We start from the raw sequence: 56,998 nt of genomic DNA on the forward strand, positions 1-56,998 counted from the left end.
CGAGTTCCGCGCCCTGGACCGGATCGACCATCAACCACCAGAGTCGACCGAGCACACAGCCCAACAGCGGCAGCCAATAGCTCCAGGCAATGACGTTGGGCAGCCGGGCAACCTGCAACAGCACCCGCATGTAGGCGAGGAACAGGACGAACGAGATTGCGCTGACGCCGGTGAGCAGCTCCCGTGTCCAGCCGAGCGCCGCCGGCCAGTAGATCAGGTAGCCATTGAGGATGCAGGTGAGCAGGATGTAGCTCAGGACCGCCCCTGCGTTCACGGTGAGCAGTCGCGAGCGCAGGATCCAACCGACGATGAAACCGAACGGGACGACCAGCAGGACAATGCCGAGGGTGAGTCCGTCACTGAGGTACGTCTGTTGCTGACTGCGCAACAACGCCGGTTCGGACCACAGCTCCGGCTCCAGCAACATCTGGAAGTGACTGGTCACGCGGACGAACACCGTGACGCTCTGCCCTGCCGCCAGCGACACCGCAAACGCCGGTTGGCGCGCCGCTGGCTGAGGCCATTCGGCCAAGGGATAAGCGCTGCCACCGTGGGCATCACGCCCCGGCAGGTAGACGCGAATGTCCTCCAGGCGCGGCGCCCCGATCACCAGCAGGCGCGAACACGCCACAGCGCTTGAGTTGGTGAACTGCCATTTCAGCCAGTAGGCAGAGCGGCTGTAGCCTTGGGTTGGCCAGCGCGGAGTGACGGGGCTGAAACGGGCGTCGGGCAGTTGGGCGACGTCGTCCAAGCTTAACTGTGCCGGGGCGTCTTCGAACAGTTGCACGGTGGGCATCAGGTCCAGGTGGTCAGCCTGGCAGATATCCACAGGCGCCGCGTAGAGCAAGCCTGTGGATAACAACCCGATCGCCAGCCATAGGCACTGTAGCAGCCGCATCAGGCGCGCCCGGCCGACTCGGCATCGGCACGGCCCTGGGTTTGCTCGCGAAACTGGCTGGGGGTCATGCCGATTCGCTGGCGAAAGGCCGTGGTGAAGTTGCAGGCATTGCGAAAGCCCACCAACTCGGCAACGTCCTGCACGCTCATGGCGCTTTCAGCGAGCAGGTCTTGGCCACGCCGCAATCGCGCGTCGCGAATGTAGGCGAATACGGTCAGCCCCAGGTGCTCGCGAAAAATCCGCGAGAGGCGTTTCTCGTGGGTGCCCACCTTGTGGGCCAACTGGACCAGGGAAGGCATGTCATCGAGGTGCTCTTCAATCCAGCGCATCGCGGCACGCAGGACGATTTCATCGCCTTCCGGCTCCGGGTCGGCCGGGTTGGCTTCGCGGGGCGGTGGCACGCGCCAGGTCAGTTGCAGGTGGATCCTGATGCGCGCGAGCACTTCCTCGGGGGCGCAGGATTTGGGGATGTAATCGACCCCGCCCACGGTCAGTCCTTCCAGCCGCTCGAACGAGCTGTTGGCCGACGACAGGAACAGAATGGGCGTCTGCCGGGTCGCCGGGGCCTCGCGCAAAAGCCGGCACAGGCTGAACCCGTCCATCTGCGGCATGTGCACATCCAGGACAATCAGATCGGGACGCAGCGCCAGCGCCCGTTGATAGCCCTGGTGCGCATCGCTGGCCAGGGAAATGCGCCAGGGCTGCGCCTTGAGCAGGACGAGCGTTGCGCGGATGTCTTCCGGAACATCGTCGATCAGCAGGATATGCGGCTGCGGCTCGGATGACGCCGTCGCGTCGCCCGCCACGGCCACTCGCCTTTCGTATCGTCCGTCGTCCATTCGCTACGTTCTCTTTATCGTGCCTTTGCCAGCATCATTGCCGAAATTGCACAGCCAATCGATGGCTCGGTTAAAACTCGTCATAGATAGCGGCCGCGCCAGCGAAGACTTGAAGGCGGCAGGTTCCACCCGCTCGTGCGGCTCAGGGCCTATGCTGAAGGGACCTACTCTGACTGGCAGGCTGTAGATGATCCAGTGCAAACGCGCCTATGAAGCCGCAAGCGCCACGGATGGCGTGCGCATCCTGGTTGATCGGCTGTGGCCGCGCAATTGTCCCAAGCAGGCGTTGGTGATCGATGAATGGCGCCCGGAGGTGGCGCCTTCCCATGGGCTGCGCAAGGCATTCAAGGCCGGGACGGCTTCGTTCGAGGCATTCAAGGTGGCTTATCGCAAGGAGTTGGCCGCCCAGCCGCAAGGTTGGTGGCGGTTGGTGGATGTGGCGCGGGACGGACTCCTGACGCTGGTTTACGCGGCCAGGTCCGTCACCGAGAACAATGCCGTGGTGCTGGCCGAGTGGTTGGAGGATGAGGTGGAGAAGCGTGCGCAGGGGAGTTCGCCAGTGTGTTACCTCGCGGAGTTTCCCGAGATGTGAGGGAGTTGCTGCGTCACCCGGCGAGAGCAAGCGCCCTCGCCGCGGCATCGTGGGGAGTCAGGGTCGATAGCCCGGTGGCAGCTCGTGCTGGGTCGGGGCCTTTTCTTCGTGGTAGTGGGGTTTGCCGGTTGTGGAGTTCATGAGCGTCGAGTTCGCCAGAATGGTTTCCGTCAGCAGGCTGTCTTCGCCGTCCTTGAACCAGCAGGCCAGCGCCGAATTGCGGTTGCCGTGCATGTCGACCACCACCGGCCAGTTCTCCAGGCCGCGAGCGTCGCTGGGGGGAATGTCGCCATAGTGCTTGGGCGGCAGGACCAGGGCGTCGCCAGGGCGGACCCAGAGGTCGGCCAGGTAGATTTCCCGCGCGGCGGGCCGCCAGCGGGCGACACTGATGACCAACGGCAACCGACCGTAGCGCGAGAAAAACGCGTGGGGGAAGTTGTGGTATTCGAGATCCGTGGGGTTGTGGGTCAGCAACTCACGCATGCGCGCCGGCCCGAGGTAAGGCGATTGATGGCCGGCCCATTTGCCGTAGGTGTATTGGCCAAGAATCAACTGGTCATAGTCAAACCGCAGGCATTCGCCGTTTCCGAGCAAAGTCATGCCGAACGCCTGTGCCGTTTCCTTCGTGGCCCAGAGCGGCTCATAGCGCACTTGCTTGACGTGAAAGTCGAACGCTTTGATGACGTAGGACCCGGTGCTCGTCGGCACCTCGCGGTCCTTCCAACTGATGCCGGAATAGCGGGCACCCAGCAGCAGGTCGGGGTTTTCGGGGCTGAGGGTGATCAACGCTCCGCGCACCTGGTCGCTCGGCTGCGCCAGGCCGTGGTCGTTGAACAGGTAGGGGAATGTCCGGGCGTCGAGGGGCGTTTCCACACCGTCGCCGAGAAAGGGCACGCAGTTAAAGAGTTGAATTGTCATGGACCACTCATACAAGAAGACAACAGAAAACGCCCAGCCGCCCCGTCAGCGACGGACCGGCTGAACCTGCACGCTATCAACGATACGGACGATGCTGCTCGCGCAGCCAGTCCATGCCGTGGGGTTCGCGCCAAGGGCGCACGGCGGCACGTTTTTCCACCTGGGTGAGGCACAAGGCGTCCATCCAGTAGTAGACCATCAACAGGTGGAACACTTCATCGCCGCGCCGATCCCAGATCACGTCATCCTGCTGGCGACCCGGTTCAATGGCCTTGAGCCGACAGTCGCCCTGGTCGTGCCGACCTTGCAGGCAAGCGCCCGTCTCGTAGTTGATCAGCAGCACGGGATGGTTGATTTCCGGGTAGGGTTTTTCCAGCTCGGGCATGTACCAGAACTGCCCGGGGTTGCGCCTGTCCGGCGTTTGCATGGCGATGCGGGTCTTGTCCTGCGGGTCGGTCGCCAGCGCCGGTTTGTCGCCGGTGTTGTTGCGCAGGATGTACAAGACCGTGCACGGGTCTTCCTCGGTCTTTTCCGTTTGTACCAGCTTAGCCTTGCCGAACGAGTCGTAAGACAGGCGCGCCATGACCTTCACGGTCGGGTTGAGGTCCTTGCCCGGCTGGCCAAAACCGGCAATCAGGCCATCGACCCCCGGCACTTCCAGCTCATTGCCCGCCAGCACATAGGTCAGGCCGGCCATCGGGTTGGGCTGCATGTGGCGGGTCAGGGCGTCCCAGCGCTGGAGTGTCGCCCTGCTGGCGCCGTTGAGCAGCAGCGCCTCACGCATGGCGCTGCTGGGGTAGTAGCGCGCATCGCGGGGCCAGCGTTCGGTGACCATCAGCAATCGCTGCCCCTTTTTCTCTTTGAGCAGCAGGGCCAGGGCATCCCAGAACTGTTCGAACTCGGCCTGGGTAGCCGTCGCGGCCGGCGGGAAGTGCAGGTTTTCCTGGGCCTGCTTGCTGTAGTTATCGATGAACACCACACGCAAGGCCGGGCCTGTCGCCGTGCCGCGCGGTGCGGTTTGACCACCGGAATGGCCAAGCGTGATCACCGATTCCTGCCAGGAGCCTTCGATTTCCGCCTTGTAGCTGGTGTACCACAGGTAAGCCTGTTCCAGGGCGTAGCGCACTTCGCCTTTCTTGACGAAGAGGTACACCGGCGAAAGCTTCAACTCCACGATCTGGGGATCATCGGGCAACGACTCACGCCATTTGCCGAAGTCCGCGTTGCAGTTGCTCGGCTTTTCCGGGGTGAAATCGATCGCGTGCGTGCCGCCCTGGGTGGTCAGGTTGGCCACGCGATGGGCGATGTTTTTCTTCACCGACTCGGAGATCTCGGTGGAAGCGCTGCCTTTGACAAAGGTGCCGTACTCCGCCTCGACCATGGCGCTGAGGGTGTTGTCTTTGCTGAGGAAGGACTTGAGAGACGTCATCGCATAGTTCAGCGCGCCGCCGACGGTGACCTCGCTGACGATGTCGGCGCCGAAATCGACGAAGAAATCGAAAAACGGCTTTGCATCGCGCGGATCGAAGACCTTGGGCAGCTCACCGACGCGCGTCTTGAAGCTCGCGGTCGCGCTGTCGGGGTTGAGCTCCAGGTTCAGTTTCCACAGGCGCACCGTGTGGCTGTAGAGCACGGCGTCACGCTCTTCGAGCTGTTTGATATTGCTGCCGAAGGTGACTTGGAAGCCGGCGGAAAACGCGCCGTATTTACCGGAGCCCTGGACCTTGGACTGGGTATGGCTTTCGTATTCGTCGCGGGAAGTGAAGGTTTCGACGAAGTGATCATCCTTGGCGACTGCCGTGCTCATGGCGACATTCTGGCCAACGTTGTAAGTGGTTTGCCGGTACGGCACGGCGCGTTTGCCCGACTCGGTATCGCCCACTTTCTGGCATTCCTTGCTTTCGCCGGCCCAGTCGAGCCGGTTCAGGCCGCGCCCCAGTAATTGCGAACCGCCGATGTCCCGTGGTTCGTTGCTTGAGCCGCCTATCAATCCATCGTTCATTGCCGTTCTCCCATCACTCAGGTTGTATCAATTGGTGCCAATTGATGGGGCTCAGTATCGGAACGGGCGGGATCGGCGGACAGTCCAGAACGGTGTCAGTCCGGTATCAGTTCGGTATCAGGCCAATTGCCATCTTTCCGTTAACGCGGGCGATGCAGTGGAGTAGACTCGAACGGTTTTCCAGGCTCGACCTCGCAAGTGCCGGTGATCGACATCGGATTGTGCATTCATTGGCGCGCCGCCCGAAGCGAAGGGGCCGGCCAGGGCTATCGACATGGACTCCAGACAAAGCTCGTTTCCAGCCCTGCCCAAGCCCGACGCCTCCGTATCGGACGGCCGCGTAATGCTGGACGCCGCCTCGTTGAAAGGCCTGCGCAAACAGCACGGCCTGAGCCAGGAAACCCTGGCCGAAGCCTGTCTGAACCGACACCTGTGCGTGTCCATTGCCTCGATCAAGCGCGCCGAAACCGGTAAGCCGGTGCTCTACCGCACGGCCCGTCACCTGGCCACGGCGTTCGATGTCGATGTCAGCGCGCTGCTCGGGCCATCCGCCTCGGCGGCGCTGGTCGATATCGAACAGGCCGTGCTCGCACTGCACGACCAGGCCTTTGCGCAACACGCATTGAACCAGGCCGACGAGACCGTCATCCGATATGTGCTGGAGCTGTCCTTCGGTCTCGATACCCAGGGGCTGAGCGACGAGGTCGAGCGGTTGGTGCGCCAGTTCGGCGGTGTCCCGCTCGGGATGACCCAAGGCGTGGTGATCGCCCAGTTCGGTTCCCCCCAGGCGTACCGCAGTGACAGCGAGCGCGGCTTGCTCTGCGCGCTGGCGCTGAGCCGGGAGGCGTTCGTCAAGCCGGGGCACGCCTTGTTGCTGCGGCTGGTGCGCTTGAGTGCCGAAAGCCCGGAGCTGCACACCGAGGCGCTTTCGCTGGCCCACCAGCCGCTGCAGGATCGCTACGGGCATGCGCCGGTGTACGTCGCCCAGAACCTGCTCGAACAGCTGGCCTCACGGTTTGAGTTCTACGCCGCCGACGAGGTGTTTCCCGCCTATCGAAAATGCCGGCGCCCGCGCAGCCTCGACGAAAACGCGCCCCGCCCGCTGGTGGGCCGGGCGATTGAAGTGTTGCAGTTCAAGGGTGTGGTCGAGGCCACCCAGGAATGCCAGGACGGCCATGTGGTGTACGTGCGTGGAATGGCCGGCATCGGCAAGACCCGCCTGGTCAGTGAGTTTGTCGACATCGCCCGACAGAGCGGCTTCGCCTGCCACCGCGGCGATGTGCTGGATTTCGGCATGAACAACAGCCTCTGGCCGCTGGGACAGTTGCTCCACAGCCTGCTCGGCCTCGGGCCGGTTGGCGCGGGTCAGTTGGAGGAGGCATTGTCGCGCCTGAAAGTCGCGGCCGAGCATCGGATGTTTCTTCACGTGTTGACGGGCATTGGCGCGGCCGAACCGCCCGCTCTCTACGCGGCGATGAGCAACCAGGCCCGCACCCAGGGGTTGTTCCAGGCCATGTGTGAGGTGGTGCTGCGCCTTGCGGTGCACCAGCCCCTGCTGATCTGCCTTGAAGACCTGCACTGGGGCGACAGCGCGCTGTTTGCCATGCTGGCCAAGCTGCTCAACGCCACGGACGAGGCGCCGATCGTCTGGCTGCTGACGTCACGCCCCGAAGGCGACCCGCTGGAAAACCAGATCCGCGCCGGCGCCAGCCACCCCATGAGCCTACTGGACATCGCGCCGATCCGCGCCCGCGAAGCCACCGCCCTGGCGGATCAGTTCACCGACGTCGACCCGCGCTATCGGGCCGACTGTGTCACCCGCGCCCAGGGCAACCCGCTGTACCTGACACAACTGTTGTCGAGTGAGGGAGGCGTGTTCCCCGACAGCCTGCGGCACCTGGTCCAGACCCGCTTCGACAAACTCGCCCCCGACCAGCGCCGCGCCTTGCACTACGCCGCCGTCCTGGGCAACCGTTTCGAACTGACGCTCTGGCGCGAAGCCCTGGGCCAGCCCACTTACCTGCCGACGGCGGACATGCGCCAGGGACTGTTGCGCGAGGTCGAGCCGGGAAGCTTCGTGTTCGTCCATGACCTGGTCATGCATTGCCTCTACGACGCCATGCCCACCGCCCTGCGCGAACAACTGCACCGCGACGTGGCACGGCTCTACCGCGAGCGCGACCGGACACTCCACGCCCAGCACCTGCTACGAGGCAACGACCCGGCGGCGTTCGACGCATTGCTGGCGGCCATGGACGAAAAGCGCCTCGCCTGCCAGTACGACAGCGTCCTGGCGCTGGCCCGCCAATGCGCGGCCTTCGACGCGCGCACGCGCCACCACTTCCCGTTCGCCCTGTTGTGCGGCCAGGCTTGTGCCGGCCTCGGCCAGACCGCCGAGGCGCGGGAGCATTTCCAGCAGGCGCTGGCCTTGGCGGTACAGCCCCAAGACCGAATCGACGCCGCCCTCGGCCTCGCGGCCGCCCTCAACACCCTGGATTGCCTGGACGAAGAAGAACGCCTGATCGAAGCCACCCTGCCGATCGCCCGCACGCTGCACGCCCACATCGCCCTCGCACAGTTGCATCAATTGCGCGGCAACATCTACTTCCCCCGTGGCGACTACGCCGAATGCCGCCGGCTGCACGAAGAAGCCTTGTCCTATGCGCGCATCGGTCGCCACCTGGAAAGCGAAGCCAAGGCCCTGAGTGGCATCGGCGATTCCTACTACGCACAAGGCCGGATGCAAACCGCCTACGAAGTCTTCGACCAATGCGTACGCCTGTGCGAACGTCATGGGCTGGTCCACGTGGAAGCGAGCAACCGCAGCGCCCGGGGCTCGGCGCAGCTTTACCTGGGCCAACCCGAACCCGCCTTGCGCGACGCCGCCGACGCCATCGAATGCAGCCGCAAGATCGGCAACCACCGCGCCGAAGTGTTCTCCCGCCTGACCGCCTCCTGGGGCCTGGTCGCAAGCGGCCAGGCCCATGCTGCCGAGCAACAACTGAACGGCGCACTGGAACTGGCCCGCAACCTCGGCGCCAGCCGTTTCGAAGCGATATTGCTCGAAGGCCTGGCGCGCGTGGCGCTGCACCACGGCGATCGCGAGCGGGCACAGGCCCTGATCATCGACGCGGCCAGCCTGGTCGAACGTTTCGAGCTGCAACGCTACATCGGCCCGTGGGTCTACGGCAGCCTGGCGATGATCGTCGACGACTCGCCCCTGAGCGAGCAGGCACTGCTCAAGGGCGAAGCCCAGCTCACCCAGGCCTGCCTGGCCCACAACGCCCTGCGCTTTCGCGTGGCGGCGGCGGAAACCTGCCTGCTGGCCGGCGATGTTGAACGGGCGACCTGGCAGGCAGAACAGATGGCCGCGCTGCCGCAGGCCTCGTCGTGTGCCTGGGTCAGTCACCATGTGCAGGTGATTGACGGCGCGGGGCGAGCGTTACGCGGCGAGACCATGCCCAAGGGCCTGTGGGAGGACGGGCAGCGGCTGGGGTTTGGCAACACGATGCCTCGCTTGAGGGCGTTGCTGGGCTGATGGCCGGGCGGTTTCATCCCCAGCAAACGCGCCCTGGACGCCCTGCCATGGCGAGCGCTTTTTGCTTCGCTGTCCGGCTAGGCTCTGTTTGAAAAGTCTTGAGACGAAGGTCAGGCAAGGCGAAAACCGGCGAGGAACGGCCGGGGTCGCGCTCGACTTTACTGGAGTAAATGAGCATTCCGATCGGACTCGCGCACGAGCCGGTTTTCAACGCAGCATGAACGAGTATCAAGGCTTTTCAGACAGAGCCTAAGATAGGGCTGCTGAAAACCATAGGGACGGCAGGCACGATGCAACTCGGTTTCGATCCGCTGATTCATCTCGACTGGAAAACGCCGGGCGCTGAATGCCTGGGGTTGTTCCAGCATTACTATCCCGACATCGCGGTGTTTACCGGAGCGCCATTCGAAGCGTTGCTGGACGAACTGTCCAACGAAATGCCCGAGGTCTGTTTCCAGGCCCTGGCAACGGCGCTGGCGCGCCACGGCTACGACCTGTGGAACCTCGACGCCGGTGCTGATGACTACCGGCCCGTCATCGTCCCGACCGAACAGCGCGAAGCGTTTGCCCGGCATTGGCAGGACCGTGCGCCCTTCACACCGACACGGATCGAGCAGGCTCGCGCCGCCACCCCGCGCAAATCCACGCCAACCAAACGCAAGCCGTTGAACTGGCTGCCTGAAGTCCATGACTATCCCGGGCCCACCTATGTGCACGAATACAACTACCACAATGGCTGGGCCGGCATTACCGAACAAGACGACGAGCAGTGGCTGTGCTTCCTGATCGACTACAACTCATGGCCGCCCACCGAGCAGGACATGCTCGAACACCGGACCGACCCAGTCGACGGCGCTGACCTGCAGTTGATCGATGCCGACACCCAGCACAGCCTGTGGCGCCGTCAGGTCGAACGGGGTGCCTACAGCGCCGACGACCGCTACATCTACGAGCGTCGCGAAGGCGAAGACGTACAGCCCTTCGGCCCTGCGCAGACACAATGGCCCGCGTTCGAAGAACCCTGCGTGGTGGTCGATGGCCAAGTGTTCGAACGCCAGCGGCTGTACGAGCCCGAACACCTGACGCGCATCTGGCGGATCACCGCCGACAGCAGCCAGGTCATCTTCGAGCATTCGGATGAGTTGAGTATCCTGCCCATCGGCCCGCGCCGCTTGCTGTTCATGCAGGACCACGGTACGCAGTGCTGGATCTGGCACCAGGATGCGCCCCACGAGGCCGTCGCCGCCAAACCGATGCCGGCCGACGGCGGCAAACTGCGCGCCGCGACCGCCTACCTCGGGGGCGACGAGATTCTGCTGTTCAGCGAAAGCACGCGGCAGAATGTCGAACACTCGGGTTACCAGGAAACCGTGCTGCTGGCGTGGCGCTTCAACGTCGTGACCGGCGCCAGGACCCACGCGTTGCTCGACGGTTTTGGCAGCGAACTGCGCCAGGACACAAGTCTGCTCGTCACCCAGCCCAAACAGGTCATCACCCTGCGCACCTTCCACGGCACGCTGCACGTTAGCCGCGGACACGGCGACTGGTGGGTGTGGGACTACCAGACCCACACCTTCGGCTCACACACCCTGGCGTGGTTCTGGAACCAGGCCACCCATGAGGTGCTGAAACTATCGACCCGAGACATCCGGCGCATCAAGCCGCACATCCGCTACCTGCCGGCGCAGGATCGGTACCTGGCGTTTGAAACAGCGTTCGTGGCGCGGTTGCCGGTGTTTGCGCAGATGGTCGAGGCCAAGGGCGTTGATGTCCTGGCGTTTGAATGAAAACAAAGGCCCGCGGGGTGAGGGAGCCTGCGCCCTCGCCACCTGTTTTACCCGAATGCGACTACCGCTCAGCCTCCCCCTGTGGATAAACATCGCTGACATTCAATGACAATTGCGCAGCCACCTCATACCCATCGGCCTTGCTGAAATTCAGCTGGAACTCCTGGTAAGCCGGGCCAGCCAGCCAGCGGTCGACCTGCAGGCCTTGGTGCTTGGAGCTTTCACCCGGGGTGAGTTGCCCGAACAGCGGATACCCGGCATCGGCAAAGAGCCGGTCGGCCTCGAACCAGTCCATCTCCTTGTCGAGGCTCACATGGGGGCCGACGGCCGCCCAGGCACCTGGCGTGACCTTCTGGCCGACGTCCAGGAAGATCACCTTGCTCTCTTTCGCGCCGATCAGGAACGGCAGGTTCATCGGCGCCCCTGTGGAATCGAGCAGCTTGGATTTCATGCCGAGGTATTCTCCCCCACCGTTTTCCCTGCGCTCCCAGATCCGCCAATCGATCACGCTTTCGGGGTTGAAGCTGTTGTTGGTGAGGATGATCTTGTAGCGCTGTTTGAAGAGCACGACCGAGGCATCTTTATAGGGTTTGTAGAAGGACACCTTGGTGTGCTCGGCACCGACCCGGATGATGATCGGGGTTTTGCGGCTGGCGACGCTGTCCCGGTATTGCTGGTAGGTGAAGAAGGCTGAAGCGATGGAGACGATCAAGGCCAGTGTTGCAATGGCATCTGTACGGGTGAGGGTTCTGAACCAGTTCATCATGGGGTACGCATCCAGGCGTTCGGGGTGGTTGGGCTGATGGCTTCGCGAGCAGGCTCGCCATCGTCTGCACAATGGCCCATTCCCACAAGTCTTTACGGCTTGGTTTCTGCCTGTTCTCCACTAAGGTGATAGGAGCCCTGCCATTCAACGACCCTGAGGCCGCCATGAGGAACTTCACGATTCAGCACATCGATCACATCGTCCTGCGGGTCAAGGACATGGAGCGTAGCCTGGCGTTCTATACGTCGGTGCTCGGCTGCGAACTCAGGAAGCGTCGAGATGACCTTGGCATGCTCCATCTCGGTACAGGCGTCTCGATGATCGATCTGGTGGATGTCGAAGGGCCGCTGGGGCGCCCGGGCGGTCCGGCCGCCGATAAGCAGCGTCGAAATGTCGACCACTTCTGCCTGCGCATCGAGCCCTTCGATGAAGCCGCGATCCTCGCGCATCTGGCGTCCAACGGCGTCGAGGCCGAGAAAGCGCAGGTGCGATACGGCGCGCAAGGCCAGGGCCCGTCGATCTACTGCCTCGACCCGGATGGCAACCAGATCGAATTGAAAGGCCCTGCTCAAGAGCCGTAAAAGGCGCCACTCAAGGTCCCCCTGCGTCGCCCGGCAGCCGACGGTTTTTCTCCTAGACTTGCAGTGTCTCGTTCTTGAACCACCGCGCCGCCCATCACAACGCAAAGGGAACTTCGCAATGCTCAAACGCCTGTGCAAAACACTCGCCTGCATGCTGGCCATCAGTGCGCTGGGCACGGCCATGGCGGCCGAACCGATTGTCATCAAGTTCTCCCACGTGGTGGGCGAACAAACGCCCAAGGGCCAGGGCGCACTGCTGTTCAAGCAGTTGGTGGAGGAGCGATTGCCAGGCAAGGTCCGGGTCGAGGTGTACCCCAATTCCACGCTGTATGGCGATGACAAGGAGATGGAAGCCTTGCTGTTGGGGGATGTGCAGATCATTGCCCGGTCACTGGCGAAGTTCGAGCAGTACACCCGGACCGTGCAGTTGTTCGACTTGCCGTTCCTGTTTGACGACATTGCCGCCGTGGACCGCTTTCAACTGAGCCCCGAGGGCCAGAAGTTGCTCAAGTCCATGGAAAGCAAGAATGTCACCGGCTTGGCCTATTGGCACAACGGCATGAAGCAGTTGTCGGCCAACAAGCCCTTGCGCAGCCCCGACGATGCCCGTGGCTTGATATTCCGGGTGCAGGTTTCAGCGGTGCTGGAAGAACAGTTCAAGGTATTGGGCGCCAAGGCCCAGAAGATGATTTTCTCGGTGGTTTACCAAGCCTTGCGCACGGGCCTGGTCAACGGCACGGAGAATCCTTATTCGAACTTCTACGACCAGAAACTCCATGAAGTGCAGAAGTACGTCACCGAGACCAACCACGGCGTACTTGACTACATGTTGATCACCACCTCCGACTTCTGGAACAACCTGCCGCCGGACATTCGCAGCGAACTGGACAAGATCGTGGTGGAGGTGACGGCCCATGTGAACCAGGAAGCGGACCGGCTGAATCAGCAGGACAAGCAATATGTGCTCGACGCCAAGACCACCGAGATCATTACCCTCACCCCCGAAGAGCGCAACGCCTGGCGCGAACGGTTGAAGCCGGTGTGGGCGACGTTCGAGAAGGCGATCGGGCCAGACCTGATCAAGGCCGCCGAAGCGTCCAATAAGCCGCAGTAACACCATGGCGAAGGCCCTTCGTCCCCAGCGGCAACGAGCGCCTTCGCCACGGAACAATGCTTGTCCTGTCCAGCCGCAAGGCACAGTGCGCTATGATCCCGGCCTTGCCCTGAACAGAGCCTGCGCCACCCATGTTGCCGTCTTCTGCTGACATTGCCTCTTCCCTGCCCCCTGTGCTGGTCGGTCCGCTGTTGCGGCGCCTGGAACCGACGCGGCTGGTGATGTGGCTGGTGGGCACGCGACCGCTGGCGTTGACGCTGCACATCGACGCAGTGGGCGATCTTGAGCTCGACGGGCCGCGTTGCACCGTGGTGCCGGTGGGGCAGCACGCGTTCGTCCATCTGATTGACGTGCCACTCGACAGCCCCCTGCCCCAGGACGTGCCGATCGATTACGACCTGCGGGTGGATGGCGCCCCGATTGCCGAATGGGCGCCGCACCTGTTGTATGGCGAGGCGCAGTGCCCGAACTTCATGCTGCATTCGCGCATCGAGCAACTGGTCCACGGCTCGTGCCGCAAGCCCCATTACCCGGCCAACGACGGCCTGCTGTGTGTCGACCGGCTGTTGGCACAGGACTCGGCACAACGGCCGGCGTTGCTGATGATGAGCGGCGACCAGGTTTACGCCGATGACGTCGCGGGCCCCATGTTGCGGGCGATCCATGCCTTGATCGAGCGCCTGGGCCTGTTCGAGGAATGCCTGGACGGTGCCGTGGTGCAAGACAGCGCCAGGCTCTACCGGCACCCGGCCAGTTATTACCATCGCGCCGATTTACTGCCGGCCCTGGAGAGCAACGAAACCCTGCGCGAGCGCTTCTTTGGCGGGGCGCGCAAACCGATTTTCACCAGCAGCAGCGCCGACAATCACCTGGTGACGTTCGCCGAGGTCATGGCGATGTACCTGCTGGTGTGGTCGCCGGTGCCCTGGACGCTGATCACCGTGGTGCCGCCCGAGCTGACCCCGGAGCGGCGCCAGCGCTATGACCTGGAACAGCAACGCATCGACGCCTTCAAGGCCGGACTGGGTGGCGTGGCGCGGGTGTTTGCGCAGCTGTCGTGCTTGATGATCTTCGACGATCACGACATCACCGACGACTGGAATCTGTCCGCGCAATGGGAGGAAACGGCCTATGGCCATCCGTTCTCCAAGCGCATCATCGGCAACGCCCTGATCGCCTACATGCTCTGCCAGGGTTGGGGCAATAACCCGGACGCCTTTGCCGACGTGCTCCAGCAAACCCTGGCCGTGACCGCCACCGCTCGCGACCGCTACCTCGACAGCGCGCCGCAGGACAAACTGATCGACACGCTGCTGGGCTTCCAGCAGTGGCACTACGTGATGCCGAGCACGCCGGCCCTGGTGGTGCTCGACACCCGCACCCGCCGCTGGCGCAGCGAGAACAACCTCAAGCAACCGTCCGGCCTGCTGGATTGGGAAGCCCTGAGCGAGTTGCAACAGGAACTGCTGGACCATCCTTCGGCGATCATCGTCTCGCCGGCGCCGATCTTCGGGGTGAAGCTGATCGAAACCGTGCAACGGGTGTTCAGTTGGTGCGGTTATCCGCTGTTGGTGGATGCGGAAAACTGGATGGCCCATCGCGGTGCGGCCCAAGTGATCCTGAACATTTTCCGACACTCGCGCACACCCGGTAATTACGTGGTGCTGTCAGGCGATGTGCATTATTCCTTCGTCTACGAGGTGCTTATCCCACACCGCAAGGGCGGCCCGCGCATCTGGCAGATCACCAGCAGCGGCATCAAGAATGAGTTCCCGCCGGCGCTGCTGGAATGGTTCGACCGCCTGAACCGCTGGCTCTACGCTCCGCGCTCGCCCCTGAACTGGTTCACCAAGCGCCGCAGCATGCGCATCGTTCCCCATACCCCGGAACATGCCGAGGCCGGCGAGCGCCTGTGGAACTCAGCGGGGATTGGCCAGGTGTTCTTCAATGAACAGGGACAACCGGCACAGATCTACCAGCACAACGCCAACGGCAAACCGCCAACCCGCATGCAGGCGCCGAAATCGCCGCCGACTTGAAGCCACTCCCCCTGCGGGAACTTGCCCGCGAAGGGGCCGGTACATCCAACATCGTTGCAAGCTGCCCCTCCGCTTTCGCGGGCAAGCCCGCTCCCACAATGGGTTGTGGCGAACACTAATCCTGCGGCCAACCCGAATAACTGTGGGAGCGGGCTTGCCCGCGAAGGGGCCGGTACATCCAACATCGTTGCAAGCTGACCCTCCGCTTTCGCGGGCAAGCCCGCTCCCACAATGGGTTGGTGGCGAAACGCTGATCCTGCGCCCACCCCGCTCCCGCAGTCTTCAGAATGCCAACTGGAGGGTTTGCTGGCCTTCGAGGCTGAGCAGGAACTGTTTGGCGGCCAGGCCGCCGGCGAAACCGGTCAGGCTGCCGGAGCTGCCGATGACGCGGTGGCAGGGGGCGATGATCGAGATCGGGTTGCGCCCGTTGGCCGCGCCCACCGCCCGCACCGCAGTCGGTTGGCCGATCTGGATGGCGATGTCGCGGTAGCTGCGGGTCTGGCCGAAGGGGATGGTCAGCAATGCCTGCCAGACCCGGATCTGGAAGTCGGTGCCAGCAAAATCCAGTTCCAGCTCGAAACGGCTGCGCTGGCCGGCGAAATACTCCGCCAGTTGGCGCTCGGTTTCCTTGAGGGTCGGGTGCTGGCTGTCCTCTTCCAGCGGCCCCAGGCGTACCCGGTTGAGCCGCTCGCTCTCCCACAGGATGGCCGCCAGCTTGCGCTCACGGGCGACGAGGGTCAGTTGGCCGACGGGGGATGGGATGGTTTTGTAGAGGGGTGGCATTGAACATTCCTTATCATGGACCGAGCGCTGTCGTGGCGAGGGAGCTTGCTCCCGCTGGGCTGCGCAGCAGCCCCGAGCAATAGCCTGGCACATCGCGCCTGCAGGTTTCAGGGTCGCTTCGCAACCCAACGGGAGCAAGCTCCCTCGCCACAGATGTTTGCGCGAGTCCGTACCTCATTCACCCCAACAACCCCAACGCCTTCGCCCGCGCCACCGCCTGGGTGCGGCGTTCGACGCCGAGTTTACTGTTGATGTGGCTGGCGTGGGTCTTCACCGTGTGCAGCGAAATAAACAATTGCTCGCTGATTTCCTGGTTCGAGCAGCCCTGGGCGATCAATTGCAGCACCGCGCGCTCGCGGCTGCTGAGGGTCTCGACCGGTGTCGAAGGCTCGGCCGGCATGGCCACCGCCGACGGCAGGCGTTCGAGCAATTGTTCGCGCACAGGGCCGGGGGCGGCGTGCAGCAGTTGTTCACGCAGCCATTCACGGTGCTCGCCCAGCAGCCATTCGAAGGGCTGCAAGACACCGCCGGCAGCCGCTTCGAACGCCTGGGCCAGGGCGCGCCGCGCTTCGGGTTCGCGGCCAAGCCCAAGCAACAGGGCGACTTTCTGGTTGAGCGCCATCACACTGAGCATTTGCCGGCCGGTCTGCTGACCCTGTTCGAGCAAGGCATTGAGCCGTCCCTCGGCGAGCATCGGCTGGCCACGGATGGATTCGAGCAGCGCCTGTTGCAACTCGACATGCAGCGGCAGTTGCGGATGGAACTCCGGTGGCGCGGCTGCCCGTTCGCCGGTGTAAGTCTGCCCCAGCCGCGACAGCCAGGCCTCGGCCAGGTCGGTGCGGCCCTGGGCGAGCCAGAGTTCGCATTTGACCAGGGTGATCATCGCCAGGTAGTAGATCGGTGGCACGTCCCAGATGTGCATCAGGCGCTCGGCTTCGGCCAGTTCGGCGAAGGCCCGGGCGAACTCGCCGTTGTTGCCTTCGATCCGCGCGATCACGCAATGACCGAGCAGCACGCTGATGTCGCGACAGGCCCGGGCTTCGGTCAGGCCGGCCTGCAACCGCGTCAACCCAGCCTGGGGTTGCATGCGCAAGGTCAGCAGGAAACCTTCGTACAGGGTCAACCGCGCCCGCACCGCGTAAAGCCGCTGCGGCGACAGCGCGTGCAAGCGTTGCAGGCCTTGATGCACTTCTTCCAGCGCCCGCTGGATCTCGCCGCGGGCTTGCAGGACCCTGGCGCGATCGTAATGGGCCAGGGCCTCGAACAGCGGATTGCCGACCCGCTGCGCCAGCTCCAGGGAATCACGATTCAGGCCACGGGCACGCCACAGGTCGCCGTCGGCAATCGCCAGGTTCGACATGGTGGACAGGCACATCAGGCGTTGGCCATAGCGCTTTTGCGGCAGGCTTTCCAGCGCTTCGCTGCAATAGCGCACAGTGGCTTCGCGATCGCCGCGGCCACGGGCAACGATCCCGCTCAGGGCCAACCATTGGGCGAGCATGGATTTTTGCGCGGTGGCCGAAGGCGCCGGCAGGAAGCGGCTCAGGTGCGCCGCCAACTCTTCGGCGGCGTCCAGTTGGCAAGCCAGCCCCAGCGCCCAGCTGTAGAGCACGATCAGTCGCGGGGTGCTGATGAGCAGGCTGTCGGGCAGGTCCATTTTCCAGCGCAGCAACATGCCAACATTCTGCTCGGCCAGCAGTTGCTCCTCCGAGAGGTTCTGCACCAGGTTCGCCGCCACGTCCAGGTGCCCGGCCCGCAGGGCCTGCTCCACCGCTTCGTCGATCAGGCCCTGGGCATTGAACCAGCGACAGGCGCGCAGGTGCAGGGTCGCGGCCGGGACCATGGCCGGCGCACTGGGACGGCTACGCAACAGGTCGGAAAACAGGTGGTGATAGCGGTACCAATGACCATGCTCGTCCAGCGGCACCAGGAACACTTGGTGGGACGCCAGATAGCGCAGGATCTCGGCGCTGTCATGGGCTTCGCGCACCGCGTCGCACAACGCACTGCAAAAGCGCTCCTGGGGGGCGGTGTCGTAGAGAAATGCCTGCACCTCGGCCGGCAGGCAGTCGATGACTTCTTCGAGCAGGTAATCGCGGATCAGCCCTTCCCCGCCGTGCAGGGACTGCGGCAGCAGGCCTTCGGTGCCGGCCTCGGCGGCGGCCTCGGCGGCGGCCAGCAGCCAGAAACGCAACCCGGCCACCCAACCTTCGCTGCGCTGGATGAGATTGTCCAACGCCTCGCCGCGCAACGAACTGCTGTGATGCTGGAGCAGGGTCTGGGCTTCTTCATGGGTCAGGCGCAGGTCCTGTTCGCTCAGTTCGAGCAGTTGCCGCGACAGGCGCAGGCGCGCCAGGTGCCAGTCCGGCCGCTGGCGGCTGGTGACGAGCACCAACAGGCCTTCGGGCAGATGGTTGAGGAAAAATTGCAGGCAACGATCCAGCACCGGCCCTTGGGCCAGGTGATAGTCATCGAGTACCAGCAGCAATGGGTCGCGCGCTGAAAGATGGCTGGACAGCTCGTCCAGCAGGCCATCGAGCCACTCTTCAAAGGCAAAGGGTTGATGCCGCTGGCGCATCTTCAACAGCCCCAGCGCCCGACGGCCCAACTGCGGGAAGAATGCCTGGAGCCCTTCGAGCAGCCGCTCCAGGAAACGCCCCGGGTCGTTATCCCGGGCGCTCAACCCCAGCCAGAGGCTTTGCCAATGGGCCGGCAGGCTCTGGCAGAACTCCACCGCCAGGGAGCTTTTGCCGAACCCCGCCGGGGCGCTCACCAACAACAGCCGGCCGCCAAGCCCCGCACTCAAACGCTCGCACAACCGCGGCCGCACGACGTGGCCATCGGGCAAGGGCGGGCGGTAGAAACGCCCGTCCTGGACCGCGATGGCTGCGCGGGCAGAATCCGGAAGTGAAGACAAATCAGTCATGGCCGACTCTTGTTGAAAGGCGGATGGCGGCGTTGCAGATGTCCGCAGACTAGCGGTAAACGAGGAGGTATTGAAGGGAGTGCTACAAATGGCTACAAAAAGACTACAAGTCGATTCGCCCTGAAAAACGCGCCAGACATCCCTTCCGTGGCGAGGGAGCTTGCTCCCGCTGGACCGCGAAGCAAAGTGCTCAGGTGCCAGCTAAACAAGGCGGGTTGCCTTGGAGTTGCTGCGCAACCCAGCGGGAGCAGCGCCCTCGCCACAGGACTTTGTGTTCGGGAAAAAAACGCCCCGAACCAGGTCGGGGCGTTTCTTCGAGGATGCGGCCTCGGGTAAAGCGGTTTTAGCGAATGCCGTCCTGACGCAGTGCGTTCGGGGTGAAGTCGGCCGTGCTGGCGGTGAAACCAAAGTCGTAGGCCTGTTTCTCTTCGTTCTTCATACCCAGCGCCAGGTAGCGGCCGGACTGCAGGTCGTAGAGGGTTTCCAGGGCATACCACGGCACTTGCTTGTCGTAGTAGTTCTCGGCATGGGCCTCGGCCACGCGCCACAGTTGGCCACGACCGTCGTAATGGTCGATGACCGCGGCTTGCCAGGTGTCTTCGTCGATGAAGAAGTCACGCTTGGCGTAGATGTGGCGCTGGCCTTCCTTCAGGGTCGCGGTCACGTGCCAGACACGGCGCAGCTCGTAGCGGGTCAGGTCCTGGTTGATGTGGCCAGCCTTGAGGATGTCGGCGTACTTGAGTTGCGGCGAATCGATCTTGTAGCTGTTGGCGGCGATATACAGCTCTTTCTTGCCTTCCAGCTTCCAGTCGTAGCGATCCGGCGCGCCGTTGTACATGTCCAGGTTGTCGGAGGTACGCAGGCCGTCGGCGGCGGTACCCGGGCCGTCGTAGGACACTTGCGGGGCACGGCGCACACGGCGCTGACCAGCGTTGTAGACCCACGCCGAACGCGGTTCCTTCACCTGGTCGAGGGTTTCGTGCACCAGCAGCACACCACCGGCCAGGCGCGCCGGCGCGGTCACTTGCTGCTTGAAGTAGAACAGGATGTTGCCAGGGTTGGCCGGATCGAAATCCTTCATCTTGTCGCGGAACACGAACTGGTCGCGGAAGTACACCAGGCTGTACGAACCGTTGGGCTGTGGGGTGGCCTGGGTGACCAGGCGCGTTACGCTGCCGCCACGATAGCGCGTGATGTGGTTCCAGATGACTTCCACGCCGCTCTGGGGAATCGGGAACGGCACCGCCGTCTCGAAGTTTTCCAAGCCGTTACCGCCGGAGACCAGCTTGGTGTTGACCGCGTTTTTCTTGATGGAGGCGAACACCTCGTCCGGCACGGTGGCACCGCGATGGGTCGGATAGACCGGCATCTTGAAGGTTTCCGGGTAACGCTTGAACATCGCGTACTGACCCGGCGCGAGCTTGTCCTTGTACTGGTCGACGTTCTGCGCGGTGATGGTGAACAGCGGTTTTTCACTGGCATATGGGTCGGCGAGGAAGCCCTTGCTGTCCACGGAACCGGCATTCTTGGCCATGGGTTTCCAGGCCGAGATCGAGCCGTCGGCATTGCCGGCCATCTCGGCGCCCATCGGCGTCAGGCTCTTGCCAAGTTTATCGGCCTCGGCCGCGGGTACTGCCGCCATGACGCTGGCGGCCAGCAGGGATAACCCCAGAACACCGGCCTGCATCAGATTCTTTGTTATTTTCATAGTGTGTCGTCCTGAAATACGGTGCTTAGAAGGTCACGCCGACGCTGAGCGCCAGGAAGTCACGATCGTCCACGGTGCTGAAGTCGCCACCAAAGAAGTTGGTGTAGGCCAGGCTGGCGTTGTAGGTGTTCTGGTACTCGGCATCGAGCCCGAGGCTGACGGCTTTGCGGCCTTCCTCGAAGTTGCCGCCAGGGCCTGGCGAGTAGCCTTTGACGTCATGGGACCAGGCCACGTTGGGCTTGAGGTTCACGCCAGCGAACACGTCCGGGTATTCCCAGATGGCGCGAGCGCGGTAGCCCCAGGAGGTGGAGGTGGTGAAGCCGTCGTTGTCGCAGTTGCTGTTGACGTTGCCGACGGTTTGGCCGCCACCTGCGGCGGTAGCGCCGTTGAGCCTGTTACAGGCTCCGTCGGGCAGTTGACCCGGACCAAAGACAGGGTCCCGCCCATAGCGAACGTCCGACTTGCTTTCCAAGCCTCCAACATGAGTAACGCCGACTTCACCTACCAGCGTGAGACGACTGGCGCCCATGACCTGATCCAAGAAGTGGGTAAAGGTGGTCTGGAACTGAGTGATTTCCTTGCGGCGATAACCATGCAGATCCTGGCCTGGCACACCCGTGAGCAGCGACGCATTGCCCAACGTAGGACCACCGAGCGGGCGAACGCCGGCGAACAGGATATCGGTGGTGCTCAATTGCACCGGTGCATTTGGGCGATAGCTCAATTCACCGCTCCACGCCGTACCGGTAGGCAGCGTCGTGGAGAAGCTCAGGCCGTAAAGGCGAATGTCTTCCGGATATTCGACGAAATATTGCGAGTTGCCTGCAACCAGCAGAGGCGCCAGTCCGGCAAACGGAGGGGGCAATCCTGCAGCGATGTTGTAGACCGACTGCGAGGCACCCGTGGCACTGAAAATCGGCGCACGACTGTGGTAGTTCATGAAGTAGGCACCGAACTCGGTGTCCAGCGGCTCGAACATGTACTTCAACGAAGCGCCCCACTGACCACTGTCACGGGCGTCGCGATCCGGCCCGCGGCGTACCAGTACGCCTTCTTCGTTGACGTCGACACCCAGTGCGGCCGCTGGGCCCAACGCGGCGGCTGGGAGCGTGGAACGCTTGCTCAGCACCCGCAGGTTATCGGTACACCCATCAGCAATCACATCCGGCTGGGAGAAGAACGTACCGCAGTTGTCCACCACGGTCTGGTCCCACTCCAACTGGTAGAAGGCTTCGGCCGAGAGGTTGTCGGTCAGGCTCTGGGACACGTAGAACATGTTGACCGGGATCAGGCCTTCCTTGATCTCGGCACCAGGACGACGGAACGCGGACACGTCGACCGGGTTGATGGAGTTGATGCCACCCTGGATGAAGGTACTTTCACCCCAACTGACCACCTGCTTGCCCAGGCGAACCGAGCCCGGTTGATCGGCAATGGCGTAGTTGTGGTAGACGAATGCGTCGAGGATCTGTCCGCCGGAGGACTTGGCGCCTTCCTTGCGGTTGTTGTCGCTGATGTCCTTGTACAGGCGGCTTTCGTCCTTGAGTTCGAAGTCGTACCAGTACTTGCCACGTACGAACACGCCGGTATCGCCGTATTTCAGCTCCAGGTCATGGATGCCCTTGAAGATCTTCGAGAAGGTTTCCCCACGCTTGAAGTTCAGGTGGCCGTCATCGGAGGTCTGGGACAGGCCCTTGCCGCCGTTGTTGACGCCGATCAGGTCCTTGTTGGGCTTGGCCGTGGACCAGCTCGCGCCGACCGACAGGGACGAGTCGAACTGGCCTTCGATTTCACCGATGTTGAAGCTGACGCCGAAGGCTGGCCCGGCGAGCGAAGAGGCGAGACTGACCGCCAGAGGCAATTTTGCCCGGCGCCAGAACGTGGTTGCTGAGGTCATCGACGCTACTCCATTGCATTATTGTTATGGCAGTGGTTATCCAGGAACACCCCAACGGCTGGGAGCGGCAGCGTCCCGACATCCGTCGAAGTCGCATCACCCTTTCGTGCGTGCGCCCCGTTCCTGAAAAATCCGTCAACGGACTATAGCCAGCAGGTAGTACGGCTTGATCCCTCTAAAGTGTGATTTGCAGCCCCGACCACTCTGGAACAGTCCTTTCGCCAGGCCGACAGGTGTCGGCACGGCAAGGATGGCTGAAATTTGCGGTTTGACAAGGCAAGCGCTTGCTTGGTGGGGCTGCCGTGCCCTTTCGGGCACGGTAAAAAGGCTCAAAGCGTCGAGAGGAAAGTGCTGTTGTTGCTCTGCCATTCGGTGATATCGACGCGGATGCGCTTCTTGTCGAGCTTGCCGACGCTGGTCTTGGGAATTTCAGTAACAAGAGCGATCTGGCTCGGGATCGCCCACTTGCTCAAGTGCCCCAGTTCGACGAACGGCTTGAGGTGTTCCTTGAGCTCGCGCGCCCCGATCTGATGCCCTTCGCGAATCACCAGCAAGGCAAACGGACGCTCGCCCCACTGTGGATCGGGGACGCCGACGACTGCTACTTCGCGTACCGCCACGTGACGGCTGATGAGGTCTTCCAGGTCCAGGGACGAGATCCATTCGCCACCGGTCTTGATCACGTCCTTGATCCGATCGCGGATGTCGATCACGCCCATGCTGTCGAGCGTGGCGACGTCACCGGTGTGCAGCCAGCCGCCCGCCCAGAGCTCGGCGCCCTTCTGCGGCTCGTTGAAGTAGCCTTCGGTGAGCCACGGCGCACGCAGCACCAGTTCGCCCTGGGTCTCGCCGTCGGCAGGCAGGAAGCGGCCCTCGGCATCGATAATCGCCGCCTCCACCAGCGGCCCCGGCACGCCGGCCTTGATCCGGTAGGTGGTGCGCTCGTCCTCGCTGCCCGCGAGCAATTCTGCGTTGAGGTGCGCGCAGGAAACCAGCGGGCCGGTTTCCGACATGCCATAGGCGGCGGTGAGCTGGATCCCCTTGGCCTTGGCCGTTTCGTAGAGGCTGCGGTTCAGGGCGCTGCCACCGATGACGATTTTCCAACCGCCGAAATCGGTGCCCTGGGCGCCCTTGGCGTTGAGGAGCATCTGCAGGATGGTCGGCACGCAATGGGAAAAGGTGACCTTTTCCTTGCGCCACAGCTGCACGAGGAGTTCAGGGTCGTAGCGGCCCGGATAGACCTGCTTGAGGCCGAGCATGGTCGCCACGTACGGCAGCCCCCAGGCATGTACATGGAACATCGGCGTGATCGGCATGTAGACGTCATTGGTGCCCAGCAACCGCACGCTGTCGATGGACCCCATGATGGTCGCCACGCCCATGGTGTGCAGCACCAGTTGCCGGTGGGTGAAGTACACCCCCTTGGGGTTGCCGGTGGTGCCGGTGGTGTAGAACGTGGTGGCGACGGAGTTTTCGTCGAAGTCCTGGAAGTCATGGGTGGGGCTGGCGGCGGCCAGCAACTGCTCGTACTCGCCCACCAGGTTCGGCAGCTCGGCGGTTTTTTCCGGCAGGTCGGTGAGCAGCAGGGTCTTCTCGACCGTGGTCAGGTGCCCGGCAATGGCCTGGTACAGGCCGACGAACTCGCTGTTGACCAGCACGAAGCGGTCCTCGGCGTGGTTCATGGTGTAGAGGATCTGCTCCGGCGACAGACGCACGTTGATGGTGTGGATCACGGCCCCGATCATCGGGATGGCGAACATGCACTCCAGGTAGCGATGGCTGTCCCAGTCCATCACCGCCACGGTATCGCCCGCCTTGACCCCGGCCTCGGTCAGGACATTGGCCAGGCGCGCGACCCGTTCGATCAGCGTCGGGTAGCTGTAGCGCAACTGGTCACGGTAGATGATCTCGCGGGTTTTCTCATAACGGGCACCGGACATCAGCAGTCGTTTGATCAGCAACGGATATTGATAAGCGCCTTCGGCTGGGGGAATAACGCGAGTCTGCAACATGGGAGTCCCTTTTCTGACTGCACGGTCTTGGCTGGAGGTAAGCACTCTAGAGGGCTTATACACCGACCAAATCAGCCAAAGGAATGATTTGATCGGGCCATGAATGCTAGCCTTGCGCCAGCTAGCACTCGGTTCCCGGGCCATTTGTACTAAACCTTGTCAGAACGGTCTTCAAAGGCGAGCATATGTCATCCGCTTTGTTACAAAACCCATGGACGAATAAAGATTGCCGCCTGGCCATTACGGAGAACAATGAGCACTGAACTAGCGCCTCCCCAGGCCACCGCGTCGCAAACGCTGCCGCTGGTTTCAATCGTGGCGCCTTGCTATAACGCCGAGAAGTACCTGGAAGAGGCCATTCACAGCATCTTCGCGCAGGATTACCCGAACTACGAAGTCATCGTGGTCGACGACGGCTCGACCGACAACAGCCTCGCAATGCTCCGGCAGTTGCAGCAGACCTATGACTTCCAGCTCTATTCCCAGGCGAATCAAGGCGTCAGCGCCGCACTCAACCATGGCCTGAAATACGCCAGGGGCGCGTATGTGTCGACGCCGGACCTCGATGACGTGATGTTGCCGCACTCGCTGCGCGTGCGCGCGGACTACCTCGACCATCATCCCGAGACGGGGTGTGTCGGCGCGCTGATCATCTACATGAACAGCAACGGCCAGGCCATCAAGGAACAACGCCGCACCACCACCCGGGTCTACACCTTCGACGACATCCTGCGCGAGGCCGTGGTGATTGGCGCGCCAACGGCGCTGTACCGCATGAGCGCCCTGCGCAGCGCCGACTTCTATGACCCGCTGCTGCGGGTCCAGGACTTCCAGATCACCCTGCGCATCGCGCACCAGGGCTATGAAGTCCACGAGTTGCCCGTCACGGTCACGCGTTATCGACGCCACCCCGACAACCTGTCGCGAAAGTACAAGTTGATGCTCGAAGCGGACCTGGCGGCCATCGCCCCCTATCGTGATCATCCCGAGTACGAATCAGCCCGCATCGTGCTGATTCACAAGGCACTGAAGTACGCCGTGGTGGAAGACAAGAAAGACGCCTGGAAACTGCTGCGCAGCATTCCATGGCGTCACTGGAACAAGACCAGCCTGCGGCGTTTCCGGCGGCTGCTGCTGTCACGCTCGACCGTGAGGTCCGGTTCGTGAAGTTTTTGCAGAAGCTCAAGGAGCGCAGGACCCGCAAGTACCTCAAGCGCCTGGAAAAGCTCGAAAGGGCCCCGGAGAAAATCCGCCTGCGCTACCCCCGGTATCAAGTCGGCGTCGGCACTTATGGCATCCCCGAGGTGACCGAGTTCGGCGACGACACGGTGCTCAAGATCGGCGCCTACACCTCCATCGCCAACGGTGTGAAGATCCTCCTGGGGGGTGGGCATCGCATGGACTGGGTCAGTACGTTTCCTTTCCCACTGATGATCGACGAGGCCAGGCACATTCCCGGCAGCAACCCGACCAAGGGCGACGTGGTGATTGGCAGCGACTGCTGGATCTGCGCCGAAACGATGATTCTCTCCGGCGTGACCATCGGCCACGGCGCTGTCGTGGCCGCCGGTGCCGTAGTGACGCGTGATGTCGAGCCCTACGCCGTTGTCGGCGGCAACCCTTGCCGGTTCATCCGCTGGCGCTTCGAGGAACCGGTGCGCCAGGCCCTGCTGGCGTCAGCCTGGTGGGAGTGGCCACTGGAGGAGGTCAAGGCCATCTCGCCCTTGCTGTGCAGCGACGACCTCGAAGCATTCCTGGACTACGCCCGCCGACGCCAGGCCTGATGGGCAGATCACCCCGGGCATGAACCCGGGGCATTCAGCGGCTCAATGCATTTCGGTGAAGGCCAGTTTCACGCCAATGGCAACGAGCACCGCGCCCATGGTGCGGTCGAACCAGTGGCCCATGCGCGCGAAACCGGCACGCACCCGTTGCTGGCTGAACAACATGGCCACCAGACAGAACCACACCGCGGTCGCGACCGCCAGGTACACGCCATAGCCGGCCTGGACCGCCAGCGGCGTGTGCGGGTTGATCACCACGGTGAACAGCGACAGGAAGAACAGCGTGGCCTTGGGGTTCAGGCCATTGGTGATGAAGCCTGCGGTAAACGCCCCGCGAGCGCTGCGCTCGCCGACTTCCTTGTGCAGGTTTTCTGCGGTGGGCTTGGCCGGTTTCGCCCGCAGCGCCTTGAAGCCGATGTACAGCAGGTACGCGGCGGCGGCCCATTTGAGCGCGTTGAACAGCACGATCGATTGCGACACGATCAGGCCGATGCCCAGCAACGAGTAGCCCACGTGCAGGAAGATCGCCGTGCCCACGCCCAGGGCCGTCCAGGTCCCGGCACGCCGGCCGTGGGTCACGCTTTCGCGCACCACCACGGCAAAGTCCGGCCCGGGACTGGCGACGGCCAGCAGGTGGATCAGGGCGACGGTGAGGAATTCGGTGAGGTACATGGGGGCTCCTTGGCTAACTCAATCTCGAAATGAACATCTACTTTATGGCGAGTGTGATCCGTGGCGAGGGGATTTATCCCCGTTGGACTGCGAAGCAGTCCCAAAAAAGCTTCAGATATGACTTTTGTCTGACACACCTAGCGTTCAGGTTTCAGGGCTGCTTCGCAGCCCAACGGGGATAAATCCCCTCGCCACAAAGGAACTTCATGAGCCCTACACCGAGCGAGGTCGCGGCCACACCACATCTGATAGGCTCGCCACATTACGCCTTCGGTTCCAGACATAAAAGGTACAGCTGATGACAAACACCGCCCGCGCCGTTTTCCTCGATCACCCGTCCCTGGACCTCGGCGACCTGGACCTGGAGCCGCTGCGCAACTGCTTCGACACGTTGCAGTTGTTCGCCCGCACCTCGCCGGAGCAGGTGGCCGAACGGCTCAAGGGCGCCACCGTGGCGATCACCAACAAAGTGGTGATCGACGCGGCCGCGATGGCCGCCAACCCCGGATTGAAGCTGATCCTGATCAGCGCCACCGGCACCAACAATGTCGACCTGGTGGCTGCCCGCAACCATGGCATCACCGTGTGCAATTGCCAGGGCTACGGCACGCCGTCGGTGGCCCAACACACGATCATGCTGTTGCTGAACCTGGCGACACGATTGGCCGACTACCAGAAAGCGGTTGGTGCAGGACGCTGGCAGCAGGCTTCGCAGTTCTGCCTGCTGGACTACCCGATCGTCGAGCTGCAAGGCAAGACCCTGGGTCTGCTGGGCCACGGTGAACTGGGCAGCGCCGTCGGGCGGCTGGCCGAAGCTTTCGGCATGCGGGTACTGCTGGGGCAGATTCCCGGACGCCCGGCCCGTCCAGACCGCCTGGCGCTTGACCAGTTGCTGCCGCAGGTCGATGCCCTGACCCTGCACTGCCCGCTCAACGAACACACGCGAAACCTTATCGGAGCCCGCGAGCTGGCCCAACTCAAACCCGGCGCCTTCGTGGTCAACACCGCCCGCGGTGGCCTGATCGACGAACAGGCCCTGGCCGAGGCGCTGCGCAGCGGCCACCTGGGCGGTGCCGCTACCGACGTGCTGAGCGTGGAGCCGCCTAGCCAGGGCAACCCCCTGCTGGCGAGCGACATCCCGCGCTTGATTGTCACCCCGCACAATGCCTGGGGCAGCCGCGAGGCGCGGCAGCGGATCGTTGGGCAAATGTGCGAAAACGCCCAGGGCTTTTTCAGCGGTACAGCGCGACGGGTCGTCAGTTGATAAACTGCCGCACTTTTTTTCAAGGAGCAGACCATGGACCCGCGCAGTGAAGTACTGCTTCGTCAGGCCGAGTTATTCCAGGGCTCGGTGCTGCTGGCCGGCTTGCCCGCCGACGACCTGCTCGGCCGCCTGCCCGACGCCCACGGCTGGTGCTGGCACGCTGGCGATCAGGCAGCGCTGGACGCGCGTTTCCCACAGCGCAGCCACTTTGGCGTCACCGTGCCCGAACGCGGGTTCGACACTGCCGTGGTGTTCCTGCCCAAGGCCAAGGACCTCACCGACTACATCCTCAACGCCGTGGCGGCGCGCCTGGCCGGCCGCGAGGTGTACCTGGTCGGGGAAAAACGCAGCGGCATCGAAGGCGCGTCCAAGCAGCTCAACCCCTTTGGCAAGCCGCGCAAGCTCGACAGCGCGCGGCATTGCCAGTTGTGGCAGGTCACCGTGGCCAACGCCCCCGAGGCCAAGCCTCTGGAAAGCCTGGCCCAGACCTACGAATTGCCCCTGGCCGAAGGCCCGCTGACCGTCGTCAGCCTGCCCGGCGTGTTCAGCCACGGTCGCCTGGATCGCGGCAGTGCACTACTGCTCGAACACCTGGACAAACTGCCCGGCGGCCATTTGCTGGACTTCGGCTGCGGCGCCGGCGTGCTGGGAGCCGTGGTCAAACGACGTTATCCGCACAACACCGTCACAATGCTGGACGTGGACGCCTTCGCCGCCGCCAGCAGTCGCCTGACCCTGGCGGCCAACGGCCTGGACGCCGAGGTGCTGACCGGTGACGGGATCGACGCTGCACCGATGGGCTTGAACGCGATCCTGAGCAACCCGCCATTCCATGTCGGCGTGCACACCGATTACTTCGCCACGGAAAACCTGCTGCGAAAAGCCGCGAAACACCTGAAAAACGGCGGCGAACTGCGACTGGTCGCCAACAGTTTCCTCAAGTACCAGCCACTGATCGAAGAGCACTTGGGTGCCTGCTCGATCAAGGCTGAGGGCCAAGGGTTTCGCATCTACCAGGCCAGGCGCGGCTGAGGCTTTTTGGAAAACAACGCTTGCCCTATCGGATTTGCCTAGGCAGAATCCGCTCCGTCCTAGGGGAGTAGTCTCCCGCGAGCGCCCTGCTCGCCCGGCATACGTCAACACACTTGGTCAGCAGACCATGGCGTATGCGGCCCAAGCGTCCACGCAGATGGTCGCTGGGTTTGACAAGACCTATGACACGCACACCTTACCCGGGGCGGGAAGGCTGTACGTGTCATAGCCGTGTCGACCCGCCCCTTTAGGAACTACCTGATGCTGGACTCATTTCTCGTACCTACCGCCATCGTTGCGTTGGCCGAAATCGGCGACAAGACGCAATTGCTCGCGCTCATCCTCGCGGCACGCTTTCGCAAACCCTGGCCGATCATCGCCGGCATCATCGCGGCAACGCTCGCCAACCATGCGGCCGCCGGGGCCGTGGGGGCCTGGGTGGGCAGTATCTTCTCGGATGCGGTCTTGCACTGGATCCTGGCGGCCAGTTTCGCGGCCACGGCGCTGTGGACCCTGGTCCCGGACAAGCTGGACGACGAGGAAACCACCACCGCCCGCACGTTCGGCCCATTCCTGACCACGCTGATCGCGTTCTTCCTGGCGGAAATCGGTGACAAGACGCAGATCGCCACGGTAATGCTCGCTGCGCAGTACCCGGAGCTGTGGCTGGTGATCATCGGGACCACCCTGGGCATGCTGATTGCCAACGTGCCGGTGGTACTGGCCGGCAACTTCGCGGCCGAGAAACTGCCCCTGAACCTGATCCGCCGCCTGGCCGCCTCGGCCTTCTTCGTCCTGGCGGTTGTCGCGGTGTACAAGGCGATGCAGAGCAGCGGGTGGGTTTAAAGAGGCGTTGTGGCGAGGGAGCTTGCTCCCGATCGGCTGCGCAGCAGTCGCCAGTTGGGCCTGCTGCGCAGTCCAGCGGGAGCAAGCTCCCTCGCCACAAAAGCACATCAGCGCATCGCGCGGGTTACTTCTTGGCCTGCTGGTAAAGCGGCATCACCTTCGGAATGGCCGCCTGCAACGAAGCGATCCGGCTGCTAGACGCCGGGTGCGTGCTCATGAACTCCGGCGGCGCGCCTTCCGAGGCCTTGCTCATCTTGTTCCACAAGGTGATCGCGGCGTTCGGGTTGTAACCGGCGCGGGCGGCGAGTTCAAGGCCGATCAGGTCGGCTTCGTTCTCGTTGGCGCGACTGTTGGGCAAGGTCATGCCATAGTTGGCCACGGTGTCGGCCAGCGCCAGGCTGTCCTGGCCCAGGCCGAACAAGGCACCGGCGCCCTGCTTGGCCATCTCGATGCCGTAGGCCTTGGACATCGCCTCACGACCGTGCTCGCGCAGGGCGTGGGCGATTTCATGGCCCATGACCGCAGCGATTTCATCGTCGGTCAGTTGCAGCGAATCGATCAACCCGGTGTAGAAGATGATCTTGCCGCCAGGCCCGCAGTTGGCGTTGAGCTCGTCGCTCTTGATCAGGTTCACTTCCCACTTCCATTGCGCCGAGTCCGGACGGAACACCGGCGCCTGGGCGATCAGTCGGCTGGCAATGGCCTGCACGCGCTTGGCTTCATTGCTGGTCTTGTCCAACGCACCCTGGGTGCTCGCCTCGCCCACTGTCTTCTGGTAGGACTGGGCATACATCTGGTTGACCTCGTCGGTCGACAACATGCTGAACATGTACTGCTTGCGCTCCACGCCCACGGCTCCGCCGCTGGTGGTATTCACCGATTGGCAACCGGCGAGCAGAAGGCCCGCGCCCAGTACACTCACCATCAATGTCTTGTGCATATAAGAAGCTCCCTGGAAACGTGGGCGTATCCTAGGCGGTGATTTGTATCGGCGCCAGATACATCACGACGGATTACAATTTTTCGCACACCCCCCACCCTGTCCATTTGCGACACCCCCCCCTCCAAAACAGTCATCCGACGAACAGCGCCTTATGCCGGGGCGGCCAAACGCCGATACAGGTTCCAGACGTCATCCTGCGTCCGGAGCCTTTATGAAATTCAAATCGATCCAGTTTTCCGTGGCGGCCCTGGCGGGTGCCATCGTTCTCAGCGTGGTCGGCGCCCTGGTGCTGTACGCGTTGTTTGCGGGTGCCCGCACCCAGGAGATGGTGCAACAGCGGACCAAGGCGCAATTCGAACAGCTCATCGAACAGCGCCTCAGCGCCCTGGCCCGAACCCAGGCCAGCTTGATCCAACGGGAACTGGAGGCGCCGCTGCAACTGGCCAAGGGCCTTGCCACCACCAACGCCCTGATGGGCATGAAGGGCGCGGACGGTAACCCGTCCTTGAAGGTGCCCCGCGAGCAGATGATCAGCCTGCTGCGCGAAACCGTGGTGCGCAATCCCAAGGTCTTGGGCGCCTACATCGCCTGGGAACCGAACGCCATCGATCACGACGACGCCAACTACGCGAACAGCCAGGTGGTGGGCATGGAAACCAACGGGCGCTTCCTGCCCTGGTGGTTTCGCAACCAGGACGGCACCCTCGGCCTGGAAAAACTCGCCGACGTGACCGACCAGAAACTGCTCTCCACCGGCATCCGCGCCAGTGAGTACTACCTGTGCTCCCAGGACAGCCGCAAGGCCTGCGTGATCGACCCGGCGCCCTACCGGGTTGGCGACACCATGACCATGCTCGCCTCGTTCATCGAACCGATTCTCATCGACGGCAAGTTCCAGGGCATTGTCGGGGCCGACCTGTCGGTGAACTTCATCCAGGACATGCTCGTGGCCGCCGACGGCAAGCTGTACGACGGCGCCGGGGAAATGGCCCTGCTCTCGAGCAACAACCGCTTCGTGGCCTTCACCAAGGACCCGAGCAAGCTCGGAGAGAAAGCCAGCGACCTGCTCGACGCCAGCGAACTGGACAACCTGGGCAAGCTCGGCAACGGCGAAGTGCGCTACGACGTCGATGAAGAACACGGGCATATCGAGGTGTACATGCCATTCGGCATTGGCGAAACCAACGCGCGTTGGACGCTGATGCTGCAACTGCCGCTGAACGCGGTGATGGCCGACCTGCAAGCGTTGCAGAACGACCTCGACCACCAGCGCCAGGCGGATATTTTCGGCATGGCGATGGTGGGCCTGGTGATCGCCGGGATCGGCTTGCTGGTGATCTGGCTGGTGGGCCATGGCATTGCCCGACCGCTCAAGCAAATGGTGGCGATGCTCGATGACATCGCTCAGGGCGAAGGCGACCTGACCCGTCGCCTGGTGAGCGACCGCGCCGATGAGCTGGGCTCGATCGCCAAGGGCTTCAACACCTTCCTGAGCAAGTTGCAGGGGATGATCACCCAGGTGGTGACCTCGGTGCAGAGCGTCAGCGATTCGTCGGAACACACCGCCGACATCGCCATCCGCACCAACCAGGGCGTGCACAAGCAAATGTCGGAGATCGACCAGGTGGCCACCGCCGTACAGGAAATGACCGCCACCGCCCAGGACGTGGCCCGCAATGCGACCCAGGCCGCGCAGGCCGCCAGCCACGCCGACCAGGCCGCCAGCCAGGGCATGCAGATTGTCCAGGACACCTCCACGGCCATTGGGGCCCTGGCAACGGAAATCGGCAAGGCCGTAAGCGTGGTGCAGGCCCTGGCCAAGGACAGCGAGAACATCAACGCGATCCTCACCGCCATTCGCGGGATCGCCGAGCAGACCAACCTGCTCGCCCTCAACGCGGCCATCGAGGCGGCCCGTGCCGGTGAACAGGGACGCGGCTTCGCCGTGGTGGCCGATGAGGTGCGTAACCTGGCACAGAAGACGCAACAGGCCACCGAAGAAATCCAGGCGATGATCCAACAGTTGCAACAAGGCACCCGGGATGTGGTGCGGGTGATGGAAGACAGCCAGCACCGTACCGATGAAAGCGTGCAGCACGCGGCGAAGGCGGCCCAGGCCCTGGAGACGATCACCCAGGCGGTGTCGGTGATCAACGACATGAACACCCAGATCGCCAGCGCCGCGGAGGAACAGAGCGCCGTGGCCGATGACATCAACCGCAATGTGATCAACATCGGCCAGGTGGCGAATGAAGTCGCAAGCGGCGCGGACGAGTCCAGCGCCGCCAGCGCCGGGCTGACCAAACTGGCGGAGCAGCAGCGACGCTTGATCAATCAGTTCAGGGTTTAACAGAAAGCCCCTGTGGGAGCGGGCTTGCCCGCGAATGCGTTGGCTCAGCTTGCAAAGATGTTGGATGTACCGGCCCCTTCGCGGGCAAGCCCGCTCCCACAGTCATTCGGTTGGCCGCAGGATTAGTGTTCGCCACAAACCATTGTGGGAGCGGGCTTGCCCGCGAAGGCGAGGTGTCAGGCGATACTTCTTTGCCTGTTAGACCGCTTTCGCGGGCAAGCCCGCTCCCACAGTCATTCGGGTTGGCCGCAGGATTAACGTTCGCCACAACCCCTTGTGAAGAGGCCAGCCAATACACCAATGCCCTCAAGCCGGCGTCAGGCACTCCGGCCCATTGAGCTTCGGGTCATTGACCATGTTGGCCAGCACCCGCTCGCGCAAGGCGGCCGGTTCGCTGGCCAGCAGCCCTTGCAAGGCATGCAATGGCGTCTCGGGGTCTAGCCACTGGCGCTGGCCTTCTTCGTCCAGAATCAGTGGCCGGCGCTGCCCCGCCGCCGGCTGGGTGATGACCGCCGTGCTCAGCCACACTTGCTCCTGCACCGGATACGCCTCCCAGATCGCGGCGAAGAACAACGACGACCCTTCGCCCGGGGTCAACCAGTACGGGCGCTTGCGCGTGCCGCCGCGCCATTCATAAAAGCCGTTGGCCGGCAGCAGGCAACGCCGCAGGCGCAAGGCCTCGCGGAACATCGGTTGCTCGGCCACGGTTTCGGCCCGAGCATGGGCCGGGGTGCGGGACAGGTCGGTCAGCCACGGCGGCGTCAGCCCCCAGCGTGCCCGGGCCAGTTCCCGCTGGCCGTCGGCGCCGACACGCAGCATCAGCACCGAATCGTTGGGCGATATATTCCATTGGGCCTTCTGGTCGGCCGGAAAGCCGGGCAAGGCCGCGAAAGCGGGGTTCCAGCGAAACAGGGCATAACGTCCACACATGGGGCAACACAACTCTTTATCAAACGGCCGCCAGCCTAACAGACCAGCGTGCCGGGGTAGCTCTGCGGCTCATCGCCGGGCACGGGCATCGCCGCATTGTACGCAACGATCAACTCACGGGCGTATTGCGCCTGCTCGTCCTCCACCGCCAGCCCCAGCAAGCCTTGCATCGGCAACTCACCGACGCCGCCCACCAGGTCGCGGCCCACCAGATGCGCGGTGATGCCCTCGCTGGCGAGCATGCCTTGCAGCAGCTCGCCCTCCATCAGGTTTTCCAGCTCATAGATGCGTTGCATGGGCGCGCCCCTCAGTCGTTTTCGGCGTGGACCTCAAGATGCCATTCCTCGCCATGCACCTGCAGGACAAAGGTGACCGGCCGACAACAGACCTGACAGTCCTCGATGTAGTTCTGGTCCCCACCCGACAGGTCCACGGACGTCTCGATCTCTTCACCACAAGAGGGGCAATCATAAAGAGCAGTTTCCAGCATCGCGGGTCTCCCAGGTGACTTGTGCGTATAATCGCCGGTCTGTTTGCAGGGCTATTTTCGCCTGGCTTGTCTGCCAGGCCGTGCCCCGTCGTTTTTTAAGCGAACCTTTACTTACCCTAGCCGTTTCCAACAAGAGAGCATGATGGGCGAATTCGATGCCATCCGACCTTACGACGACAGTGAAGTCCCAGCGGTGCTGGCACGGCTGCTCGGCGACAAGGCGTTTCTAGATATCCTCACCCACTTCCGCTTCCCGCGCCTGGCCGGCGCATTAGGCTGGATGCTCAAACCCCTTATAGCGCAAAGATTGCGCCGTGAGTTCGCCGGTGTGAGTTCCGTCGCCACTTTGCAGGACAAGGTAGAGTTCTACGTCGACCACACCATCGAGCGCGCCACCGACGGCGTGACCTATACCGGCGTGGAGCAATTCAAGTCCGGCAGCGCCTACCTGTTCATCGCCAACCACCGCGACATCGTGATGGACCCGGCCTTCGTCAACTACGCCGTGTACCACGCCGGCCTGCCGACACCGCGCATCGCCATTGGCGACAACCTGCTGCAAAAACCGTTCGTCAGCGACCTGATGCGCCTGAACAAGAGCTTCATCGTGCACCGCTCCCTCACCGGACGCCGGGAAAAACTGGCGGCCTACCAGTTGCTGTCGGCCTACATCAACCACTCGATCCGCAACGACTGCGCCTCGATCTGGATCGCCCAGGCCGAAGGCCGGGCCAAGGACGGCGACGACCGCACCGAGTCGGCGATCCTCAAGATGTTCCACATGAGCCGCAAGGACGAGCCGTTCGGCGAAGTAATCCAGTCGCTGAACCTCACGCCGGTGTCCATCAGCTACGAATACGACCCGTGCGACCAGGCCAAGGCCCGCGAGCTGTACATCCGCGCCACCACCGGCACCTACACCAAGGCGCCCGGCGAGGACGACGTGAGCATTGCCAAGGGCATCACCGGCTACAAGGGCCGGGTGCATGTGAACTTCGCCGCGCCCATCACCGAATATTTCGAGGACACCAAGCAATTGGCCGTGGAAATGGACCGGCAGATTCTCGGCGGCTATCGGTTGTTCCCGGTGCACTACCTGGCCTACGCCCAATGGGCTGACGCCGACCCGCAATTGCAGGTGCCGACGGCGGCCGAGGTGTTTGGTGCCGAGGAACTGGCCAAGGCCGAGCAAGAGTGGCAACGCCGACTGGACGCTTGCCCGGCGGACTACCGACCGTTCCTGGTACTGCAATACGCGACGCCGGTGCGCAATCAGTATCGGGTCAAGGCGGGGTTGGCGTTGTAAGGCGGAGCGTGTCTCGACCTCAGGAGAAGCGCCATACCTGTGGCGAGGGGATTTATCCCCGCTGGGCTGCGCAGCAGCCCCCAGGATTGTTTGCTTATCCAAGCCTGGCGAGTGCTCCGCACTCGAACGGGGATAAATCCCCTCGCCACAGACAACGCCTACATCAATAACCTGATCAGTGAATCTGCGTGCTGATCCACGACACCAGCAACGCCAGCGCCAGGCAACCGAAACCGAACCGGTAGAAGAACCGGTTCATGCGCTGGGTCGCCAGGTCCAGCAGCGCCTCGAAGCGTTCCTCACCATTTCCGCTGCGTGCTTGCAGGCAGGCTCGGGCCCGCTGCTCACGGCGGCGCGTCGCATGCAGCACCCAACCGCCCGGGCAGGCGAACAGCAACGCGAGCAGGTTGATCAGTTTGGCGGGGTGGGCAGCGAACAGCGAAAACAGATGCAGCGACATCACGAACCTCAAGCGGAAATACGGACAGGACACGTCCGGGACCTACGAACAGGGCGCGGATTCTACCGAAAGCCTGCCGCCCTGGGCGGTTTTTTCCGACCTGTGGGGGCAAGGTCCGGGCGACCGATTAATTTGCCCCGTCACGGTTTCGTCATCTGGATAAGCCACCCTGTCGCCCTTCAAACCAGCCCGGACCCCATCATGCTTCACGCCGAAAACCAGGACCGCCTCTACCTCATCAGCCCCAGCGACGAACAGCAGAACCTCGTCGACAGCCTGTCCTTCAATGTGCAGGACCGACACTGGCTGGTGTATTGCGCCCTCGGCGGCCACCAGCACGCCGACCTGCCCGAGACCGACCTGCTGACCGGGATCAGTGTGCTGGAGTTCTATTCACAGGCCGCATGAAATCGCTCCTGCAAAAACACCTGTGGGAGCGAGCTTGCTCGCGATAGCGTCCGCACACCAACACATCTGTTGACTGACAGGCCGCTATCGCGAGCAAGCTCGCTCCCACATTGGGGATGGTTGACTTTTACTCAGCCAGCACCTGGCCAATGGTCGGGTCCTTGAACAGACGCGTCAGGGCATCGCTCAACACATCGCTGACCAGCTTGGTGTTGGTGTCCTGGTTGGGCGCCATGCCGAAGCGCTGGTCCAGCGACGCACCGTAGCGACCACTGTAGCGGCGGTTGGCATTCTGCACGTCGGAGCGGAAGGTCGCGCCGATGGTGGCTTCGGTCACGTACATGCCTTCCTTGGGCGACTGGTACTTGAGTTCGGCCAGGGTCACGGTCAGTTGCGGCGCGTTCAAAGCGTTCGCGGTCGGGGTGAAGCCTAGCAGGCGGACAGCGGCTTCAGCCTGGGCCTGCAGCTTGGGCAGGATCTGCGCGCCCTGCACCGTAATTACGCTGGTTTCCGGGTACAGCCCGCCACGGGTGCCGAGGGTCGGCGACGGACGACCGTCCACTACCCGTACCACCACCGGCTGGCCACGTCCTACGGGCGCCAGTTGGGCGTTGAGCTTGGGCTCGGGGTTGAGTTGTTGCGGGCTGTGGGCGCAGCCGACGAGGGTCAGACTGGCCACGGCGATCAAACCGAACAACAGGCGTTGCAACATGCGCTTCTCTCCAGAATCGGGCACGAACAGGCCGGCAGTATAGCGGTGCGCTCGGCCTTGGAACTAGCACCGCACGATGAATACTCAAATGTCTGACACGGGCCGGTAACCGCGGTTCCTGTCACCCCATTGTCACGGTCCTTACACCGCCATGTCATGGCCCGCTGTCAGGCTTGCCTCAAGCTCCCTGACCCGGTATCCGATCATGCGCTTGCTCATTTCCCTGTTCACACCGCGCCCTCACCACCGCAGCTTCGCCCTGCTCGACCGCAACGGTCTTTGCCAGGCGTTCAAGCAATGCAGCCTGCAACCCATGGGCGAAGGCTGGGTGGAAATCGAAGAGATCCGCCTCAACTGGCTGCACCAGCCACTGCCCGCCAGCGCCCGCGTGCAACCGGTGCGCGCTCGCGCACGCAACCGACAACTGTTGACCATCTGACCGGACGGCTAATAAAAGTCATTAATCACGACCATTTCCCTGCGTTTCTTCGATACAATCTCCCCCCGATTATAAGGACGTCTCCTGATCGGGCCCCGCAACGCCGCTGATGCGCAGGTATTGGCACCCCGCACCGCCCACAGAGAGCCGCCCACACAGATCGAGTGAAGCTGGCGCGCTTGCTGTTTCTCAAGCTATTGACCACTTTTCGCGCATCTGCAGAGCTGTCATTACGCTCGGTCACTGAGCTGTCTGCCCGTTTTGCCTGTCATGTAATACATGGGGGCAACCAAACCGGGCGCGGTGCCAGGCTGGGACAGCCCTTTTTTGAGGTTCACGTCTTCAAAAGAGCGTGAAAAAACGGGTTTTCACAACTTCACAAGAGTGTGGCGAGCAAATGAAGAGTTTTGCGTCTGAACAAGCACCATTAGCGTCTGAAACAGCCCAACGATACAGGACCGGATATCGCTCAAGAACCGCTGCCTGAAGCCTGTCCGCTACGGATTTGGTTGCGCTAACGGATGTCTCGGCCATAAGTCGAATTGCCTGCCCGGCGCTTAAATGAGTTCATGTGACTCTGTAAGGCCAGGCTGCATGCATCCGCAGTAGTTGCGAAAAATTGCGAAGATTCGGACATGGCGATCCTGGCCATGGGTACCTGGGGCACCACCACCTGCCCCGCCAATCCTGGCCGCTATGCCGACAATTTGGTGCTGCAGATTTTGGAGACGCGTTAAATGGCGCATAACGAAGCAGTCGATGTAGTTCTGGTAGGGGCCGGCATCATGAGTGCCACCCTGGCCGTACTGCTCAAGGAGCTCGACCCCGCGATCTCGCTGGAAGTCGTCGAGCTGATGGATTCCGGTGCCGCGGAGAGTTCCAACCCCTGGAACAACGCCGGTACCGGCCACGCCGGGCTGTGTGAGCTCAACTACACGCCCCAGGCAGCCGATGGCAGTGTCGACATCAAGAAAGCCGTGCACATCAACACCCAGTTCGAGGTGTCGAAGCAGTTCTGGACGTACCTGACCCAAAAGGGCACGTTCGGTTCTTCCAAGTCGTTCATCGCCCCGGTGCCGCACCTGAGCTTCGTCCAGGGTGAAAAAGGCGTGTCGTTTCTCAAGAAGCGCTTCGAGCTGCTGAGCAAGCACCATGCCTTCGCCGACATGGAATACACCGAGGACAAGGCCGTGATGGCCGAGTGGATGCCGCTGATGATGCCGGGCCGGCCAGCCGATGAGGTCATCGCCGCCACCCGCGTCATGAACGGCACCGACGTCAACTTCGGCGCCCTGACCAACCAGTTGCTCAAGCACCTGACCAGCGCACCGGACACCCAGGTCAAGTATTGCAAGCGCGTCACCGGCCTCAAGCGCAAGGGCAGTGGCTGGACCGTGAGCATCAAGGACGTCAATTCCGGCAGCACCCGCGAAGTCGACGCCAAGTTCGTCTTCCTGGGCGCCGGCGGCGCGGCCTTGCCGCTGCTGCAAGCCTCGGGCATCGAGGAAAGCAAGGGCTTCGGCGGCTTCCCGGTCAGCGGCCAGTGGCTGCGCTGCGACAACCCGGACGTGGTCAAGCACCACCAGGCCAAGGTCTACAGCCAGGCCGCGGTCGGCTCGCCACCCATGTCGGTGCCGCACCTGGACACCCGCGTGGTCGATGGCAAGAAATCCCTGCTGTTCGGGCCCTACGCCGGCTTCACCACCAAGTTCCTCAAGCACGGTTCGATCATGGACCTGCCGCTGTCGGTACGGGCCGGCAACATCGGTCCGATGCTGGCCGTGGCCCGCGACAACATGGACCTGACCAAGTACCTGATCAGCGAAGTGATGCAATCCATGGAACAACGCCTGGAATCGCTGCGGCGCTTCTACCCCGAGGCGAAAGCCGAGGACTGGCGCCTGGAAGTGGCCGGCCAGCGGGTGCAGATCATCAAGAAAGACCCGAAGAAAGGCGGCATCCTGCAGTTCGGCACCGAGCTGGTGGCGGCCAAGGACGGCACTCTCGCCGCCCTGCTCGGCGCATCGCCAGGTGCTTCGGTGACCGTTTCGATCATGCTGGAACTGATCGAGCGCTGCTTCCCGGACAAGGCCAAGGGCGAGTGGGCCACCAAGCTCGCGGAAATCTTCCCGGCCCGGGAAAAAGTGCTGGAAACCGACGCGGCGCTGTATCGCAAGATCAACGCGCAGAACAATGTCGCGCTGGAACTGGTCGAGCAAAGCAGCGAGACCCAAAGCTACGCTTGAGGCTCGCCCCATAAAAAACGCCCCGTTCTCCATGAGAGCGGGGCGTTTTTTATGGGTGACGTTTTGTGGCGAGGGCGCTTGCTCCCGCTGGCCTGCGAAGCAGGCCCATGATCAATCAGCCACGCGCCTTCTCGATCAATTCGATGTATTCCTCGGCGTTGCGCTGGTCCTGGACCAATGCCACGAAGTCGTTGCCGTGCTCATCCTTGCCATGGAGGTCGTAGCCGGCTTCGACGAAGAAGGTCAGGAACCGCTCGAAATCATCGACCCGCAGGCCACGGTAGCCCTTGATCAGTTTGTGCAGCGACGGCGAAGTGGCATCGACCGGTTCGAAATTGAGGAACAGCTTGATCTGTTCGTCGCCAATCTCGTCACCAATCACCTGTTTCTTGTCTTTACGCATTGCCGGCTCCAACTCGCACGATTCACGGGGCGGGCAGTTTACCCCCGGCAGGCCCCGAGGCTCAACGCGAGCGTTCGGCCCCGGTGTGCAGATCGGCCCAGATGTGGCCATTGGCGTAGGTGAGGAACTGCACATACACGGTGTTGTTGCGCAGCAGATCGATGACCACCCGGTATTGGGCCTGTGGATAAGTCAGGGTGAGGGTCTTGCTGGCCTCGTCGAAAACCGGCTTCTTCAGGCTTTTGCTTTCGCCGTCGAAGTTGAGGATCACCTGGTTGAGGCTCGCGCCCTTGTTCAGTGGCTTGCCCTTGAGGCGCACCAGCAAGGGTGAAGTGACCGGGATCGGCTGTTGATTGGATTGACGCTGATTGCCCAGCACCACCGAATAGTCGGTGACTTGCAGCAATTGCTGCTGTTCGGGCTGTTCCTGGCGCGCCACGAGGTCGTCGGGGGGCAGGAACTGGCTGTGCATCGGTGCGGCCATCGCCGTCAAAGGCAGGCTGGATATCAGCAGTACAGCGGCGCAACGGCGAATCGAGACAGGCATGGCAAGCTCCGGGGTCTTGGCCGGGCACTCTAGCATGAGCCTGGACGGTAAAAATAACGATCCAGATCAATACATCCGCGCAACGAGCACGGCATACTCAAAGAGCCATCAGCCCCGGTCTAGCGGTGCATGCCTTTGTGGCGAGGGCCAGTGCCAGCCCCCTTGCGAGGAGTATTCATGTCTTTCTCCGCCCCACCATTGTTTGCCGCCTGGCGCCAGAGCTGGCAGGCCGGTTATACCCTTGCGCGCCTGCGCGGCGACCTGGTGGCCGGGCTGACCGTCGGGATCATCGCCATTCCCCTGGCCATGGCCCTGGCGATCGCCGTTGGCGTGCCTCCGCAGCATGGCCTGTACACCGTGCTGGTGGCGGCGCCGCTGATCGCCCTCACCGGTGGCTCGCGCTTCAACGTGAGCGGACCGACGGCGGCGTTCGTGGTGATCCTGTTGCCCATCACCCAGCAATACGGCCTGGGCGGCCTGCTGTTGTGCACGATGCTGGCCGGCCTGATCCTGATCGCCCTGGGCCTGATGCGGGCCGGACGGCTGATCCAGTACATTCCCTACCCGGTCATCCTGGGCTTTACCGCCGGGATCGGCGTGGTCATCGCCACGTTGCAACTCAAGGACCTGCTGGGCCTGAGCAACGTCGGCCAGGCCCGGCACTACATGGAACAGCTCGGCGAACTGCTCATCGCCCTGCCCGGCGCCCGCCTGGGCGATAGCCTGATCGGCGTCACCTGTCTGGCGCTATTGATCATCTGGCCGCGCTGGGTGCCGAAAGTCCCCGGGCATCTGGTCGCTTTGCTGGTGGGCGCACTGCTGGGGCTGGCGATGGAGCGCTGGGGCTTGCCGGTCGCGACACTGGGCGAACGCTTCGGTTACGTGGTGGAGGGCGTCACCTACCCGGGCATCCCACCGTTTCTGCCAAGCTTCGACTGGCCCTGGCATCTGCCGGACGGCCAGGGCCACCCCCTGAACCTTTCCTATGACCTGATCCGCCAGTTGCTGGGCCCCGCCTTCGCCATCGCCATGCTCGGCGCCATCGAGTCACTGCTGTGCGCCGTGGTGGCGGACGGCATGACCGGCAGCAAGCACGACCCCAATGCCGAGCTGATAGGCCAAGGCCTGGGCAATCTGGTGGCGCCGCTGTTCGGCGGCATCACCGCCACCGCCGCGATTGCCCGCAGCGCCACCAATGTGCGCAGCGGCGCGTCGTCACCGTTGGCCGCGATCATCCACAGCCTGGTGGTGCTGCTGGCGATGGTGCTGCTGGCACCGCTGTTCAGCTACTTGCCCATGGCCGCGCTGGCGGCATTGCTGGTCATGGTTGCCTGGAACATGAGCGAAGCCGGGCATGTGCTGCACACCCTGCGCATCGCCCCGCGCAGCGACGTGCTGGTGCTGCTGACCTGCCTGGGCCTGACGGTGCTGTTCGACATGGTGCTGGCCGTCGCGGTCGGTCTGTTGCTGGCCGCCGGGTTGTTCATCAAGCGCATGAGTGAACTGACCGACAGCGCCGAACTGCCCCGCCACTTCCACCAGGCGTTGCAAGACATGCCCGAGCATGTGCGCTGCTATGGCATCCGCGGGCCGCTGTTCTTCGGCGCCGCCGAAAAAGCCCTGGATGTGCTACGCCGTTTCGACCCGGGGGTTCGGGTGGTGATCGTGGAGATGAGTGCCGTGCCGATGCTGGACATGACCGCGCTGGCCGCGTTTGAAAACATCCTGAAGGATTACCGCAAGCAAGGCATCGGCCTGATCCTGGTGGCGACCGCGCCGCGGGTACGCCTGAAACTGCGCCGCGCCGGCATCCATCGCGAGCAGCGCCAACTGGCTTATGTGAAAACGCTGGAGCAAGCGCGGATCAAGAGTGAGCGCTGGCTGCAAGCCCACTGCGCCTGACCTGTGGCGAGGGGGGCCGCTTCGCAGCCCAGCGGGAGCAAGCTCCCTCGCCACGAAAGCAAGCTCACACAAAACTCCTGTGGCGAGGGGATTTATCCCCGTTGGACTGCGTAGCAGGCCCAAAAAAGATCAATGCGGTCTGCCTGACACCCCCAGGCTTCAGTTCCAGGGGGCCGCTTCGCAGCCCAGCGGGGATAAATCCCCTCGCCACAAAAGCACTCGCCACAGCCCCCTCTTTTGCCTTGTTGGATAATGGGCAACCACACCGTGGCGAGGGAGCTTGCTCCCGCTGGACTGCGCAGCAGGCCCAAAAAGATCAATGCGGTGTGCCTGACACACCCAGGCGTCAGTTCCAGGGGGGCCGCTTCGCAGCCCAGCGGGAGCAAGCTCCCTCGCCACGAAAACAAGCTCACACAAAACTCCTGTGGCGAGGGGATTTATCCCCGTTGGACTGCGTAGCAGGCCCAAAAAAGATCAATGCGGTGTGCCTGACACACCCAGGCTCCTGCTCCAGGGGGGGCCGCTTCGCAGCCCTGCGGGAGCAAGCTCCCTCGCCACGAAAACAAGCTCACACAAAACTCCTGTGGCGAGGGGATTTATCCCCGTTGGACTGCGTAGCAGGCCCAAAAAGATCAATGCGGTGTGCCTGACACAACCAGGCGCCTGCTCCAGGGGGGCCGCTTCGCAGCCCAGCGGGGATAAATCCCCTCGCCACAAAAGCACTCGCCGCAGCCCCCTCTTTTGCCTTGTTGGATAATGGGCAACCACACCGTGGCGAGGGAGCTTGCTCCCGCTGGACTGCGCAGCAGGCCCAAAACGATCAATGCGGTGTGCCTGACACACCCAGGCTTCAGTTCCAGGGGGCCGCTTCGCAGCCCAGCGGGAGCAAGCTCCCTCGCCACAGAACCTCCGCAGCCGGTGCCCGATGCGGTGCTCAGTCGAACTGCGCCCGCATCCATGCCTGGTACTCAGCCACGCCAGGCTCGCCCTCGCGGGGTGCCCAGTGGGCCAGTTCGCCGTCGCCCACCGGGCGGTAGGGACCGGCCTTGCATTCGAACATCAGGCTGTCGGCTTCCAGCACCACCAGGCCGTGATACACGCCAACCGGCAGGTCGACGCCCAGGCAATCGCCGCCGGCCTGCAGGATGCGCTTGTCCACCACCGCACCGTCTTCATCGAAGATCAACACCCCCAGCCGCCCTTTAAGCACCAGCAGGGTTTCCGCCTTGTCGGCACTCAGGTGGCGGTGCGGAGGGATGTACGTCGAAGGCTGCAAGCCTACCGCCATGCGATGGCAAGGTTCGTCCATCTGATGAAAGTTGTGGTGCTGCCGCCCACGCGCGCTGGCGGCGGCTTTCCCGGCCACTTCATCAAACAACGCTTGATCCAGGAAGCTCGGCCGGTTCATCGATTACATCCCCTTGACCGCAAAAATACCGTTCGCGTTGCGCCAGTAGCCTTTGTAGTCCATGCCGTAGCCAAAGATGTAGCGGTCGATGCACGGCAGGCCGACGAAATCGGCCTTCAGGTCCGGACGGGCCTTGCGGTCGTGGTCCTTGTCGATCAGCACGGCGGTGTGCACCGCACGGGCGCCGGCATGCTTGCAGAAGTCGATGATGGCGCCGAGGGTGTGACCTTCGTCGAGAATGTCGTCGATGATCAGCACGTCGCGGTCGATGAACGAGACTTCCGGCTTGGCCTTCCAGAACAGGTCGCCGCCGCTGGTCTCGTTGCGATAACGGGTGGCGTGCAGGTAGGACGCTTCCAGCGGGAAGTTCAGGTAGGTCAGCAGCTTGCCGGAGAAAATCAGCCCGCCGTTCATGACGCAGAACACCACCGGGTTGGACTCGGCCAGTTGCTCGTTGATCTGCGCGCCGACACGGGCGATCGCCGCTTCGACTTCGGCTTCGGTGTACAGGCAGTCAGCCTCTCGCATGATTTGACGGATATGCTCGAGATCAGCGGACATGGCGCTCTCCAAGGGGGTTGAGGGGGCGGGAGGTTCAGAAAAGCGGGCAAAGGTACGCATCCCGCCCGGCCAGATCAAGCGTTTGTGGACTAACGTTCTGTATTGTCTATAGGACAACACCCTCGGATAGATTAATCTAGGCCGGTTTTTTTGCCCGCCGCCGGAGCCTTCCCCATGCCCATTCTCGAGATCCGCCATCCGCTGATCAGACACAAACTCGGCCTGATGCGCCGCGCCGACATTAGCACGAAGAACTTCCGGGAGCTTGCCCAGGAAGTCGGTGCCCTGCTCACCTACGAAGCCACCAAGGACCTGCCCCTGGAGTCCTATGAAATCGACGGTTGGGCCGGCAAGGTCCAGGTCGAGAAAATCGCCGGCAAGAAAATCACCGTGGTGCCGATCCTGCGCGCCGGTATCGGCATGCTCGAGGGCGTGCTGAGCCTGATCCCGGGCGCCAAGGTCAGCGCCGTGGGCGTGGCGCGCAATGAAGAAACGTTGCAGGCCCACACCTACCTGGAAAAACTGGTACCGGAAATCGACGAACGCCTGGCCATGATCATCGACCCGATGCTCGCCACCGGCAGTTCCATGGTCGCCACCATCGACCTGCTGAAAAAAGCCGGTTGCCGGGACATTCGCGCGATGGTGCTGGTGGCCGCGCCCGAAGGCATCCAGGCCGTGCAGGATGCGCACCCCGACGTGACCATCTACACCGCGTCCATCGACCACAAGCTCAATGAACATGGCTACATCATCCCGGGCCTGGGCGATGCCGGCGACAAGATCTTCGGCACCAAGCAGAAGGACGCCTGAGCATGCAGGATGAGTTCAACGATCCGCTCTGGCGCCAGGTACTGTCCGGCGCGCAGATGCTGTTCGTCGCCTTCGGCGCGCTGGTGCTGATGCCATTGATCACCGGGCTGGATCCGAACGTGGCGCTGTTCACCGCGGGCCTGGGCACGATCCTGTTCCAGGTCGTCACCGGGCGCCAGGTGCCGGTGTTCCTGGCGTCGAGCTTTGCCTTCATCACCCCGATCATCCTTGCCAAGGGCCAGTTCGGCCTGGCGGCGACCATGGGCGGTGTGATGGCGGCCGGCTTCGTCTACACCTTCCTGGGCCTGGCGGTGAAGATCAAGGGCACCGGCTTCATCGACCGCCTGCTACCGCCGGTGGTCATCGGTCCGGTGATCATTTCCATTGGCCTGGCGATGGCGCCGATTGCCGCGAACATGGCGATGGGCAAGGCCGGCGACGGCACCGAACTGATTCACTACCAGACGGCGATGATGATTTCGATGCCCGCCCTGCTCACCACCCTGGTCGTCGCGGTGTTCGGCAAAGGCATCTTCCGCCTGGTGCCGATCATTTCCGGCGTGCTGGTGGGCTTTGCCATGGCCTTTTTCTTCGGTGTCGTGGACACCGCGAAAATCGCCGCCGCGCCTTGGTTCGCCCTGCCGAACTTCACCGCACCGGCGTTCAACTGGCAGGCGATCCTGTTCATCGTCCCGGTGGCCCTGGCGCCGGCCATCGAGCACATCGGCGGCGTGATCGCCGTGGGCAGCGTGACCGGTCGCGACTACCTGAAAAAGCCAGGCCTGCATCGCACCCTGTTCGGTGACGGCATCGCCACCACCGCAGCCGGCCTCTTCGGCGGCCCGCCCAACACCACCTACGCCGAAGTCACCGGCGCGGTGATGCTGACCAAGAACTACAACCCGAAGATCATGACCTGGGCGGCCATCTTCGCCATCAGCCTGGCGTTCATCGGCAAGTTCGGCGCACTGCTGCAAAGCATCCCGGTGCCGGTGATGGGCGGGATCCTCTGCCTGTTGTTCGGTTCGATTGCGGCGGTGGGCATGAACACGCTGATCCGCCACAAGATCGACTTGGGCGAAGCGCGTAACCTGGTGATCGTGTCGGTGACCCTGGTGTTCGGCATCGGCGGCGTGCTGGTGGGCACCGGCACCGGCCCGGACGACTTCGGCCTCAAGGGCATCGCGCTGTGCGCGGTGGTGGCGATTGCGCTGAACCTGCTGCTGCCGGGCAATGACGGCTGGAAGCACAAGAAACCGGATGAGCCGCTGATCTGATAGATGTGCTGTCGGGTCGGGCCTCTTCGCGAGCAAGCCCGCTCCCACAGTGGATGCTGGATGGTCACAGAATGTGTGACACCCGAGGTCCACTGTGGGAGCGGGCTTGCTCGCGAAAGCGCCCTTGAATTTTATAGCGCCATCGGCGCCCGTTCACACAGAGTGCTCAATGCCTTCGCCCACTGCGGATCGTCATTGAGGCAGGGCACCAGCACCAACTCCTCCCCGCCCGCCTCGCGGAATTGCTCGCGACCACGGTCGCCAATCTCTTCCAAAGTCTCGATGCAATCGGCCACGAACGCCGGGCACATCACCAGCACTTTCTTCACGCCACTTTTGGCCAGTTCTTCCAGGCGCGCTTCGGTGTAGGGTTCGATCCACTTGGCGCGGCCAAGGCGGGACTGGAACGACACGGACCACCGCCCTTGCTTGAGCCCCATCTGCTGGGCAAACAGCTCGGCCGTGCGGATGCACTGGGCGCGGTAGCAGGTCGCAATGACCTCCGGTGGAGCGTTCTTGCAGCAGTCGGCGTCCTTGAAGCAATGAAACCCCGTCGGGTCGAGCTTGGTCAGGTGCCGTTCCGGCAGGCCGTGGAAACTCAGCAGCAGGTGATCGTGGTCCTGCATCAGGTAGGGCTTGGCGCTGGCGACCAGGGTGTCGAGGTATTCCGGCTGGTCGTAGAACGGCTGCAAGACCGAGAACTGCACGTTGAGCTTGTTTTCCCGCACCACTCGCCTGGCTTCCTCGACCACCGTGGTGACAGTGCTGTCGGCGAACTGCGGATACAACGGCGCCAACGTGATCTTCTGGTGCCCCTGGCTCGCCAGGCGCACCAGCGTCGACTCGATGGACGGCTCGCCGTACCGCATCGCCAGTTCCACCGGGCCCTGGGTCCACTGGGCGGTCATGGCCTGTTGCAGGCGGCGGCTGAGCACCACCAGCGGCGAGCCTTCGTCCCACCAGATCGAAGCGTAGGCGTGCGCCGACTGCTCGGGGCGCTTGACCAGGATCAGCGACACCAGCAAGCGGCGCACCGGCCACGGCAGGTCGATGACATATGGGTCCATCAGGAATTGATTGAGGTAACGGCGCACATCGGCCACCGAGGTGGAAGCAGGCGAACCCAGATTAACCAGCAGCAACGCGTGATCGGTCATGCAACGTCCTATTTCAAAGGCGGCTGGACAAGTCATCCAGGGCCGCGGGTAAATCGGTGAAGCGGAATGTGAAACCTGCCGCCTGCAATCGGGCCGGCGTGGCGCGCTGCCCGCCCAGCAACAGCAATGACAACTCCCCCAGCATGACTTTCAACGCAAGCTCCGGCATCGGCACCACGGCTGGCCGGTGCAACGCGCGACCCAGGGCCTTGGCGAAATCGCGATTGCGCACCGGGTTCGGCGCGCAGGCATTATAAGGACCGCTGGCGTCATCCTGGTGCAGAAGAAAATCAATCAGGGCGATTTGATCGTCGATATGAATCCATGGCATCCACTGCCTACCATTGCCGATTCGCCCGCCCAGCGCCAGTTTGAACGGCAGCGACAGCCGCGACAAAAGGCCGCCCTCGGCGGACAGCACCAGACCGGTCCGCACCAGCACCACGCGCAGGCCCAGGGCCTCGGCACGTTGCGCGGTTTCTTCCCAGGCGATGCACAACTGGCTGGCGAAATCCTCGCTCACCGGCCCGCAAGCCTCGGTCAACTCGCGTTCACCACCATCGCCATACCAGCCCACGGCGGAACCGGACACCAGCACCCGCGGTTTCTGCTCGCAACGTTCCAGCCACGCCAGCAATACTTCGGTCAGGGTGATGCGACTGCTCCACAGCAACATCTTGCGCTTGTGGGTCCAGGGACGGTCGCCAATCGGCGCACCGGCCAGGTTCACCACCGCGTCCACGGGCTCGACGATGTCATCAAGTCGGGCGATGCCCTTGACCTGCGCCCCGCAGATTTTCGCCACCTCTTCGGGGCGACGACTCCAGACCGTCAAGCGATGCCCCTGTCCCAACCACAGGCGGCAGAGCTGACGCCCGATCAAACCAGTACCGCCGGTCAGCAATATGTGCATGAGATGTTCCTCGCATCGCGTTTTACCCAGCCCACTAGTCTATTTTTATAAGCAGGGATTTTTCGTATCGGACAGGGTCTGTGTTTAACAATAGGACAACCTATCCGAACGCGAACGGTAAAACTTATACCAAAAACCCGAATTGTACAGGTTTAAACGACGGCGTAGTCTGTACAGAAAAGGTAAACGAGGCCCTCATGACTGTACCTATCGCAATCATCGGCACCGGCATCGCCGGACTCTCAGCCGCCCAGGCCCTGACGGAGGCCGGGCACATCGTTCAACTCTTCGATAAAAGCCATGGCAGCGGCGGACGCATGTCCAGCAAGCGCAGCGACGCCGGCGCGCTGGACATGGGCGCCCAGTACTTCACCGCCCGCGACCGGCGCTTCGTCACGGAAGTGCAGCGCTGGCAAGCCAATGGCTGGGCCGCGGAATGGAACCCGCAACTCTACAATTTCCAAGGCGGGCAACTGAGCCCCTCGCCGGACGAGCAGACCCGCTGGGTCGGCACGCCCCGTATGAGCGCCATCACCCGGGCCCTGCTCGGCACGCTGCAAGTGCAGTTTTCCTGCCGGATCACCGAGGTGTATCGCGGCCAGGAACACTGGCATCTGCAGGACGCCGAAGGCTTCACCCACGGCCCCTTCGGCCAGGTGGTGATTGCCACCCCGGCGCCCCAGGCCACCGCACTGCTAGCGGCCGTACCGAAGCTGGCCGGCGTGGCGGCCGGCGTGAAAATGGACCCGACCTGGGCGGTGGCCCTGGCCTTCGAAACGCCGCTGGACACCCCCATGGAAGGTTGCTTCGTACAAGACAGCCCCCTCGACTGGCTGGCCCGCAACCGCAGCAAACCGGGGCGCGACAGCACGCTCGACACCTGGGTGCTGCACGCCACCAGCGACTGGAGCCGGCAGCACATCGACCTGTCCAAGGAGGCGGTGATCGAGCACCTGCACGGCGCCTTCGCCGAACTGTTGCACAGCGCCATGCCCGCCCCGCACTTCAGCGTGGCCCACCGCTGGCTCTACGCCCGCCCCGCCGGCAGCCATGAATGGGGCGCCCTGGCCGATGCCGACCTGGGCCTGTACGTGTGCGGCGACTGGTGCCTGTCCGGCCGGGTCGAAGGTGCCTGGCTCAGCGGCCAGGAAGCAGCCCGTCGCTTGCACGCCAGCCTGCAGTAAACCGCCTCACCCGCCCTGCCCGCTGCTGTCGAAACGGACAGCAGCTCCTCTTTGAAAAAACATCGCCCATGCCCGCCTGCTCGCGAATGCGGTTCTCAAGCCGACAATGCTGTTGGCAGGTCCACCGCTATCGCGAGCAAGCTCGCTCGCCCAGGTACGAGGATGCGTGGCAGCCCTCAGGTCGGCAAAACCGTTTGACTTGTACAACTTCACCTCTATGATGAAACATATTGTACAAATTTCACTACCTGTACAAGATTATGTCATCCGAGGTGCCCATGCCCAACGAAGCCGTCGCCAAACCAAAAATCGCCATCAGCGCCTGCCTCATGGGCGCCGAAGTGCGCTACAACGGCGGGCACAAGCAATCGCCGTTGTGCAGTCGCACCCTGGTCGATTACTTCGATTTCGTGCCGGTGTGCCCCGAAGTCGCCATCGGCCTGGGCATCCCCCGTGAGCCTATCCGCCTGGTAGGCAACCCCACAGCGCCAAATGCGGTGGGCACGGTCAATCGCGAGCTCGACGTCACGCAACCGCTGGCCGATTACGGGCGGCAGATGGCCGGGGAGCTGGATGACATCTGCGGCTACATCTTCATGCAGAAATCCCCATCCTGCGGCTTGGAACGGGTCAAGGTCTACGCCCCCAACGGGGCGTCTCAGGACGGTGGCGGGCGCGGTGTCTACGCCCAGGCCTTCTGCGAACGCCATCCCGACTTGCCGGTGGAAGAAGACGGTCGCCTCAACGACCCCGTGCTGCGGGAGAACTTCCTCACACGGGTGTTCGCCTATGCCGCCTGGCAGCCCTTGCGTCGCCAGGGCCTGACCCGCCGCGACCTGATCGACTTCCATTCGCGCCACAAATACCTGCTGATGGCCCACAACCCGGCGCAATACAAAGCCCTGGGCAATTGGCTGGGCAACATGGGCAAGGAAGACCCCGATGAACTGGGCCGACGTTACTTCAGCGCGCTGATGAGCGCCCTGAAAAAATGCGCCACCCGCCGCACTCACACCAACGTGCTGCAACACCTGAGCGGTTACCTCAAGCGGGCCATCGGCACGGAGGACAAACAGGAGGTGCAGCACCTCATCGGGCAGTATCGCCTCGGCATCGTGCCCCTGGTGGTGCCGCTGACCCTGCTCAAGCATCACTTGCGCCTGCATCCCGACCCGTACCTGGCGCAGCAGGTCTACCTGCAACCGCACCCGGAAAACCTCAGCCTGCGAAACGCCATCTGATGAAGCGCCCAACCGATTCCAGTGCCAGCGAAGACCTCGGGACGGATTTCGCCGAAGCCTTGGCGCAAGGCTGGCTGCCGATCCGTGAAGTCGCCCGGCAAACCGGCGTCAACGCCGTCACGTTGCGTGCCTGGGAGCGTCGCTACGGCTTGATCGTGCCGCACCGCACCCCCAAGGGCCACCGACTGTTCAACGCCGAGCATGTCCAGCAGATCCAGAGCATCCTCACCTGGATCAACCGCGGCGTGGCCGTCAGCAAGATCAAGCCCTTGCTCGACACCCCGCAGCCGGCCGCCGAACCGTTGGAAAACGACTGGCAACGCCAGCGTCACGCCCTGGTGCAGGCGGTGACGCAACTGGCCGAGCGGCAGATCGACGACCTGGTCAACCAGGCCATGGCCCTCTACCCGCCCCGGACCGTGTGCGAGCAATTGCTGTTGCCGTTGTTGGCCGACCTGCAGTTGCGCTGGCAGGGCCAGTTCGGGGCGCAGTTGGAACGGGTCTTCCTGCACTCGTGGCTGCGCAGCAAATTCGGCAGCCGTATCTATCACAACAACCGCCAGTTGCGCGGCGCGCCGTTGCTGCTGGTCAACCATTCGGACCAGGTCCTGGAGCCGCACCTGTGGCTCACCGCCTGGCTTGTCAGCAGCGCCGATTGCCCGGTGGAAGTGTTCGACGGTCCGATCCCGCCAGGCGAACTGGCCCTGGCGGTCGAGCGCCTCGGGGCTCGCGGCGTGCTGCTGTACGCCAGCAACGCCATCAACCTGTCGCAACTGCCCCGGCTGCTGGTCGGTGTCGCCTGCCCGATCATCATTGCCGGCCCGGCCGCTTCGATTCACCACGCGCGGTTATCCACCGGTGTGTCGGCGATCGACGTGGCCTGGGCCGAAGACCCGCTATCGGCCTACCACGAACTGAGCCGCCGAGAACTTCTTTGAATGGAAAACAACATGCAATTGATCTGGCTACGCAGTGACCTGCGTCTGCACGACAACATCGCCCTGGCGGCCGCCGCAGCCAAGGGCCCCGTTGTAGCGGTGTACCTGCTGAGCCCAGAGCAATGGCGCGCCCATGACGATGCCCCGTGCAAGATCGATTTCTGGCTGCGCAACCTCGCGTCGCTGAGCGCAAGCCTGGGCAACCTGAACATTCCCCTGCTGATCCGCACCGCTGCGCACTGGGACCAGGCGCCGCAGGTGCTGCTCACGCTGTGCCGGGAATTGAAGATCAGCGCCGTTCACATCAACGAGGAATACGGCCTGAACGAAACCCGGCGCGACGCCGAGGTCGCCCAGGCCCTGGCCGGGGAAGGCATCGACTTCCACAGCCACCTCGACCAGGTGCTGTTCAAGCCCGGCAGCGTACTGACCAAGACCGGCAATTACTTTCAGGTGTTCAGCCAGTTCCGCAAGGTGTGCTACAGCCGTCTGCACTTTTCGCTGCCGGGCCTGGTGCCTGCACCGGTCCGCCAGGCCCCCACCGGCATTTCCAGTGACCCGGTGCCGACGCACGTCGAAGGCTTCGAGCGTCCCGGCCAGGCGCTGAGGGCACTCTGGCCCGCCGGTGAGCAGGAAGCCCGGCGGCGCCTCGATACGTTCGTCGACCAGCAGATCGACTATTACCAAAGCGAGCGGGACTTTCCCGCCAAACCCGGCACCAGCCAACTGTCGGCCTACCTGGTGGCCGGCGTGGTTTCGCCGCGCCAGTGCCTGCACGCTGCGTTGCAAGCCAACCGGGGCGAGTTCGAGAGCGGCAGCGCCGGCGCGGTCACCTGGATCAATGAACTGCTCTGGCGCGAGTTCTATAAACATATCCTGGTGGGCTACCCACGCGTCTCCCGCCATCGCGCGTTTCGTCTGGAAACCGAAGCCTTGGCCTGGCGCGACGCCCCGCAGGAACTGGCCGCCTGGAAGCAGGCCCGCACCGGCCTGCCGATCATTGACGCGGCCATGCGCCAATTGCTGGAAACCGGCTGGATGCACAACCGCTTGCGCATGGTCGTCGCCATGTTCCTGACCAAGAACCTGCTGATCGACTGGCGTGAAGGCGAGCGCTTCTTCATGCAGCACCTGATCGACGGCGACTTGGCAGCCAACAACGGCGGCTGGCAGTGGAGCGCGTCCACCGGCACGGATGCGTCCCCCTGGTTCCGCATCTTCAACCCGTTGAGCCAGTCGGAGAAGTTCGACTCTGAAGGGCGGTTCATCAAGCACTGGCTGCCGCAACTGAACGATCTGGACAACCAGCAGGTCCATAACCCAAACCGCCGGAACGGGGGCGATCTGTTCAGCGCGGTGGACTATCCCGCGCCAATCGTCGATCTTGGCCAGTCCCGCGCGCGGGCCCTGGCAGCGTTCAAGAACCTGCCGAAAAGGCAGGACACTGCCGTTTAGCCGCTGTGCGATTAGCGAACATAAATAATTGGCGTAAACAGTGTTTATTTAGGGCCCAGGCTTATAGTCTTACTAATCACATGGACTTCACGCGAGACCCCTATCAACCAGCACGCGGCCTTTCGAAAAAAGGAGTATGGAATGGATCGAAGTTCGCTCCCTCGGTATTGGTTGACCGGTGCCGGCAACGGCATTGGCGCTGCATTGGCCGAAGCGATACTCGAAACCGGCGCCCGCGTGGCAGTCAGTGCCTGCTCGGCACAAGCGTGCGAAGCCCTTTCGGCCCGTTATCCAGGACAAGTCCTCGCCGTGCCCGGCAACCTCAGTGACAGCCAGACCGTGCGCGAGATCGGCGAGACGATCGCCCGGCAATGGGGCGCCCTGGACCGGGTGATCCTAAACGCCGGCACCGCCGAATACGTCCACGGGCAGCCCTTGGAACAGACGATGATCGAGCACATCGTGCGCAGCAACCTGCTGGCCGCCAGCTTCTGCATCGAGACGGCCCGGCCATTGCTGGGCGCTGGCAGCTATCCGCACCTGGTGGGCCTTACCAGCCCCGTGACCTACCTGACGTCCTTGCAAGCCGCCGGTGGCAGTTCGTTGCGCGAACTGTTCGAGACGGCTCGCCAGACATTGGTCGCCGAGGGGACCGACGTGACGCTGGTCACTCCAGGGGTCGACAGTGCGTCACTGAGCGTCGACGACTGTTTCCCCAAGCCGGCCCATTGGTCGGCAGGCGATGCCGCGACCTACCTGCTCGGTCAATTGGCAGAACGCCCGGCCGAAGTGACACTCTCGGTCTCGTCCGTGTCGTCACTCTGGCCGCTATCGACTGCCGCCAACGGCCGTCAGGCCCAGGCCGCCCCCGGGGACTCGACAAACCGGTCGCCGATCAAGGGTCAACCCTGAGCACCCCGGTTGCCTTACACTGCGCGCATGAAAACCATCCCCCTCCATGACATCGCCACACCCGCCGTCACGTGTTCGACGTGTGCGGCATGCTGCTGCCAGTTGGAAGTGATGCTGATCACTGACACCGGGGTGCCGGAGCGTTTCATCGACACCGATGATTGGGGCGGGGAAGTCATGCGGCGGCTCGACGACGGCTGGTGCGCAGCCCTGGACCGCGACAGCATGATGTGCACGATCTACGAGAAACGCCCACTGATCTGCCGCGAGTTCGAGATGGGCGCACCGGAGTGCATTGAAGAGCGCAAGGCAATTGCGACGGCGTATCGCTAGGACAGACTTATCTGCAATAAACCTGTGGCAGCGCGCCTGCCCCCGAAGAGGATTCGCCAGGCACCCTGACGGTACCTGATTCAACCTCTTCGCGAGCAAGCTCGCGTCCACAGTGAGGGTCTTGCGGTATGACGTTACAGCGGCATTGTGTAGTGAAGCGCGAAGCTTTCCACACCGTCGTTGGTCGACTTGATGCCAGCGTTGGAGTAATGCGTGGCGCGAATGCCCACTTCATGCCCGCCATTGAAGCGCAGGCCGAGGCCGATACGGTCTTCAAACTGGAATGCCGTGCCGAGCTTGTTGCTCTCCACTTCAGTGTTGGCAAACAACGCAACGCCGACACCCGCCTCGATGTAAGGCTTCACATTCTCACCGGCGAACTCATAAACGAATACCGGCGAGAACGACAGGCTGTGGTTGCTGGAAGTCTCGTCACCTTCCCAATAGGTGTAGGCACCGCTCCAGTAGCCGGTCAGACGGCCGACATCGCTCTGCAACCAGCTTTTATCCCAATCGAACTGCATCCCCAAACGATACGTCATGGTCGAATCGCTGGTCTGGCCAATGCCAAACTCCACGCCAGCCGCCTGTGCGGTGTAGGTGTGCCCCAGTAGTGCAGCCGCAAGCGCGGCAAAGCAGAATAAGCGCTTCATTAGAAACATCCTTTTCCGAACAGACTTAGTAGTTAGTTTTTTGTTACAAACAGACAAAGCTATAGAAATCCGCGCTGAAGCAGAAGTTCAGCACTTTTTACAGAATTTTCACATTTTCTTACAGGCCGAAGCTTCGCACAACGCCAGACGATTGCCATAGCATTGGTAGGATTTTTCCTAAATGTGTCGGGTCTGCGCTACTCCAGAATTGAGTTTCGCTGGGCGGCCCTTCGGCCAGCAGCGCCCGATCCGCCAGCAGGCGCTGGAGCTGACGGGCCACGGCGGCACCGGTGTCGATCAGGCTGATGTGCGGCGCAATCATTTCCTGGAGCAGCGGCTTGAGGAATGGATAGTGGGTGCAGCCCAGGATCAATGTGTCGCATCCGGCGGCGAGCAACGGCTCGACGTAGTGTTGCAACAGTTGACGCAGGGCCGGGCTGTGCAAGTCCCCCGCCTCGATCATTTCCACCAGCCCCGGGCACGGCTGGGTGATGACCCGCACATCGGCGGCAAAGCGGTCGAGCAGCGCCGCGAACTTGGCGCTCTGCAAGGTGCCCGTGGTAGCCAGCACACCGACGATGCCGCTGCGGGTGGCGGCCGCCGCCGGCTTGACCGCCGGCTCCATGCCAACGATGGGCCACTGCGGGAAGTCGCGACGCAGGTCGGCCACCGCCGCCACCGTTGCAGTGTTGCAGGCCACCACCAGTGCCTTCGCGCCTTGGCCCAGGAGAAAGTCCGCAATGACCGCGCAGCGCTGGCGGATGTATTCCGGGCTCTTCTCGCCGTAGGGAATATGCCCACAGTCGCCAACGTAGAGCAGGGATTCATTGGGCAACAGCCGCCGGATCTCCCCCAGCACCGAGAGCCCGCCAACACCGGAGTCCATCACGCCGACCGGCGCTTCACTCATGACGGCCACCGCAGACGCTGCAACCGGGATCGCGCTTGACCCGCAGTTCGCGAAACCGCGAGCCCAGGGCATCGATCAGCAGCAAGCGACCCACCAGCGGCTCGCCAAA

The 56,998-nt window shown here is 63.0% G+C and carries 51 protein-coding genes and 1 riboswitch (2 of these 52 cut by a window edge); of the genes, 25 read left to right on the forward strand and 26 right to left on the reverse strand.

Translation table 11 applies throughout. The features are described from left to right. Together V3H56_RS22385 and V3H56_RS22390 are read right to left on the reverse strand one after the other, a co-directional pair. Positions 1-898, reverse strand: the 5' end (the start) of a protein-coding gene (locus tag V3H56_RS22385; protein WP_338473876.1) for a 7TM-DISM domain-containing protein. The gene continues 1,493 nt to the left of window position 1, outside the view; 898 of the gene's 2,391 nt are visible here — the first part of the coding sequence; the start codon lies at positions 896-898; the stop codon falls past the left edge of the window. After that, the gene (locus V3H56_RS22390; protein ID WP_185057708.1) at positions 898-1,737 is read right to left on the reverse strand and encodes a DNA-binding response regulator; all 840 of its coding nucleotides are present in this window, start codon (positions 1,735-1,737) and stop codon (positions 898-900) included. The genes V3H56_RS22385 and V3H56_RS22390 overlap by 1 nt, the downstream gene beginning before the upstream one ends. 187 nt (positions 1,738-1,924) lie before the next feature. Between V3H56_RS22390 and V3H56_RS22395 the strand changes: the two genes are divergently transcribed. Then, positions 1,925-2,329, forward strand: a complete 405-nt coding sequence (locus V3H56_RS22395; RefSeq protein WP_338473877.1) for a DUF488 family protein — start codon at positions 1,925-1,927, stop codon at positions 2,327-2,329. Positions 2,330-2,386: 57 nt separating this feature from the next. On the opposite strand, the gene V3H56_RS22400 is transcribed toward V3H56_RS22395, so the two are convergent. Next, complete coding sequence (locus V3H56_RS22400) at positions 2,387-3,247, reverse strand: hypothetical protein (RefSeq protein ID WP_259697672.1); 861 nt, start codon at positions 3,245-3,247, stop codon at positions 2,387-2,389. A 76-nt stretch (positions 3,248-3,323) separates the two neighbouring features. Further along, positions 3,324-5,249 (reverse strand): MAC/perforin domain-containing protein, encoded by a 1,926-nt coding sequence (locus tag V3H56_RS22405; protein WP_047736861.1) that lies wholly within the window; start codon positions 5,247-5,249, stop codon positions 3,324-3,326. Positions 5,250-5,523: 274 nt separating this feature from the next. On the opposite strand from V3H56_RS22405, the gene V3H56_RS22410 reads away from it, so the two are divergent. Together V3H56_RS22410 and V3H56_RS22415 are read left to right on the forward strand one after the other, a co-directional pair. Then, on the forward strand, positions 5,524-8,787 hold the full coding sequence (locus V3H56_RS22410; protein WP_338473878.1) for an AAA family ATPase: 3,264 nt from the start codon (positions 5,524-5,526) through the stop codon (positions 8,785-8,787). 290 nt (positions 8,788-9,077) lie between these two features. After that, on the forward strand, positions 9,078-10,574 hold the full coding sequence (locus tag V3H56_RS22415) for a hypothetical protein (protein WP_338473879.1): 1,497 nt from the start codon (positions 9,078-9,080) through the stop codon (positions 10,572-10,574). A gap of 61 nt (positions 10,575-10,635) precedes the next feature. Here the strand turns inward: V3H56_RS22415 and V3H56_RS22420 are convergent, their stop codons facing one another. Further along, positions 10,636-11,340, reverse strand: coding sequence for a hypothetical protein (locus V3H56_RS22420; protein WP_338473880.1), 705 nt, complete (start codon positions 11,338-11,340; stop codon positions 10,636-10,638). 164 nt (positions 11,341-11,504) lie between these two features. Here V3H56_RS22420 and V3H56_RS22425 point away from each other — a divergent pair, with 164 nt between their 5' ends. The 3 genes from V3H56_RS22425 (at position 11,505) to V3H56_RS22435 (ending at position 15,074) form a co-directional block, all read left to right on the forward strand. Continuing rightward, a complete protein-coding gene (locus tag V3H56_RS22425; RefSeq protein WP_042730228.1) occupies positions 11,505-11,921 on the forward strand; it encodes a VOC family protein in 417 nt (138 codons plus the stop codon). 118 nt (positions 11,922-12,039) lie between these two features. After that, entirely contained in the window at positions 12,040-13,035 is a 996-nt protein-coding gene (locus V3H56_RS22430) for a TRAP transporter substrate-binding protein (RefSeq protein WP_042730229.1), read from the forward strand. 131 nt (positions 13,036-13,166) lie between these two features. After that, positions 13,167-15,074: an alkaline phosphatase D family protein gene (locus tag V3H56_RS22435; protein WP_047736873.1), complete on the forward strand. Its 1,908-nt coding sequence runs from the start codon at positions 13,167-13,169 to the stop codon at positions 15,072-15,074. A gap of 282 nt (positions 15,075-15,356) precedes the next feature. Here V3H56_RS22435 and V3H56_RS22440 read toward each other — a convergent pair whose 3' ends face one another. The 5 genes from V3H56_RS22440 to V3H56_RS22460 form a co-directional block, all read right to left on the reverse strand. Then, positions 15,357-15,857, reverse strand: coding sequence for a methylated-DNA--[protein]-cysteine S-methyltransferase (locus tag V3H56_RS22440; RefSeq protein WP_047735953.1), 501 nt, complete (start codon positions 15,855-15,857; stop codon positions 15,357-15,359). A 178-nt stretch (positions 15,858-16,035) separates the two neighbouring features. After that, positions 16,036-18,783, reverse strand: coding sequence for a LuxR C-terminal-related transcriptional regulator (locus tag V3H56_RS22445; protein WP_338473881.1), 2,748 nt, complete (start codon positions 18,781-18,783; stop codon positions 16,036-16,038). Between the two features lie 343 nt (positions 18,784-19,126). Then, complete coding sequence (locus V3H56_RS22450) at positions 19,127-20,491, reverse strand: DUF1329 domain-containing protein (protein ID WP_042730750.1); 1,365 nt, start codon at positions 20,489-20,491, stop codon at positions 19,127-19,129. A 25-nt stretch (positions 20,492-20,516) separates the two neighbouring features. Further along, a complete protein-coding gene (locus tag V3H56_RS22455; protein WP_042730749.1) occupies positions 20,517-22,388 on the reverse strand; it encodes a DUF1302 domain-containing protein in 1,872 nt (623 codons plus the stop codon). Positions 22,389-22,717: 329 nt separating this feature from the next. Continuing rightward, a complete protein-coding gene (locus tag V3H56_RS22460; protein WP_042730748.1) occupies positions 22,718-24,400 on the reverse strand; it encodes a fatty acid--CoA ligase in 1,683 nt (560 codons plus the stop codon). 252 nt (positions 24,401-24,652) lie between these two features. Here V3H56_RS22460 and V3H56_RS22465 point away from each other — a divergent pair, with 252 nt between their 5' ends. Continuing rightward, a complete protein-coding gene (locus V3H56_RS22465; protein ID WP_042730747.1) occupies positions 24,653-25,567 on the forward strand; it encodes a glycosyltransferase family 2 protein in 915 nt (304 codons plus the stop codon). Continuing rightward, on the forward strand, positions 25,564-26,184 hold the full coding sequence (locus V3H56_RS22470) for a CatB-related O-acetyltransferase (RefSeq protein ID WP_042730746.1): 621 nt from the start codon (positions 25,564-25,566) through the stop codon (positions 26,182-26,184). The genes V3H56_RS22465 and V3H56_RS22470 overlap by 4 nt, the downstream gene beginning before the upstream one ends. 42 nt (positions 26,185-26,226) lie before the next feature. Here V3H56_RS22470 and V3H56_RS22475 read toward each other — a convergent pair whose 3' ends face one another. After that, positions 26,227-26,856, reverse strand: a complete 630-nt coding sequence (locus tag V3H56_RS22475; protein WP_042730745.1) for a LysE family transporter — start codon at positions 26,854-26,856, stop codon at positions 26,227-26,229. Between the two features lie 298 nt (positions 26,857-27,154). Here V3H56_RS22475 and V3H56_RS22480 point away from each other — a divergent pair, with 298 nt between their 5' ends. From V3H56_RS22480 to V3H56_RS22490, 3 genes are all read left to right on the forward strand, one after another. Beyond that, the gene (locus V3H56_RS22480) at positions 27,155-28,120 is read left to right on the forward strand and encodes a 2-hydroxyacid dehydrogenase (protein ID WP_338473882.1); all 966 of its coding nucleotides are present in this window, start codon (positions 27,155-27,157) and stop codon (positions 28,118-28,120) included. Positions 28,121-28,153: 33 nt separating this feature from the next. Further along, positions 28,154-29,152: a class I SAM-dependent methyltransferase gene (locus V3H56_RS22485; RefSeq protein WP_042730743.1), complete on the forward strand. Its 999-nt coding sequence runs from the start codon at positions 28,154-28,156 to the stop codon at positions 29,150-29,152. Between the two features lie 50 nt (positions 29,153-29,202). Beyond that, positions 29,203-29,323: riboswitch (yybP-ykoY riboswitch) on the forward strand. A gap of 90 nt (positions 29,324-29,413) precedes the next feature. Next, entirely contained in the window at positions 29,414-29,998 is a 585-nt protein-coding gene (locus tag V3H56_RS22490; RefSeq protein ID WP_042730742.1) for a TMEM165/GDT1 family protein, read from the forward strand. A 124-nt stretch (positions 29,999-30,122) separates the two neighbouring features. Here V3H56_RS22490 and V3H56_RS22495 read toward each other — a convergent pair whose 3' ends face one another. Continuing rightward, positions 30,123-30,938, reverse strand: coding sequence for a M48 family metallopeptidase (locus V3H56_RS22495; protein ID WP_042732196.1), 816 nt, complete (start codon positions 30,936-30,938; stop codon positions 30,123-30,125). 214 nt (positions 30,939-31,152) lie between these two features. Here V3H56_RS22495 and V3H56_RS22500 point away from each other — a divergent pair, with 214 nt between their 5' ends. After that, positions 31,153-33,291, forward strand: a complete 2,139-nt coding sequence (locus V3H56_RS22500; RefSeq protein ID WP_042732195.1) for a methyl-accepting chemotaxis protein — start codon at positions 31,153-31,155, stop codon at positions 33,289-33,291. A gap of 306 nt (positions 33,292-33,597) precedes the next feature. Here V3H56_RS22500 and V3H56_RS22505 read toward each other — a convergent pair whose 3' ends face one another. The 3 genes from V3H56_RS22505 to V3H56_RS22515 are packed head-to-tail and all read right to left on the reverse strand — an operon-like array spanning position 33,598 to position 34,711. After that, on the reverse strand, positions 33,598-34,221 hold the full coding sequence (locus V3H56_RS22505; RefSeq protein ID WP_042732194.1) for an SOS response-associated peptidase: 624 nt from the start codon (positions 34,219-34,221) through the stop codon (positions 33,598-33,600). A gap of 35 nt (positions 34,222-34,256) precedes the next feature. Continuing rightward, on the reverse strand, positions 34,257-34,517 hold the full coding sequence (locus V3H56_RS22510) for a DUF2007 domain-containing protein (protein WP_042732193.1): 261 nt from the start codon (positions 34,515-34,517) through the stop codon (positions 34,257-34,259). An 11-nt stretch (positions 34,518-34,528) separates the two neighbouring features. Then, the gene (locus V3H56_RS22515) at positions 34,529-34,711 is read right to left on the reverse strand and encodes a CPXCG motif-containing cysteine-rich protein (RefSeq protein WP_042732192.1); all 183 of its coding nucleotides are present in this window, start codon (positions 34,709-34,711) and stop codon (positions 34,529-34,531) included. Between the two features lie 139 nt (positions 34,712-34,850). On the opposite strand from V3H56_RS22515, the gene V3H56_RS22520 reads away from it, so the two are divergent. After that, a complete protein-coding gene (locus tag V3H56_RS22520; RefSeq protein ID WP_042732191.1) occupies positions 34,851-36,017 on the forward strand; it encodes a 1-acyl-sn-glycerol-3-phosphate acyltransferase in 1,167 nt (388 codons plus the stop codon). A 175-nt stretch (positions 36,018-36,192) separates the two neighbouring features. Here the strand turns inward: V3H56_RS22520 and V3H56_RS22525 are convergent, their stop codons facing one another. Further along, positions 36,193-36,477 (reverse strand): hypothetical protein, encoded by a 285-nt coding sequence (locus V3H56_RS22525; protein WP_042732190.1) that lies wholly within the window; start codon positions 36,475-36,477, stop codon positions 36,193-36,195. A 201-nt stretch (positions 36,478-36,678) separates the two neighbouring features. Here V3H56_RS22525 and V3H56_RS22530 point away from each other — a divergent pair, with 201 nt between their 5' ends. Then, positions 36,679-36,885 carry a hypothetical protein gene (locus V3H56_RS22530; protein WP_003185312.1) on the forward strand — a complete coding sequence of 69 codons (207 nt, stop codon included), beginning with the start codon at positions 36,679-36,681 and terminating at the stop codon, positions 36,883-36,885. Between the two features lie 127 nt (positions 36,886-37,012). Here V3H56_RS22530 and V3H56_RS22535 read toward each other — a convergent pair whose 3' ends face one another. Beyond that, positions 37,013-37,597 carry a YajG family lipoprotein gene (locus V3H56_RS22535; RefSeq protein ID WP_047735960.1) on the reverse strand — a complete coding sequence of 195 codons (585 nt, stop codon included), beginning with the start codon at positions 37,595-37,597 and terminating at the stop codon, positions 37,013-37,015. 205 nt (positions 37,598-37,802) lie between these two features. On the opposite strand from V3H56_RS22535, the gene V3H56_RS22540 reads away from it, so the two are divergent. Continuing rightward, positions 37,803-38,036: a hypothetical protein gene (locus V3H56_RS22540; protein ID WP_042732368.1), complete on the forward strand. Its 234-nt coding sequence runs from the start codon at positions 37,803-37,805 to the stop codon at positions 38,034-38,036. Between the two features lie 737 nt (positions 38,037-38,773). Beyond that, a complete protein-coding gene (mqo, locus tag V3H56_RS22545; protein ID WP_042732369.1) occupies positions 38,774-40,282 on the forward strand; it encodes a malate dehydrogenase (quinone) in 1,509 nt (502 codons plus the stop codon). A gap of 115 nt (positions 40,283-40,397) precedes the next feature. Here the strand turns inward: mqo and V3H56_RS22550 are convergent, their stop codons facing one another. Next, positions 40,398-40,685, reverse strand: a complete 288-nt coding sequence (locus tag V3H56_RS22550) for a PA4642 family protein (RefSeq protein WP_042732370.1) — start codon at positions 40,683-40,685, stop codon at positions 40,398-40,400. 61 nt (positions 40,686-40,746) lie between these two features. Further along, positions 40,747-41,232 (reverse strand): hypothetical protein, encoded by a 486-nt coding sequence (locus V3H56_RS22555; protein ID WP_042732371.1) that lies wholly within the window; start codon positions 41,230-41,232, stop codon positions 40,747-40,749. A gap of 177 nt (positions 41,233-41,409) precedes the next feature. Between V3H56_RS22555 and dauA the strand changes: the two genes are divergently transcribed. Then, entirely contained in the window at positions 41,410-43,134 is a 1,725-nt protein-coding gene (gene dauA, locus V3H56_RS22560; RefSeq protein WP_042732372.1) for a C4-dicarboxylic acid transporter DauA, read from the forward strand. Positions 43,135-44,068: 934 nt separating this feature from the next. On the opposite strand, the gene V3H56_RS22565 is transcribed toward dauA, so the two are convergent. Both V3H56_RS22565 and V3H56_RS22570 read right to left on the reverse strand, forming a co-directional pair. Further along, complete coding sequence (locus V3H56_RS22565; RefSeq protein WP_042732258.1) at positions 44,069-44,542, reverse strand: WbuC family cupin fold metalloprotein; 474 nt, start codon at positions 44,540-44,542, stop codon at positions 44,069-44,071. 3 nt (positions 44,543-44,545) lie between these two features. Next, positions 44,546-45,103, reverse strand: coding sequence for a hypoxanthine-guanine phosphoribosyltransferase (locus V3H56_RS22570; RefSeq protein WP_042732257.1), 558 nt, complete (start codon positions 45,101-45,103; stop codon positions 44,546-44,548). Between the two features lie 174 nt (positions 45,104-45,277). Here V3H56_RS22570 and upp point away from each other — a divergent pair, with 174 nt between their 5' ends. Further along, positions 45,278-45,916, forward strand: coding sequence for a uracil phosphoribosyltransferase (gene upp / locus V3H56_RS22575; protein WP_042732256.1), 639 nt, complete (start codon positions 45,278-45,280; stop codon positions 45,914-45,916). 2 nt (positions 45,917-45,918) lie between these two features. Next, the gene (locus tag V3H56_RS22580) at positions 45,919-47,193 is read left to right on the forward strand and encodes a uracil-xanthine permease family protein (RefSeq protein ID WP_047735965.1); all 1,275 of its coding nucleotides are present in this window, start codon (positions 45,919-45,921) and stop codon (positions 47,191-47,193) included. A gap of 131 nt (positions 47,194-47,324) precedes the next feature. Here the strand turns inward: V3H56_RS22580 and hemH are convergent, their stop codons facing one another. Continuing rightward, positions 47,325-48,350: a ferrochelatase gene (gene hemH / locus V3H56_RS22585; RefSeq protein WP_338473883.1), complete on the reverse strand. Its 1,026-nt coding sequence runs from the start codon at positions 48,348-48,350 to the stop codon at positions 47,325-47,327. 13 nt (positions 48,351-48,363) lie between these two features. Continuing rightward, positions 48,364-49,263 (reverse strand): TIGR01777 family oxidoreductase, encoded by a 900-nt coding sequence (locus tag V3H56_RS22590; RefSeq protein ID WP_042732253.1) that lies wholly within the window; start codon positions 49,261-49,263, stop codon positions 48,364-48,366. A 197-nt stretch (positions 49,264-49,460) separates the two neighbouring features. On the opposite strand from V3H56_RS22590, the gene V3H56_RS22595 reads away from it, so the two are divergent. The 6 genes from V3H56_RS22595 (at position 49,461) to V3H56_RS22620 (ending at position 55,326) form a co-directional block, all read left to right on the forward strand. Beyond that, a complete protein-coding gene (locus tag V3H56_RS22595; RefSeq protein ID WP_047735967.1) occupies positions 49,461-50,447 on the forward strand; it encodes an NAD(P)/FAD-dependent oxidoreductase in 987 nt (328 codons plus the stop codon). Positions 50,448-50,725: 278 nt separating this feature from the next. Next, complete coding sequence (locus V3H56_RS22600) at positions 50,726-51,688, forward strand: 2-thiouracil desulfurase family protein (protein WP_338473884.1); 963 nt, start codon at positions 50,726-50,728, stop codon at positions 51,686-51,688. After that, positions 51,688-52,626 carry a MerR family transcriptional regulator gene (locus tag V3H56_RS22605; RefSeq protein WP_042730417.1) on the forward strand — a complete coding sequence of 313 codons (939 nt, stop codon included), beginning with the start codon at positions 51,688-51,690 and terminating at the stop codon, positions 52,624-52,626. The genes V3H56_RS22600 and V3H56_RS22605 overlap by 1 nt, the downstream gene beginning before the upstream one ends. Positions 52,627-52,638: 12 nt before the next feature. Beyond that, the gene (gene phrB / locus V3H56_RS22610) at positions 52,639-54,081 is read left to right on the forward strand and encodes a deoxyribodipyrimidine photo-lyase (RefSeq protein WP_042730420.1); all 1,443 of its coding nucleotides are present in this window, start codon (positions 52,639-52,641) and stop codon (positions 54,079-54,081) included. A 141-nt stretch (positions 54,082-54,222) separates the two neighbouring features. Next, positions 54,223-54,993 (forward strand): SDR family oxidoreductase, encoded by a 771-nt coding sequence (locus V3H56_RS22615; RefSeq protein WP_042730416.1) that lies wholly within the window; start codon positions 54,223-54,225, stop codon positions 54,991-54,993. Positions 54,994-55,020: 27 nt separating this feature from the next. Continuing rightward, the gene (locus tag V3H56_RS22620) at positions 55,021-55,326 is read left to right on the forward strand and encodes a YkgJ family cysteine cluster protein (protein WP_042730415.1); all 306 of its coding nucleotides are present in this window, start codon (positions 55,021-55,023) and stop codon (positions 55,324-55,326) included. Between the two features lie 134 nt (positions 55,327-55,460). On the opposite strand, the gene V3H56_RS22625 is transcribed toward V3H56_RS22620, so the two are convergent. The 3 genes from V3H56_RS22625 to V3H56_RS22635 form a co-directional block, all read right to left on the reverse strand. After that, positions 55,461-55,979, reverse strand: coding sequence for an acyloxyacyl hydrolase (locus V3H56_RS22625; RefSeq protein WP_042730414.1), 519 nt, complete (start codon positions 55,977-55,979; stop codon positions 55,461-55,463). Between the two features lie 118 nt (positions 55,980-56,097). After that, a complete protein-coding gene (gene murI / locus V3H56_RS22630) occupies positions 56,098-56,889 on the reverse strand; it encodes a glutamate racemase (RefSeq protein ID WP_042730413.1) in 792 nt (263 codons plus the stop codon). Next, positions 56,882-56,998 carry the end of a molybdopterin-synthase adenylyltransferase MoeB gene (locus V3H56_RS22635; protein WP_042730419.1) on the reverse strand. The gene runs 639 nt beyond the window's last position, so the window shows 117 of its 756 coding nt (coding positions 640-756); its start codon lies off the right edge, out of view; its stop codon occupies positions 56,882-56,884. Before V3H56_RS22635 ends, murI begins: the two co-directional genes overlap by 8 nt.

The organism is Pseudomonas sp. MS646, from assembly GCF_036693845.1.
Classification (GTDB): domain Bacteria; phylum Pseudomonadota; class Gammaproteobacteria; order Pseudomonadales; family Pseudomonadaceae; genus Aquipseudomonas; species Aquipseudomonas chlororaphis_E.

Coding starts and splice junctions, on each gene's coding strand:
- V3H56_RS22455 (WP_042730749.1), bottom strand. CDS start 22,388: ATGACCTCAGCAACCACGTTCTGGCGCCGGGCAAAATTGCCTCTGGCG.
- V3H56_RS22540 (WP_042732368.1), top strand. CDS start 37,803: ATGCGCTTGCTCATTTCCCTGTTCACACCGCGCCCTCACCACCGCAGC.
- V3H56_RS22550 (WP_042732370.1), bottom strand. CDS start 40,685: ATGCGTAAAGACAAGAAACAGGTGATTGGTGACGAGATTGGCGACGAA.
- V3H56_RS22415 (WP_338473879.1), top strand. CDS start 9,078: ATGCAACTCGGTTTCGATCCGCTGATTCATCTCGACTGGAAAACGCCG.
- phrB (WP_042730420.1), top strand. CDS start 52,639: ATGCAATTGATCTGGCTACGCAGTGACCTGCGTCTGCACGACAACATC.
- V3H56_RS22570 (WP_042732257.1), bottom strand. CDS start 45,103: ATGTCCGCTGATCTCGAGCATATCCGTCAAATCATGCGAGAGGCTGAC.
- V3H56_RS22435 (WP_047736873.1), top strand. CDS start 13,167: ATGTTGCCGTCTTCTGCTGACATTGCCTCTTCCCTGCCCCCTGTGCTG.
- V3H56_RS22480 (WP_338473882.1), top strand. CDS start 27,155: ATGACAAACACCGCCCGCGCCGTTTTCCTCGATCACCCGTCCCTGGAC.
- V3H56_RS22565 (WP_042732258.1), bottom strand. CDS start 44,542: ATGAACCGGCCGAGCTTCCTGGATCAAGCGTTGTTTGATGAAGTGGCC.
- V3H56_RS22510 (WP_042732193.1), bottom strand. CDS start 34,517: ATGCAACGCATCTATGAGCTGGAAAACCTGATGGAGGGCGAGCTGCTG.
- V3H56_RS22615 (WP_042730416.1), top strand. CDS start 54,223: ATGGATCGAAGTTCGCTCCCTCGGTATTGGTTGACCGGTGCCGGCAAC.
- V3H56_RS22620 (WP_042730415.1), top strand. CDS start 55,021: ATGAAAACCATCCCCCTCCATGACATCGCCACACCCGCCGTCACGTGT.
- V3H56_RS22625 (WP_042730414.1), bottom strand. CDS start 55,979: ATGAAGCGCTTATTCTGCTTTGCCGCGCTTGCGGCTGCACTACTGGGG.
- V3H56_RS22400 (WP_259697672.1), bottom strand. CDS start 3,247: ATGACAATTCAACTCTTTAACTGCGTGCCCTTTCTCGGCGACGGTGTG.
- V3H56_RS22515 (WP_042732192.1), bottom strand. CDS start 34,711: ATGCTGGAAACTGCTCTTTATGATTGCCCCTCTTGTGGTGAAGAGATC.
- V3H56_RS22595 (WP_047735967.1), top strand. CDS start 49,461: ATGACTGTACCTATCGCAATCATCGGCACCGGCATCGCCGGACTCTCA.
- V3H56_RS22505 (WP_042732194.1), bottom strand. CDS start 34,221: ATGTGTGGACGTTATGCCCTGTTTCGCTGGAACCCCGCTTTCGCGGCC.
- V3H56_RS22420 (WP_338473880.1), bottom strand. CDS start 11,340: ATGATGAACTGGTTCAGAACCCTCACCCGTACAGATGCCATTGCAACA.
- V3H56_RS22495 (WP_042732196.1), bottom strand. CDS start 30,938: ATGCACAAGACATTGATGGTGAGTGTACTGGGCGCGGGCCTTCTGCTC.
- V3H56_RS22425 (WP_042730228.1), top strand. CDS start 11,505: ATGAGGAACTTCACGATTCAGCACATCGATCACATCGTCCTGCGGGTC.
- upp (WP_042732256.1), top strand. CDS start 45,278: ATGCCCATTCTCGAGATCCGCCATCCGCTGATCAGACACAAACTCGGC.
- V3H56_RS22500 (WP_042732195.1), top strand. CDS start 31,153: ATGAAATTCAAATCGATCCAGTTTTCCGTGGCGGCCCTGGCGGGTGCC.
- V3H56_RS22395 (WP_338473877.1), top strand. CDS start 1,925: ATGATCCAGTGCAAACGCGCCTATGAAGCCGCAAGCGCCACGGATGGC.
- V3H56_RS22555 (WP_042732371.1), bottom strand. CDS start 41,232: ATGCCTGTCTCGATTCGCCGTTGCGCCGCTGTACTGCTGATATCCAGC.
- V3H56_RS22520 (WP_042732191.1), top strand. CDS start 34,851: ATGATGGGCGAATTCGATGCCATCCGACCTTACGACGACAGTGAAGTC.
- V3H56_RS22430 (WP_042730229.1), top strand. CDS start 12,040: ATGCTCAAACGCCTGTGCAAAACACTCGCCTGCATGCTGGCCATCAGT.
- V3H56_RS22580 (WP_047735965.1), top strand. CDS start 45,919: ATGCAGGATGAGTTCAACGATCCGCTCTGGCGCCAGGTACTGTCCGGC.
- V3H56_RS22445 (WP_338473881.1), bottom strand. CDS start 18,783: ATGACTGATTTGTCTTCACTTCCGGATTCTGCCCGCGCAGCCATCGCG.
- V3H56_RS22460 (WP_042730748.1), bottom strand. CDS start 24,400: ATGTTGCAGACTCGCGTTATTCCCCCAGCCGAAGGCGCTTATCAATAT.
- V3H56_RS22465 (WP_042730747.1), top strand. CDS start 24,653: ATGAGCACTGAACTAGCGCCTCCCCAGGCCACCGCGTCGCAAACGCTG.
- dauA (WP_042732372.1), top strand. CDS start 41,410: ATGTCTTTCTCCGCCCCACCATTGTTTGCCGCCTGGCGCCAGAGCTGG.
- murI (WP_042730413.1), bottom strand. CDS start 56,889: ATGAGTGAAGCGCCGGTCGGCGTGATGGACTCCGGTGTTGGCGGGCTC.
- V3H56_RS22450 (WP_042730750.1), bottom strand. CDS start 20,491: ATGAAAATAACAAAGAATCTGATGCAGGCCGGTGTTCTGGGGTTATCC.
- V3H56_RS22390 (WP_185057708.1), bottom strand. CDS start 1,737: ATGGACGACGGACGATACGAAAGGCGAGTGGCCGTGGCGGGCGACGCG.
- V3H56_RS22405 (WP_047736861.1), bottom strand. CDS start 5,249: ATGAACGATGGATTGATAGGCGGCTCAAGCAACGAACCACGGGACATC.
- V3H56_RS22490 (WP_042730742.1), top strand. CDS start 29,414: ATGCTGGACTCATTTCTCGTACCTACCGCCATCGTTGCGTTGGCCGAA.
- V3H56_RS22605 (WP_042730417.1), top strand. CDS start 51,688: ATGAAGCGCCCAACCGATTCCAGTGCCAGCGAAGACCTCGGGACGGAT.
- V3H56_RS22440 (WP_047735953.1), bottom strand. CDS start 15,857: ATGCCACCCCTCTACAAAACCATCCCATCCCCCGTCGGCCAACTGACC.
- V3H56_RS22590 (WP_042732253.1), bottom strand. CDS start 49,263: ATGCACATATTGCTGACCGGCGGTACTGGTTTGATCGGGCGTCAGCTC.
- V3H56_RS22410 (WP_338473878.1), top strand. CDS start 5,524: ATGGACTCCAGACAAAGCTCGTTTCCAGCCCTGCCCAAGCCCGACGCC.
- V3H56_RS22475 (WP_042730745.1), bottom strand. CDS start 26,856: ATGTACCTCACCGAATTCCTCACCGTCGCCCTGATCCACCTGCTGGCC.
- V3H56_RS22485 (WP_042730743.1), top strand. CDS start 28,154: ATGGACCCGCGCAGTGAAGTACTGCTTCGTCAGGCCGAGTTATTCCAG.
- V3H56_RS22535 (WP_047735960.1), bottom strand. CDS start 37,597: ATGTTGCAACGCCTGTTGTTCGGTTTGATCGCCGTGGCCAGTCTGACC.
- mqo (WP_042732369.1), top strand. CDS start 38,774: ATGGCGCATAACGAAGCAGTCGATGTAGTTCTGGTAGGGGCCGGCATC.
- V3H56_RS22525 (WP_042732190.1), bottom strand. CDS start 36,477: ATGTCGCTGCATCTGTTTTCGCTGTTCGCTGCCCACCCCGCCAAACTG.
- V3H56_RS22600 (WP_338473884.1), top strand. CDS start 50,726: ATGCCCAACGAAGCCGTCGCCAAACCAAAAATCGCCATCAGCGCCTGC.
- V3H56_RS22530 (WP_003185312.1), top strand. CDS start 36,679: ATGCTTCACGCCGAAAACCAGGACCGCCTCTACCTCATCAGCCCCAGC.
- hemH (WP_338473883.1), bottom strand. CDS start 48,350: ATGACCGATCACGCGTTGCTGCTGGTTAATCTGGGTTCGCCTGCTTCC.